59 protein-coding genes (1 of these 59 only partly in view) are annotated in these 55,137 nt (G+C 59.5%); 30 read left to right on the top strand and 29 right to left on the bottom strand.

Going from position 1 to position 55,137, the window contains the following annotated elements; translation table 11 throughout:
• Positions 1–143: 143 nt before the first annotated feature.
• The 5 genes from HNQ83_RS13905 to HNQ83_RS13925 are packed head-to-tail and all read left to right on the top strand — an operon-like array spanning position 144 to position 3,899.
• Positions 144–551: a FagA protein gene (locus HNQ83_RS13905; RefSeq protein WP_175389492.1), complete on the top strand. Its 408-nt coding sequence runs from the start codon at positions 144–146 to the stop codon at positions 549–551.
• Positions 532–1,908: an aspartate ammonia-lyase gene (locus tag HNQ83_RS13910; RefSeq protein ID WP_175389493.1), complete on the top strand. Its 1,377-nt coding sequence runs from the start codon at positions 532–534 to the stop codon at positions 1,906–1,908. The genes HNQ83_RS13905 and HNQ83_RS13910 overlap by 20 nt, the downstream gene beginning before the upstream one ends.
• Before the next feature lie 27 nt (positions 1,909–1,935).
• Entirely contained in the window at positions 1,936–2,364 is a 429-nt protein-coding gene (locus tag HNQ83_RS13915; RefSeq protein WP_175389494.1) for a hypothetical protein, read from the top strand.
• 1 nt (position 2,365) lies between these two features.
• On the top strand, positions 2,366–2,977 hold the full coding sequence (locus tag HNQ83_RS13920) for a superoxide dismutase (RefSeq protein WP_175389495.1): 612 nt from the start codon (positions 2,366–2,368) through the stop codon (positions 2,975–2,977).
• A 28-nt stretch (positions 2,978–3,005) separates the two neighbouring features.
• Positions 3,006–3,899: a ZIP family metal transporter gene (locus HNQ83_RS13925; protein WP_175389496.1), complete on the top strand. Its 894-nt coding sequence runs from the start codon at positions 3,006–3,008 to the stop codon at positions 3,897–3,899.
• 56 nt (positions 3,900–3,955) lie between these two features.
• Here HNQ83_RS13925 and HNQ83_RS13930 read toward each other — a convergent pair whose 3' ends face one another.
• The 10 genes from HNQ83_RS13930 to HNQ83_RS13975 form a co-directional block, all read right to left on the bottom strand.
• Positions 3,956–4,231 carry an HPr family phosphocarrier protein gene (locus HNQ83_RS13930; RefSeq protein WP_175389497.1) on the bottom strand — a complete coding sequence of 92 codons (276 nt, stop codon included), beginning with the start codon at positions 4,229–4,231 and terminating at the stop codon, positions 3,956–3,958.
• Between the two features lie 15 nt (positions 4,232–4,246).
• Entirely contained in the window at positions 4,247–5,104 is an 858-nt protein-coding gene (rapZ, locus tag HNQ83_RS13935; RefSeq protein WP_175389498.1) for an RNase adapter RapZ, read from the bottom strand.
• 2 nt (positions 5,105–5,106) lie between these two features.
• Positions 5,107–5,571, bottom strand: coding sequence for a PTS IIA-like nitrogen regulatory protein PtsN (gene ptsN, locus HNQ83_RS13940; protein WP_175389499.1), 465 nt, complete (start codon positions 5,569–5,571; stop codon positions 5,107–5,109).
• Positions 5,572–5,583: 12 nt separating this feature from the next.
• Positions 5,584–5,892, bottom strand: a complete 309-nt coding sequence (gene hpf / locus HNQ83_RS13945) for a ribosome hibernation-promoting factor, HPF/YfiA family (protein WP_007941242.1) — start codon at positions 5,890–5,892, stop codon at positions 5,584–5,586.
• A gap of 74 nt (positions 5,893–5,966) precedes the next feature.
• Positions 5,967–7,460 carry an RNA polymerase factor sigma-54 gene (locus HNQ83_RS13950; protein ID WP_150769403.1) on the bottom strand — a complete coding sequence of 498 codons (1,494 nt, stop codon included), beginning with the start codon at positions 7,458–7,460 and terminating at the stop codon, positions 5,967–5,969.
• A gap of 184 nt (positions 7,461–7,644) precedes the next feature.
• On the bottom strand, positions 7,645–8,370 hold the full coding sequence (lptB, locus tag HNQ83_RS13955) for an LPS export ABC transporter ATP-binding protein (RefSeq protein ID WP_175389500.1): 726 nt from the start codon (positions 8,368–8,370) through the stop codon (positions 7,645–7,647).
• Complete coding sequence (gene lptA / locus HNQ83_RS13960) at positions 8,370–8,918, bottom strand: lipopolysaccharide transport periplasmic protein LptA (protein WP_175389501.1); 549 nt, start codon at positions 8,916–8,918, stop codon at positions 8,370–8,372. Before lptA ends, lptB begins: the two co-directional genes overlap by 1 nt.
• Complete coding sequence (lptC, locus tag HNQ83_RS13965) at positions 8,905–9,477, bottom strand: LPS export ABC transporter periplasmic protein LptC (RefSeq protein ID WP_175389502.1); 573 nt, start codon at positions 9,475–9,477, stop codon at positions 8,905–8,907. The genes lptA and lptC overlap by 14 nt, the downstream gene beginning before the upstream one ends.
• A gap of 7 nt (positions 9,478–9,484) precedes the next feature.
• Complete coding sequence (locus HNQ83_RS13970; protein WP_096513437.1) at positions 9,485–10,009, bottom strand: HAD family hydrolase; 525 nt, start codon at positions 10,007–10,009, stop codon at positions 9,485–9,487.
• Positions 10,009–10,983 carry a KpsF/GutQ family sugar-phosphate isomerase gene (locus tag HNQ83_RS13975; protein WP_175389503.1) on the bottom strand — a complete coding sequence of 325 codons (975 nt, stop codon included), beginning with the start codon at positions 10,981–10,983 and terminating at the stop codon, positions 10,009–10,011. Before HNQ83_RS13975 ends, HNQ83_RS13970 begins: the two co-directional genes overlap by 1 nt.
• Before the next feature lie 273 nt (positions 10,984–11,256).
• Between HNQ83_RS13975 and HNQ83_RS13980 the strand changes: the two genes are divergently transcribed.
• The 10 genes from HNQ83_RS13980 to hisC all read left to right on the top strand — a co-directional run bounded on the left by HNQ83_RS13980 (position 11,257) and on the right by hisC (position 19,226).
• Complete coding sequence (locus tag HNQ83_RS13980) at positions 11,257–12,069, top strand: ATP-binding cassette domain-containing protein (protein WP_175389504.1); 813 nt, start codon at positions 11,257–11,259, stop codon at positions 12,067–12,069.
• Positions 12,069–12,866 carry a lipid asymmetry maintenance ABC transporter permease subunit MlaE gene (gene mlaE, locus HNQ83_RS13985; RefSeq protein ID WP_175389505.1) on the top strand — a complete coding sequence of 266 codons (798 nt, stop codon included), beginning with the start codon at positions 12,069–12,071 and terminating at the stop codon, positions 12,864–12,866. Before HNQ83_RS13980 ends, mlaE begins: the two co-directional genes overlap by 1 nt.
• Positions 12,866–13,333 carry an outer membrane lipid asymmetry maintenance protein MlaD gene (gene mlaD, locus HNQ83_RS13990; protein ID WP_056855035.1) on the top strand — a complete coding sequence of 156 codons (468 nt, stop codon included), beginning with the start codon at positions 12,866–12,868 and terminating at the stop codon, positions 13,331–13,333. The genes mlaE and mlaD overlap by 1 nt, the downstream gene beginning before the upstream one ends.
• Before the next feature lie 11 nt (positions 13,334–13,344).
• On the top strand, positions 13,345–13,998 hold the full coding sequence (locus HNQ83_RS13995; protein WP_175389506.1) for a phospholipid-binding protein MlaC: 654 nt from the start codon (positions 13,345–13,347) through the stop codon (positions 13,996–13,998).
• Complete coding sequence (locus tag HNQ83_RS14000; protein WP_175389507.1) at positions 13,995–14,300, top strand: lipid asymmetry maintenance protein MlaB; 306 nt, start codon at positions 13,995–13,997, stop codon at positions 14,298–14,300. Before HNQ83_RS13995 ends, HNQ83_RS14000 begins: the two co-directional genes overlap by 4 nt.
• Before the next feature lie 114 nt (positions 14,301–14,414).
• Positions 14,415–14,654 (top strand): BolA family protein, encoded by a 240-nt coding sequence (locus HNQ83_RS14005; RefSeq protein WP_077045294.1) that lies wholly within the window; start codon positions 14,415–14,417, stop codon positions 14,652–14,654.
• A 22-nt stretch (positions 14,655–14,676) separates the two neighbouring features.
• Positions 14,677–15,942 (top strand): UDP-N-acetylglucosamine 1-carboxyvinyltransferase, encoded by a 1,266-nt coding sequence (gene murA, locus HNQ83_RS14010; RefSeq protein ID WP_175389508.1) that lies wholly within the window; start codon positions 14,677–14,679, stop codon positions 15,940–15,942.
• 142 nt (positions 15,943–16,084) lie between these two features.
• Complete coding sequence (hisG, locus tag HNQ83_RS14015) at positions 16,085–16,720, top strand: ATP phosphoribosyltransferase (RefSeq protein WP_095193897.1); 636 nt, start codon at positions 16,085–16,087, stop codon at positions 16,718–16,720.
• Positions 16,721–16,845: 125 nt separating this feature from the next.
• Positions 16,846–18,171, top strand: a complete 1,326-nt coding sequence (gene hisD / locus HNQ83_RS14020) for a histidinol dehydrogenase (RefSeq protein ID WP_175389509.1) — start codon at positions 16,846–16,848, stop codon at positions 18,169–18,171.
• Positions 18,172–18,173: 2 nt separating this feature from the next.
• On the top strand, positions 18,174–19,226 hold the full coding sequence (gene hisC, locus HNQ83_RS14025; protein WP_175389510.1) for a histidinol-phosphate transaminase: 1,053 nt from the start codon (positions 18,174–18,176) through the stop codon (positions 19,224–19,226).
• A 116-nt stretch (positions 19,227–19,342) separates the two neighbouring features.
• Here hisC and HNQ83_RS14030 read toward each other — a convergent pair whose 3' ends face one another.
• The 3 genes from HNQ83_RS14030 to algW form a co-directional block, all read right to left on the bottom strand.
• Positions 19,343–20,062 (bottom strand): DUF4198 domain-containing protein, encoded by a 720-nt coding sequence (locus tag HNQ83_RS14030; protein WP_175389511.1) that lies wholly within the window; start codon positions 20,060–20,062, stop codon positions 19,343–19,345.
• A 12-nt stretch (positions 20,063–20,074) separates the two neighbouring features.
• Positions 20,075–22,180, bottom strand: coding sequence for a TonB-dependent siderophore receptor (locus HNQ83_RS14035; protein ID WP_175389512.1), 2,106 nt, complete (start codon positions 22,178–22,180; stop codon positions 20,075–20,077).
• Positions 22,181–22,267: 87 nt separating this feature from the next.
• Entirely contained in the window at positions 22,268–23,428 is a 1,161-nt protein-coding gene (algW, locus tag HNQ83_RS14040; RefSeq protein WP_175389513.1) for a Do family serine endopeptidase AlgW, read from the bottom strand.
• Positions 23,429–23,531: 103 nt separating this feature from the next.
• Between algW and HNQ83_RS14045 the strand changes: the two genes are divergently transcribed.
• The 3 genes from HNQ83_RS14045 (at position 23,532) to cysN (ending at position 27,365) form a co-directional block, all read left to right on the top strand.
• A complete protein-coding gene (locus HNQ83_RS14045) occupies positions 23,532–24,290 on the top strand; it encodes a Nif3-like dinuclear metal center hexameric protein (protein WP_175389514.1) in 759 nt (252 codons plus the stop codon).
• Between the two features lie 249 nt (positions 24,291–24,539).
• Complete coding sequence (gene cysD, locus HNQ83_RS14050) at positions 24,540–25,457, top strand: sulfate adenylyltransferase subunit CysD (protein WP_150769422.1); 918 nt, start codon at positions 24,540–24,542, stop codon at positions 25,455–25,457.
• A 9-nt stretch (positions 25,458–25,466) separates the two neighbouring features.
• A complete protein-coding gene (gene cysN, locus HNQ83_RS14055; protein ID WP_175389515.1) occupies positions 25,467–27,365 on the top strand; it encodes a sulfate adenylyltransferase subunit CysN in 1,899 nt (632 codons plus the stop codon).
• Positions 27,366–27,529: 164 nt separating this feature from the next.
• Here cysN and HNQ83_RS14060 read toward each other — a convergent pair whose 3' ends face one another.
• From HNQ83_RS14060 to HNQ83_RS14070, 3 genes are read right to left on the bottom strand one after another with little or no spacing between them, the layout of a single operon-like run.
• Positions 27,530–28,432: an acyltransferase gene (locus HNQ83_RS14060; RefSeq protein ID WP_175389516.1), complete on the bottom strand. Its 903-nt coding sequence runs from the start codon at positions 28,430–28,432 to the stop codon at positions 27,530–27,532.
• Complete coding sequence (gene pta, locus HNQ83_RS14065) at positions 28,433–30,532, bottom strand: phosphate acetyltransferase (protein ID WP_175389517.1); 2,100 nt, start codon at positions 30,530–30,532, stop codon at positions 28,433–28,435.
• A gap of 60 nt (positions 30,533–30,592) precedes the next feature.
• Positions 30,593–30,919 carry a DUF3565 domain-containing protein gene (locus HNQ83_RS14070; RefSeq protein WP_175389518.1) on the bottom strand — a complete coding sequence of 109 codons (327 nt, stop codon included), beginning with the start codon at positions 30,917–30,919 and terminating at the stop codon, positions 30,593–30,595.
• On the opposite strand from HNQ83_RS14070, the gene HNQ83_RS14075 reads away from it, so the two are divergent.
• From HNQ83_RS14075 to HNQ83_RS14085, 3 genes are all read left to right on the top strand, one after another.
• On the top strand, positions 30,888–31,373 hold the full coding sequence (locus tag HNQ83_RS14075) for a peptidylprolyl isomerase (protein WP_175389519.1): 486 nt from the start codon (positions 30,888–30,890) through the stop codon (positions 31,371–31,373). The two genes, HNQ83_RS14070 and HNQ83_RS14075, sit on opposite strands and share 32 nt — an antisense overlap.
• A 123-nt stretch (positions 31,374–31,496) precedes the next feature.
• Positions 31,497–31,979 (top strand): glutathione peroxidase, encoded by a 483-nt coding sequence (locus HNQ83_RS14080; protein WP_175389520.1) that lies wholly within the window; start codon positions 31,497–31,499, stop codon positions 31,977–31,979.
• A 247-nt stretch (positions 31,980–32,226) separates the two neighbouring features.
• The gene (locus HNQ83_RS14085; RefSeq protein ID WP_175389521.1) at positions 32,227–33,330 is read left to right on the top strand and encodes an NADH:flavin oxidoreductase; all 1,104 of its coding nucleotides are present in this window, start codon (positions 32,227–32,229) and stop codon (positions 33,328–33,330) included.
• 106 nt (positions 33,331–33,436) lie between these two features.
• On the opposite strand, the gene HNQ83_RS14090 is transcribed toward HNQ83_RS14085, so the two are convergent.
• Both HNQ83_RS14090 and cysZ read right to left on the bottom strand, forming a co-directional pair.
• The gene (locus HNQ83_RS14090; RefSeq protein ID WP_175389522.1) at positions 33,437–34,645 is read right to left on the bottom strand and encodes a glycosyltransferase family 1 protein; all 1,209 of its coding nucleotides are present in this window, start codon (positions 34,643–34,645) and stop codon (positions 33,437–33,439) included.
• A gap of 40 nt (positions 34,646–34,685) precedes the next feature.
• Entirely contained in the window at positions 34,686–35,438 is a 753-nt protein-coding gene (cysZ, locus tag HNQ83_RS14095; RefSeq protein ID WP_175389523.1) for a sulfate transporter CysZ, read from the bottom strand.
• Between the two features lie 315 nt (positions 35,439–35,753).
• On the opposite strand from cysZ, the gene trxB reads away from it, so the two are divergent.
• Positions 35,754–36,710 (top strand): thioredoxin-disulfide reductase, encoded by a 957-nt coding sequence (gene trxB, locus HNQ83_RS14100; protein ID WP_175389524.1) that lies wholly within the window; start codon positions 35,754–35,756, stop codon positions 36,708–36,710.
• A 177-nt stretch (positions 36,711–36,887) separates the two neighbouring features.
• On the opposite strand, the gene HNQ83_RS14105 is transcribed toward trxB, so the two are convergent.
• The 7 genes from HNQ83_RS14105 to HNQ83_RS14135 all read right to left on the bottom strand — a co-directional run bounded on the left by HNQ83_RS14105 (position 36,888) and on the right by HNQ83_RS14135 (position 41,516).
• Positions 36,888–38,138, bottom strand: a complete 1,251-nt coding sequence (locus HNQ83_RS14105; RefSeq protein WP_175389525.1) for an aspartate aminotransferase family protein — start codon at positions 38,136–38,138, stop codon at positions 36,888–36,890.
• 242 nt (positions 38,139–38,380) lie between these two features.
• Complete coding sequence (locus tag HNQ83_RS14110; RefSeq protein WP_175389526.1) at positions 38,381–38,719, bottom strand: HopJ type III effector protein; 339 nt, start codon at positions 38,717–38,719, stop codon at positions 38,381–38,383.
• A complete protein-coding gene (locus HNQ83_RS14115) occupies positions 38,712–39,008 on the bottom strand; it encodes a DUF1244 domain-containing protein (RefSeq protein ID WP_116580982.1) in 297 nt (98 codons plus the stop codon). Before HNQ83_RS14115 ends, HNQ83_RS14110 begins: the two co-directional genes overlap by 8 nt.
• Before the next feature lie 84 nt (positions 39,009–39,092).
• Positions 39,093–39,464: a dihydroneopterin triphosphate 2'-epimerase gene (folX, locus tag HNQ83_RS14120; protein ID WP_008054404.1), complete on the bottom strand. Its 372-nt coding sequence runs from the start codon at positions 39,462–39,464 to the stop codon at positions 39,093–39,095.
• Positions 39,465–39,466: 2 nt separating this feature from the next.
• Positions 39,467–40,042 (bottom strand): GTP cyclohydrolase I FolE, encoded by a 576-nt coding sequence (folE, locus tag HNQ83_RS14125; RefSeq protein ID WP_175389527.1) that lies wholly within the window; start codon positions 40,040–40,042, stop codon positions 39,467–39,469.
• 20 nt (positions 40,043–40,062) lie between these two features.
• The gene (folM, locus tag HNQ83_RS14130) at positions 40,063–40,773 is read right to left on the bottom strand and encodes a dihydromonapterin reductase (RefSeq protein WP_175389528.1); all 711 of its coding nucleotides are present in this window, start codon (positions 40,771–40,773) and stop codon (positions 40,063–40,065) included.
• A gap of 173 nt (positions 40,774–40,946) precedes the next feature.
• Positions 40,947–41,516 (bottom strand): antibiotic biosynthesis monooxygenase, encoded by a 570-nt coding sequence (locus tag HNQ83_RS14135; protein WP_175389581.1) that lies wholly within the window; start codon positions 41,514–41,516, stop codon positions 40,947–40,949.
• Positions 41,517–41,736: 220 nt separating this feature from the next.
• Here HNQ83_RS14135 and HNQ83_RS14140 point away from each other — a divergent pair, with 220 nt between their 5' ends.
• Positions 41,737–42,696: a MerR family transcriptional regulator gene (locus HNQ83_RS14140; RefSeq protein ID WP_175389529.1), complete on the top strand. Its 960-nt coding sequence runs from the start codon at positions 41,737–41,739 to the stop codon at positions 42,694–42,696.
• Between the two features lie 2 nt (positions 42,697–42,698).
• Here HNQ83_RS14140 and HNQ83_RS14145 read toward each other — a convergent pair whose 3' ends face one another.
• Both HNQ83_RS14145 and HNQ83_RS14150 read right to left on the bottom strand, forming a co-directional pair.
• Entirely contained in the window at positions 42,699–43,304 is a 606-nt protein-coding gene (locus tag HNQ83_RS14145; protein WP_175389530.1) for a hypothetical protein, read from the bottom strand.
• 54 nt (positions 43,305–43,358) lie between these two features.
• The gene (locus HNQ83_RS14150) at positions 43,359–43,835 is read right to left on the bottom strand and encodes a PAS domain-containing protein (protein ID WP_175389531.1); all 477 of its coding nucleotides are present in this window, start codon (positions 43,833–43,835) and stop codon (positions 43,359–43,361) included.
• 131 nt (positions 43,836–43,966) lie between these two features.
• On the opposite strand from HNQ83_RS14150, the gene HNQ83_RS14155 reads away from it, so the two are divergent.
• The 4 genes from HNQ83_RS14155 to HNQ83_RS14170 all read left to right on the top strand — a co-directional run bounded on the left by HNQ83_RS14155 (position 43,967) and on the right by HNQ83_RS14170 (position 47,546).
• Positions 43,967–44,422, top strand: coding sequence for a flavodoxin (locus tag HNQ83_RS14155; RefSeq protein ID WP_175389532.1), 456 nt, complete (start codon positions 43,967–43,969; stop codon positions 44,420–44,422).
• A 228-nt stretch (positions 44,423–44,650) separates the two neighbouring features.
• The gene (locus HNQ83_RS14160; RefSeq protein WP_175389533.1) at positions 44,651–45,433 is read left to right on the top strand and encodes a class II aldolase/adducin family protein; all 783 of its coding nucleotides are present in this window, start codon (positions 44,651–44,653) and stop codon (positions 45,431–45,433) included.
• Positions 45,433–46,332, top strand: a complete 900-nt coding sequence (locus tag HNQ83_RS14165) for an alpha/beta fold hydrolase (protein ID WP_175389534.1) — start codon at positions 45,433–45,435, stop codon at positions 46,330–46,332. Before HNQ83_RS14160 ends, HNQ83_RS14165 begins: the two co-directional genes overlap by 1 nt.
• 302 nt (positions 46,333–46,634) lie before the next feature.
• Positions 46,635–47,546: an SDR family oxidoreductase gene (locus HNQ83_RS14170; protein WP_175389535.1), complete on the top strand. Its 912-nt coding sequence runs from the start codon at positions 46,635–46,637 to the stop codon at positions 47,544–47,546.
• A 58-nt stretch (positions 47,547–47,604) separates the two neighbouring features.
• On the opposite strand, the gene HNQ83_RS14175 is transcribed toward HNQ83_RS14170, so the two are convergent.
• Together HNQ83_RS14175 and HNQ83_RS14180 are read right to left on the bottom strand one after the other, a co-directional pair.
• Positions 47,605–47,862, bottom strand: coding sequence for a bacteriocin immunity protein (locus HNQ83_RS14175; protein ID WP_175389536.1), 258 nt, complete (start codon positions 47,860–47,862; stop codon positions 47,605–47,607).
• 1 nt (position 47,863) lies between these two features.
• Entirely contained in the window at positions 47,864–49,774 is a 1,911-nt protein-coding gene (locus tag HNQ83_RS14180; protein ID WP_372241900.1) for an S-type pyocin domain-containing protein, read from the bottom strand.
• Between the two features lie 931 nt (positions 49,775–50,705).
• Here HNQ83_RS14180 and HNQ83_RS14185 point away from each other — a divergent pair.
• The 3 genes from HNQ83_RS14185 to HNQ83_RS14195 form a co-directional block, all read left to right on the top strand.
• A complete protein-coding gene (locus HNQ83_RS14185; RefSeq protein WP_175389538.1) occupies positions 50,706–52,499 on the top strand; it encodes a DUF1302 domain-containing protein in 1,794 nt (597 codons plus the stop codon).
• Positions 52,500–52,522: 23 nt separating this feature from the next.
• Positions 52,523–53,890, top strand: a complete 1,368-nt coding sequence (locus tag HNQ83_RS14190; RefSeq protein WP_175389539.1) for a DUF1329 domain-containing protein — start codon at positions 52,523–52,525, stop codon at positions 53,888–53,890.
• 140 nt (positions 53,891–54,030) lie between these two features.
• On the top strand, positions 54,031–55,137 hold the start of the coding sequence (locus HNQ83_RS14195; RefSeq protein WP_175389540.1) for a LuxR C-terminal-related transcriptional regulator. The gene runs 1,446 nt beyond the window's last position; only the first 1,107 of its 2,553 coding nucleotides appear in the window; its start codon is at positions 54,031–54,033; its stop codon lies beyond the right edge, outside the window.

Genomic DNA, 55,137 nt, shown 5'->3' on the forward strand with positions numbered 1-55,137 from the left:
CGACCATTCAACCATTATGTCGGCTGACACACCGCATTCGCGAGCAGGCTCGCTCCCACAGGAGATCTTGCATACGCAGCCGGGCTTGTTTTGGTTCTCATTATCATCTAATAATGAATCTCATTACCGAATGAGCCCGGATCATGAGTTCTGCCTTGCACGAGCAGCCCTACCTCGAAAGCTGGCGCTGGATGAGTCGCCAGATCCGTTGTGCGATGGATCCTGACGAGCCTCGCCTGATCGAACATTACCTGGCCGAAGGCCGGTATCTGGCCTGTTGCACGGCGACCTCACCCTGGACCGTCGCCGAAACCTCTTTCCGTTTGCTGCTCGACACCGCCGCCGATGTCGCGCTGCCCTGGCATTGGCGCACCTATTGTCTGGACCAGGCCTGGCGCCCATTGCGTGATCTCGAACGCCTTTCCCTTTGCAAATGCCGCCTCAAGCGCTGGCAGAGCTACACCTGGCAACTGGCGACCTGTGAGTTGCAGCCTTCCATACCTCTAATTGAACTGGTGCAAGGATTCTCTGATGAACAAGACTCGTATTGAGCGCGACAGCATGGGCGAGCTTCAGGTCCCGGAAGACGCCCTCTACGGCGCACAGACTCAACGCGCGGTAGATAACTTCCCGATCAGTGGCAAGCCGATGCCGGTGCAGTTCATTCGCGCTCTGATCCTGGCCAAGGCAGCCGCGGCCTGCGCCAACGTGGAACTCAAACAGATCAGCGAATCCCAGGGCAAAGCCATCGTCGATGCGGCGCAAGGCCTGCTTGAAGGCGATTTCATGCAGCACTTCCCGGTGGATATTTTCCAGACCGGTTCCGGCACCAGTTCCAACATGAACGCCAACGAAGTGATCGCCACCCTGGCCAGCCGTCTGCTCGGCGAGCCGGTGAACCCCAACGATCACGTCAACTGCGGCCAGAGCAGCAACGACATCATTCCAACCACCATCCACGTCAGCGCGGCGCTGGGATTGCACGAACAGTTGCTGCCGGCTCTGAATGGTTTGGTGCAGGTAATCGAGCGCAAGGCCGGGCAGGTCCATCACCACGTCAAAACCGGGCGTACCCACCTGATGGACGCGATGCCGGTGCGCCTGAGCCAGGTGCTCAACGGTTGGGCTCAGCAGCTCAAGGCCAATATCGGCCATCTGCAAAACCTGCAACCCAGCCTGCAATCCCTGGCGCAGGGCGGCACCGCAGTAGGTACCGGCATCAACGCGCATCCGGAGTTCGCTGCGCGTTTCAGTCAGCAGTTGAGCAAATTGACTCAGGTCGATTTCACGCCGGGCACGGATCTGTTTGCCCTGATCGGCTCTCAGGACACTGCCGTGGCCGTCTCCGGTCAACTGAAGGCCACCGCCGTATCGCTGATGAAAATCGCCAACGACCTGCGCTGGATGAACTCCGGGCCGTTGGCCGGTCTCGGTGAGATCGAACTTGAAGCCTTGCAACCGGGTTCTTCGATCATGCCAGGCAAGGTCAACCCGGTGATTCCGGAAGCCACCGCCATGGTCGCCGCCCAGGTGATCGGCAACGACACGGTCATCACCCTTGCCGGTCAGTCGGGCAACTTCGAGCTGAACGTGATGCTGCCGATCGTTGCCCAGAACCTGCTGAGCAGCATCGAGTTGCTGGCCAATGCCAGTCGTTTGCTGGGTGAAAAAGCCATCGCCAGCTTCAAGGTCAACGACGCGCGGCTCAAGGAAGCCCTGTCACGCAACCCGATTCTGGTGACTGCGCTCAACCCGATCATTGGCTACCAGAAAGCTGCCGAGATCGCCAAGAAAGCCTATCAGCAAGGCCGGCCCGTGATCGATGTCGCGCTGGAACACACCGACCTGTCGCGCAGCCAGCTCGAAGAGCTGCTTAACCCGGAAAAACTCACCGCAGGCGGCGTGTAAACCCCGCCGCCGCTTTGGAGGCACACCATGGAGCACTGGAAACGCACGATCGAAAGGGCCAATCGCTTTTTCATGTTGGGCGAGCTGGTCGATGCTCGCGAGGCTTACTTGCAGGCATTGGCCCTGGCCCAGGTGTTGTTCGAGCGCTGGGCGGATGCCGATGAAGCGGTGGCGGCCTGCGTGATTTCCCATCACAACCTGGCGGACTTGCATTTGCGTCTGAACCAGCCGGAGGAGAGTGCCGAATACCTGTGCGCCATCCATCAACGGCTGTTGCAGGCCATGCAGGACTCGCGACTGACGCCGGCGCTGCGGGAAGCAGCCCTGCGCCAGAGCAGCAAGACCTATGTCGAGCTGCTGAATTTCATCAGCGAACATGGCGAGTACCCGCGTACCCATCGCTTGCTGCACATCGATACCGCCTCGCCCGCGTCTCATCATCCTGGAGTCCATTGAAATGGCTTTTACCTTGCCTGCCTTGCCGTACGCCTACGACGCCCTGGAGCCGCACATCGATGCGCAGACCATGGAGATTCATTACACCAGGCATCACCAGACCTACATCAATAACCTGAACGCCGCCGTTGAAGGCACCGAGTTCGCCGAGTGGCCGGTGGAAAAACTGGTGGCTGCCGTACAGCAACTGCCCGAAAAACTTCGCGCGGCCGTGATTAACCAAGGCGGGGGTCATGCCAACCATTCGTTGTTCTGGGAAGTCATGGCACCTCACGGTGGTGGCAAACCTGAAGGCGTACTGGCCAAGGCCATCGACGAGCAATTGGGTGGTCTCGAGAGTTTCAAAGAGGCCTTCACCAAAGCCGCGCTGACCCGTTTCGGTAGCGGTTGGGCGTGGCTGAGCGTTACGCCGCAAAAGCACCTGATCGTGGAAAGCAGTGGGAACCAGGACAGTCCATTGATGAGCGGCAACACGCCGATCCTTGGCCTGGATGTTTGGGAGCACGCCTATTACTTGCAGTATCAGAACCGCCGTCCTGAATACATCAGCGCGTTCTACAACGTGATCAACTGGCCTGAAGTCACTGCGCGTTATCAGGCTGCGCTGGTTTAAGTCTTCTAAAAACAATCCAAGGCTGACTATGGGCACTGAAACACTGGCGGTCGCAAATGGGCGAATGTTTCGCTACGCGTTTGGATCGTTGTTGATGCTGGCGGGCATGAGCCTGCTGGTGGCGCACGGGCTGGAGTGGCTGGATCTGGAGCCGAAACTGTCGCGGGCATTGCAGGGTGGTGCGATCTGCGCCCTCGGCACCGCACTTGGGGCGGTGCCGGTGCTGGTGATCCGGCGTATGCCCCAGGCGCTTGGCGATACCTTGCTTGGATTTGGTGCCGGAGTGATGCTGGCAGCGACGGCGTTTTCACTGATCGTGCCGGGCATTGCGGCGGCAGAAAGCCTAGGCATGACTCCGTGGGCAGCCAGTGGCCTGGTCTGTTTCGGCATCCTGCTCGGTGCATTCGGCCTGTTTCTGGTCGATCGTAAAGTGTCGGGTGCATCGCCGGAAATGCTCATCGGCACCGTGGAGCACCCGGTGATTCCACCGCGCATCTGGCTGTTTGTGTTTGCAATCATTGCCCATAACATTCCCGAAGGCATGGCTGTAGGCGTCTCGGCCGGTGGCGGTATGCCTGATGCCGACAGTTTGGCGATGGGTATTGCGTTGCAGGATGTGCCAGAAGGGTTGGTGATTGCTTTGGTGTTGGCCGGGGCAGGGATGTCGCGATTCAAGGCGTTCCTGATCGGTGCCGCGTCAGGTTTGGTCGAGCCGGTGTTCGCCCTGCTGTGTGCGTGGCTGGTGAGCCTGGCCGAACTGTTGTTGCCGTTGGGACTGGCCTTGGCGGCCGGCGCCATGTTGCTGGTGGTCACCCACGAAATCATCCCCGAATCGCGTCGCCATGGTCATGACAAGCTGGCCAGCCTTGGGTTGCTGGTCGGTTTCTGTTTGATGATGGTGATGGATACGGCGTTGGGTTGAATTGTGGAGAGGGAGCGAACTCCCTCTCCACAAGGTCCGCTCGATAGAAAGGGCGCTTACTCGCCTTCGTCGAAGTAGTTATTGATCAAGGCCACCAGCGCGTCCATCGCTTCCTGTTCCTGCTCGCCTTCCGTGCTCAGATGGATTTTGGTGCCCTTGCCAGCGGCGAGCATCATCATGGCCATGATGCTTTTGCCGTCGACGGTGGAGTCTGGTGTGCGTCCAACCCTGATCGTGCAATCCTTGAATTGACCTGCGACCCCTACGAATTTTGCAGACGCCCGGGCATGCAGGCCCAGCTTGTTGATGATTTCGATTTCCAGAGCAGGCATCGCGATGTGAATCCTTTAGCTGAGGTCGCGGTGGCGGACCTGGACGTTCTTCAGGGATTGCTGCAGGGTCTTGCCCAGGCGTTCGGTCAGGTAGACAGAGCGGTGATGCCCGCCCGTGCAACCGATGGCAATGGTGACGTAAGCGCGGTTACTGGCAGCAAAGCGGGGTAACCATTTGAGCAGGTAGGTGGAAATGTCCTGGAACATCTCTTCGACATCCGGCTGGGCCGCCAGGTACTCGGCAACCGGTTGATCGAGTCCGGATTGCGCACGCAATTCCGGCTTCCAGTAGGGATTGGGCAGGCAGCGCACATCGAACACCAGATCGGCGTCCACCGGCATACCGCGCTTGAAGCCGAAAGACTCCACCAGGAACGCCGTACCGGGCTCCGGTTGGTTCAGCAGGCGCAGCTTGATGGTATCGCGCAGCTGATACAGGTTCAGGCTGGTGGTGTTGATTTTGAGATCGGCGAGGTCCGCGATGGGACCAAGCAGGCTCGTTTCATCGGTGATGGCTTCGGCCAGCGAGCGATTGGCGCTGCTCAGCGGGTGGCGACGCCGGGTTTCCGAGAAACGTTTGAGCAGGGTTTCTTCGTCCGCATCCAGATACAGCACATCGCACTGGATGTGACGGCTGCGGACTTCTTCCAGCAGCTCTGGAAACCGCGATAGATGGCTTGGCAGGTTGCGTGCGTCGATGGATACGGCAACCAGTGGCTGTGACAGCTCGGTGTGAATCAGCGCGCGTTCGGCCAGTTCCGGCAGCAACCCGGCAGGCAGGTTGTCGATGCAGTAGTAGCCGTTGTCCTCCAGTACATCGAGGGCGGTACTTTTACCTGAGCCAGAGCGGCCGCTGACGATGATCAAGCGCATGATTACTGCCCGTTTTGCTCGTCCAGGACAACCTGATACAAGGCTTCATTGCTCGGCGCGCTGCGCAGTTTGTCGCGCACGTCCTTACGGTCGAGCATGCTGGCGATCTGGCGCAACAGCTCCAGGTGCGCATCGGTAGCGGCTTCCGGGACCAGCAGAACGAATAGCAGGTCAACCGGCGCGCCGTCGATGGCGTCGAAATCGATAGGGGCGTCCAGGTGCATCAAGGCACTGATGGGCGATTCGCAACCCTTGAGGCGGCAGTGAGGAATGGCGATGCCGTTGCCAAAACCGGTGGAACCGAGTTTTTCACGGGCAATCAAAGCCTCGAAGACATCTTGCATCTCCAGAGCCGGCACTTGGCGGGCGATCAGATTGGCAATTTGCTCGAGGGCTTTCTTTTTACTGCCGCCCGGCACGTTCACCAGGGAACGGCCGGGGGTCAGGATGCTTTCAAGTCGGATCATGGGTTGGGAGTGTTAACGACCGGTAGCGCCCTGGAGGAGGCTCTGGGTCTTTTCCTTATGCTTTTTGAGTTGTTTATCCAGCTTGTCGGTCAATGCGTCGATCGCCGCGTACATATCGGTATGTTCCGCGTTGGCGACCACTTCATTGCCGGGAATATGCAGCGTGGCTTCGATTTTCTGCTTCAGCTTTTCGACCGTCATCGTGACCTGCACGTTGGTGATCTTGTCGAAATGTCGCTCCAATCGTTCGAGTTTTTCGCCGATGTAGGTGCGAAGAGGTTCGGTCACTTCCAGTTGGTGTCCACTGATGTTGACTTGCATACAGCTTCTCCTTCGTTGCCAGTGCATAAAGCGGCAGGCTGAAATGCCTGCCACTGGAACGCTGTGGCGTGGCTCTACATCAACCGCTTGCGTTCGCTCGAAGGCGCGATCCCGAGGGACTCGCGGTACTTGGCGACGGTGCGGCGAGCCACCTGAATGCCTTGTGCCTCCAGTAAACCAGCGATCTTGCTGTCACTCAACGGCTTTTTCTGATTTTCCGCGGCAACCAGTTTTTTGATGATCGCGCGAATCGCCGTGGACGAGCATTCGCCGCCCTCGGAGGTGCTGACATGGCTGGAGAAAAAGTATTTCAGTTCATAGATGCCCCGAGGGGTATGCATGAATTTCTGTGTGGTGACCCGTGAGATCGTCGACTCGTGCATGCCGACCGCTTCAGCGATGTCATGCAGGACCAGCGGTTTCATGGCTTCGTCGCCATACTCCAGGAAGCCGCGCTGATGCTCGACGATCTGGGTGGCTACTTTCATCAGGGTTTCGTTGCGGCTTTGCAGGCTCTTGATGAACCAGCGGGCTTCTTGCAACTGATTGCGCATGAAAGTGTTGTCGGCGCTGGTGTCGGCGCGGCGCACGAAGCCGGCGTACTGGGCGTTGACCCGCAGGCGTGGCACTGACTCCTGATTGAGCTCCACCAGCCAGCGTTCGTTGTCCTTGCGCACGATCACATCGGGGACGACGTACTCGGCTTCGGTGGACTCGATTTGTGAGCCTGGGCGCGGATTAAGGCTCTGGACCAGTTCGATCACCTGGCGCAGTTCATCTTCCTTGAGCTTCATGCGGCGCATCAGCTGGCTGTAGTCGCGGCTGCCGAGCAAGTCGATGTAGTCGGTGACCAGGCGCTTGGCCTCTGCCAGCCAGGGTGTTTTGGCGGGCAACTGGCGCAGTTGCAACAACAGGCATTCACCCAGGTTGCGCGCGCCGATGCCAGCGGGTTCGAATTGCTGGATGCGGTGCAGGACGGCTTCGATTTCGTCCAGTTCGATGTCCAGTTCCGGATCGAAGGCTTCGAGGATCTCCTCGAGCGTTTCGTCCAGATAGCCCTGATTGTTGATGCAGTCGATCAGGGTCACGGCAATCAGCCGGTCGGTGTCGGACATCGGCGCCAGGTTCAGCTGCCAAAGCAGGTGGCTTTGCAGGCTTTCGCCGGCCGATGTGCGGGTGGTGAAATCCCACTCGTCGTCATCGTTGCTCGGCAGGCTGCTGGCGCTGGTCTGGTAGACGTCTTCCCATGCCGTATCGACAGGAAGCTCGTTGGGAATGCGCTCGTTCCAGTCGCCTTCCTCGAGGTTATCAACCGTCGGCGCGCTTTCCTGGTAGGAGGGTTCCTGAATGTCGGTGTTGGGCTTTTGCTCGGCGTTGTCGGCCAAGGGGTCGGTGTTATCGAAGTCGTCGCCTTCTTCCTGGCGCTCGAGCATCGGATTGGACTCCAGGGCCTCCTGGATTTCCTGTTGCAGGTCCAGGGTCGACAATTGGAGCAGACGGATGGCCTGTTGCAGCTGCGGTGTCATCGTCAGCTGCTGGCCCATTCTCAAGACTAGCGATGGTTTCATGGCAGGGGCTTAACACCTTATTCGCCGGCGCACATGCGCCATCCACTACAGGGCGCCGGAGCGCCAAACATAAGCAAATTATATGCCCGAAATTGCAGTGTTTGCCTAGAGCGCTGTAACAATAAAAAAGTGTTGATTTTTTATCGAGACGAGCGCTCGGTCGACTAGTCAGGCACCTCGGCGCTTACAGACGGAACTCGTGGCCCAGGTACACTTCCTTGACCAGATCGTTGGCCAGGATGGTGTCGGAGTCGCCTTCGGCAATCAGTTGGCCATCGTTGACGATGTAGGCGGTTTCGCAGATATCCAGGGTCTCGCGGACGTTGTGGTCCGTGATCAGCACGCCAATGCCCTTGGCCTTGAGGTGGTGGATGATCTGTTTGATGTCGCCTACCGAAATAGGGTCCACGCCGGCGAAGGGTTCGTCGAGCAGGATGAATTTCGGGTTGGTGGCCAGCGCGCGAGCGATTTCCACGCGACGGCGTTCGCCACCGGACAGACTCATGCCGAGGTTGTCGCGGATGTGGCTGATGTGAAATTCCTGCAGCAGGCTTTCCAGCTCCTTGCGACGATCGGCCTTGTCGAGCTCCTTGCGGGTCTCGAGGATCGCCATGATGTTATCGGCCACCGACAGTTTGCGGAAGATCGAGGCTTCTTGCGGCAGATAGCCGATGCCGGCCTTCGCGCGACCATGCATCGGCTGGTGGCTGACGTCCAGGTCGTCGATCAGGACGCGGCCCTGGTCTGCCCTTACCAGGCCGACAATCATGTAGAAGCAGGTGGTCTTGCCGGCACCGTTCGGGCCAAGCAGGCCGACGATCTGACCGCTGTCGATGGACAGGCTGACATCACGCACGACCTGGCGGCTCTTGTAGCTCTTGGCCAGATGCTGAGCTTTCAGAGTTGCCATTACTGGGCCTTTTGCTCGTCGGTTTTCTTTTTCGGCTGGATCACCATGTCGATGCGCGGACGCGCCTCGGTGACTTTGCTGCCGGTGGCGCGACCGGCGCTGGCCAGCTTTTTAACGGTGTCGTAGACGATTTTTTCGCCCTGGGTGACGTTGTTGTCCTTGTCGACGACTTTGGCGCGATCGATCAGCACGACGCGGTTTTGCGTCGCGTGATACTGGATGGTCACACCCCAGCCTTGCACAGGCTTCGCATCGCCCGCGGTCTGGAGCTGTTCGAAGTAGGCGAGGTTGCCCACCGACGTCACCACATCGATATCGCCGCTGGGTGCGCGGGTCATGGTCACTTTGTTGCCGGTGACCTTCATCGAGCCTTGGGTGATGATCACATCGCCGGTGTAGGTGGCGATGCCGTTCTTGTCGTCCAGCTGGGCGTCGTCGGCCTGGATGCGGATAGGCTGCTGTTGGTCATCCGGCAGAGCCCAGGCGCTCACGCTTCCCAGTGCTGCGCCCAGACTGAGCAAAATAGGGAGGGTTTTAACGAGCCTCATACTGTCCTCTTACGTTCGATAGCAGGTGTATCCTGCTTTCTTTCAAGTACGCTTTCATTCCATTGCCAGTCGACACACCGCCAGCGCCGTCGATTCTAACGGGTTGGTCGGTCTGCGCATATTGCTGCTGCGGGAACACTGTCATGCGAGTGGTGGTGATCAGGGTCCTGCGGTTTTTCTCGTCGAAACGCGTGATGCGTACCGAATCGATCAGTTCGACCTGTGTGCCGTCGGGGTTGACTTCACCCTTGTCGCTCTGGACGTGCCACGGGAACTGAGTGCCGCGAAACATGTTCAGGTCGGGATTGGTGAGTAATGTCACTTCGGTCGCTTTCAGGTGCTCGACCTTGTCCGACGTCATTTCGTATTGCAGTTTGCCGTCCGGCAGGAACTGCACACTGTGGGCGTTGATGGCGTAATAGTCGATCTCGCTGTTGTCGACTTTCACCACCGGCTTGTCGAGGAAGCGTTCCGGGCTGATGTTCCAGTAGCCGACCGCGGCGAAAATCGCCGTGATGCAGCCGAACATCAGAGTGTTGCGAATCTTTTTGCTCAGCATGTTTGGCTCACAAGTACGCAGCGTTGGCCGCATCGAGGCGGCCCTGGGCGCGCAGGATCAGTTCGCAGAATTCGCGGGCGGCACCTTCGCCGCCACGGGCCTGAGTAATGCCGTGAGCGTGTTCACGCACGAAACTGGCGGCGTTGGCCACTGCCATGCCCAGGCCAACGCGGCGGATCACCGGCAGGTCAGGCAGATCGTCACCCAGATAGGCGACCTGTTCGTAGCTTAGGTTGAGTTGGCCAAGAAGCTCGTCGAGCACGACCAGTTTGTCTTCACGTCCCTGGTACAGATGCGGAATGCCAAGGTTCTTCGCTCGTCTCTCGACCACCGGAGTCTTGCGGCCACTGATGATCGCGGTTTGCACGCCGGCGGCCATCAACATCTTGATGCCCTGGCCGTCGAGGGTATTGAACGTCTTGAACTCGCTGCCGTCTTCGAGAAAGTAGAGGCGTCCGTCAGTGAGAACGCCGTCGACGTCGAAAACCGCCAGTTTGATCTGTTGGCCGCGTTGCAGCAGGTCCGTGCTCATTACATTACTCCCGCACGCAACAAGTCGTGCATGTTCAAGGCGCCGACCGGGCGGTCTTCGCTGTCGACCACGACCAGGGCGTTGATTTTATGGTCTTCCATGATTTTCAGGGCCTCGGCGGCGAGCATCTCGGCGCGGGCTGTCTTGCCGTGAGCGGTCATGACCTGATCGATGGTGACGCTGTGGATGTCGATGGAGCGATCCAGGGTGCGGCGCAAATCACCGTCGGTGAAGATCCCGGCCAGCTTTCCGTCGGCTTCAAGAATGACGGTCATGCCCAGACCCTTGCGGGTCATTTCCATTAGCGCGTCCTTGAGCAGCGTGCCGCGCTGCACCTGCGGCAGCTCCTGTCCGGCGTGCATGACGTTTTCCACTTTCAGCAACAGGCGTCGGCCCAGTGCGCCGCCAGGATGGGAGAAGGCGAAGTCTTCGGCGGTAAAGCCGCGGGCTTCCAGCAACGCGACGGCCAGGGCATCACCCATCACCAGCGCGGCGGTAGTAGAGGAAGTGGGCGCCAGGTTCAGCGGGCAGGCTTCATGTTCGACGTGAACATTGAGGTTGACCTCGGCGGCCTTGGCCAGCGGCGAATCGGGATTGCCCGTCATGCTGATCAGCTGGATGCCCAGGCGCTTGATCAGTGGCAGCAGGGTCACGATTTCATTGGTGGAGCCGGAGTTCGACAGCGCCAGGATGATGTCGTCGCGGGTGATCATGCCCATGTCACCATGGCTGGCTTCAGCCGGGTGGACAAAAAAAGCCGTGGTGCCGGTGCTGGCCAGGGTGGCGGCGATCTTGTTGCCGATATGCCCCGACTTGCCCATGCCGACCACGACTACGCGGCCTTTGCTGGCCAGAATCATCTCGCAAGCGCGTACGAAATCTGCGTCGATATGCGGCAGCAAGCCTTTTACGGCTTCCACTTCGAGGCGGATGGTGCGTTGGGCAGATTGAATCAGGTCGCTGGATTGGCTCATGTCAGAAATCGTTTAGCCTGATGAAAAGGCGGCGATTATAGCGGTTATGATCAAAACCCTCACGCAAGTTCGTCGCGCATTGTCATTCCTTGTTACCGAATCCCTCTAAATGAAGCTTTTTGCTACCTGTGTCGGGAAACAAGGTCCGGCAATGACCTTGGGCGCGTGGCGTTTGCAATGATATAGTTCGCCGCCAGTTCGGCCCGCCCGGGAGATGTGCTTTCGTCAGAAAGTCAGGCGTCCGAGTGAGAGGCTGCATCGCAAGGAGTTTAGATGAGTGCCGATAACGCCTACGCGGTCGAGCTGAAGGGACTGACCTTCAAGCGCGGTGCGCGCAGCATTTTCAATAACGTCGATATCCGTATTCCCCGTGGCAAGGTCACCGGCATCATGGGGCCTTCCGGGTGTGGCAAGACTACGCTGTTACGGTTGATGGGCGCGCAGTTGCGACCTACCAAGGGCGAAGTCTGGGTCAACGGTCAGAACCTGCCGAAACTTTCGCGCAGCGATCTGTTCGATGCCCGCAAGCACATGGGTGTGCTGTTTCAGAGCGGTGCGCTGTTCACCGATCTCGATGTGTTCGAGAACGTGGCTTTCCCGCTGCGCGTTCACACCGAACTGCCTGAAGAAATGATCCGCGACATCGTCCTGCTCAAATTGCAGGCCGTAGGCTTGCGCGGGGCCATCGACCTGATGCCCGACGAACTGTCCGGTGGCATGAAACGTCGTGTGGCGCTGGCGCGGGCGATTGCGCTCGATCCGCAGATTCTCATGTATGACGAGCCCTTTGTTGGCCAGGACCCTATCGCCATGGGCGTACTGGTTCGCCTGATCCGCCTGCTCAACGATGCGCTGGGTATCACCAGTATCGTGGTTTCCCACGACCTGGCAGAGACCGCGAGCATTGCCGATTACATTTATGTGGTGGGCGATGGACAGGTATTGGGGCAGGGTACGCCTAAGGAACTGATGAGTTCGGATGACCCGAAAATTCGTCAATTCATGACCGGGGAACCCGACGGCCCGGTTCCGTACCACTTTCCAGCGCCGGATTACCGCGCAGATCTTCTGGGGAAGCGCCGCTGATGCGCAGAATTTCATTATTAGAACGCGTACGGCGGTTCGGTCTGGCCGGAATCGACACCGTTGCGGTGTTCGGTCGGTCGACCCTGTTCCTGTTTCACGCGTTGCTCGGTCGCGGCGGCATTGGCGGCGCTTTCGGTCTGCTGGTTAAACAGCTGCATTCGGTAGGCGTGATGTCGCTGGTGATCATCGTGGTCTCCGGCATCTTCATCGGCATGGTGCTGGCGCTCCAGGGCTTCAATATCCTGTCCAGCTATGGTTCGGAGCAGGCGGTCGGGCAGATGGTTGCGCTGACCCTGTTGCGCGAATTGGGTCCTGTGGTCACGGCGTTGCTGTTTGCCGGGCGCGCCGGGTCGGCGTTGACGGCGGAAATCGGCAACATGAAGTCCACCGAACAATTGTCCAGCCTTGAGATGATCGGGGTCGACCCGCTCAAATACATCATTGCCCCACGCCTGTGGGCCGGCTTCATTTCCCTGCCGGTGCTGGCGATGATTTTCAGCGTGGTGGGCATCTGGGGCGGTTCGTGGGTCGCCGTCGACTGGCTGGGCGTCTATGAAGGCTCCTACTGGTCGAACATGCAAAACAGCGTGACCTTCGCTGACGACGTGCTCAACGGCATCATCAAAAGCATGGTGTTTGCCTTTGTCGTCACCTGGATCGCCGTATTCCAAGGCTATGACTGCGAGCCCACTTCCGAGGGGATCAGTCGTGCCACTACCAAGACCGTGGTGTATGCCTCTCTGGCTGTGCTCGGCCTGGACTTTATTCTGACCGCCTTGATGTTTGGAGATTTCTGATGCAAAACCGCACCCTGGAAATCGGTGTCGGCCTTTTCTTGCTGGCTGGCATCCTGGCTTTGCTGCTGCTGGCGCTGCGGGTCAGTGGCCTGTCCCCGAGCCCGAGCACCGATACCTATAAACTTTATGCCTATTTCGACAATATCGCCGGTTTGACTGTCAGAGCTAAAGTGACCATGGCCGGTGTGACCATCGGCAAGGTCACGGCGATCGATCTGGACCGCGACAGTTTCACCGGTCGAGTGACCATGCAGCTGGAAAAGCGCGTAGATAATCTGCCAGCCGACTCCACTGCATCTATCCTGACCGCTGGTCTATTGGGCGAGAAGTACATCGGTATCAGTGTGGGTGGGGAAGAAGCCCTGCTCAAGGATGGCGGGACCATCCACGACACGCAGTCGTCGCTGGTGCTCGAAGACCTGATCGGTAAGTTCCTTCTCAACACCGTAAGCAAAGACCCCAAATGAGGAATTTGTAAATGATCTCTACCTTGCGACGTGGCCTGTTTGTGTTACTCGCGGCATTGCCGTTGATGGCTAACGCCGTGGCGGCGCCTTCCGCGCACGATCTGGTACAGGACACCACCAACCGTATGCTGGCCGACCTGGCCGCCAACAAAGAGAAGTACAAGCAGGACCCGCAGGATTTCTATGCGGCGCTGAACAGCATCGTCGGGCCTGTTGTGGATGCCGAGGGCATTTCCAAGAGCATCATGACGGTCAAGTACTCGCGCAAAGCCACGCCTGCGCAAATGAAGACCTTTGAAGAAAACTTCAAGAAAGGTCTGTTCCAGTTTTATGGCAATGCCTTGCTCGAGTACAACAACCAGGGCATCACCGTCGATCCTGCCAAGGACGAGTCGGGTGACCGTACAAGCGTCGGCATGACGGTCAAGGGTAGCAGCGGCGCGATCTATCCCGTGTCCTACACCCTGGAAAAGATCAATGGCGAGTGGAAACTGCGCAACGTCATCATCAACGGCATCAACATCGGCAAGTTGTTCCGCGATCAGTTCGCTGATGCGATGCAGCGCAATGGCAACGACCTGGACAAGACCATCAATGGTTGGGCCGGGGAAGTCGCCAAGGCCAAGGAAACCGCTGAGCAATCCACCGAGAAGCAGACCCAATGAGTGAGTCGGCGGTCCTGATGGACGAAGCCGGCGAGCTGCGCCTGAGCGGCGTGCTGGATTACCGGACCGGCCCTGGCCTGCGCGAGCAGGGCCAGGCGCTGATCAAGGCCAGCAAGGCCGCGGCGCTGGTGGTCGATTGTTCGGCGGTCACCAAGTCCAGCAGCGTCGGTCTGTCGTTGTTGCTGTGCTTCATGCGTGATGCGAAGGCGGCCGGCAAGTCGTTGAGCCTACGCGGGATCCCAGAAGACATGCGTGAAATCGCTCAGGTCAGTGAGCTGACCGAGCTGTTGGCGCATCCCTAACCCGCATCGATAAACAAGCCCCCCGTCAGAGTCCTGCTCCGCGGGGTTCGCAGGCGCGGGGCTTTTTTGTATGATGTCCGACCCGCGCGCACAGGGCGCCGATTGAGGTTGAGCATGCAGGCCGTAGAAGTGAAAAGCTTCCTTGAAGCAAAGCTGCCAGGAACGCAGGTGGAAGTTGAAGGCGAAGGCTGCAATTTCCAGCTGAACGTGATTAGCGATGAACTGGCGGCATTGAGCCCGGTCAAGCGTCAGCAGCAGATCTATGCCCATTTGAACCCGTGGATCACCGATGGCAGCATCCATGCGGTCACTATGAAATTTTTCAGCAGCGCGGCCTGGGCCGAGCGCACCTGAGCCCAAGGGCGTCGAGATTCTTATGGATAAATTGATTATTACTGGCGGTGCTCGTCTTGACGGCGAAATCCGCATCTCCGGGGCGAAGAACTCTGCCCTGCCGATCCTGGCGGCCACGCTGCTGTGCGACGGTCCGGTGACCGTTGCCAACCTGCCGCACCTGCACGACATCACCACCATGATCGAATTGTTCGGTCGCATGGGGATCGAGCCGGTGATCGACGAGAAACTGGCCGTCGAAATTGACCCGCGCACCATCAAGACCCTGGTCGCTCCGTACGAACTGGTTAAAACCATGCGTGCGTCGATCCTGGTGCTGGGCCCGATGGTTGCCCGTTTCGGTGAAGCCGAAGTCGCACTGCCTGGCGGTTGCGCCATCGGTTCGCGTCCGGTCGACCTGCACATCCGTGGTCTGGAAGCCATGGGCGCGATCATCGACGTAGAAGGCGGCTACATCAAGGCCAAGGCGCCTGAAGGCGGCCTGCGCGGTGCGCACTTCTTCTTCGATACCGTCAGCGTGACCGGTACCGAAAACATCATGATGGCGGCCGCTCTGGCCAAGGGTCGCAGCGTACTGGCAAACGCCGCGCGCGAACCTGAAGTGGTCGACCTGGCAAACTTCCTGAACGCCATGGGTGCCAAGGTTTCCGGCGCTGGCACCGACACCATCACCATCGATGGCGTCGAGCGTCTGCACACCACCACGTACAAGGTGATGCCTGACCGTATTGAAACCGGTACCTACCTGGTTGCCGCCGCTGTGACCGGCGGTCGCGTGAAGGTCAAGGACACCGATCCGACCATCCTCGAAGCCGTACTGGAAAAACTTCGGGAATCGGGCGCTGAAATCACCACCGGTGACGACTGGATCGAGCTGAACATGCACGGCAAGCGGCCTAAAGCCGTCAACGTGCGGACCGCTCCGTACCCGGCGTTCCCGACCGACATGCAGGCGCAGTTCATCTCCCTCAACGCCATTGCCGAAGGCACGGGCGCTGTGATCGAGACGATCTTCGAAAACCGCTTCATGCACGTTTACGAGCTGCACCGCATGGGCGCCAAGATCCAGGTCGAGGGCAACACCGCCATCGTCACCGGTACCGAAAAGCTCAAGGGCGCGCCCGTCATGGCCACCGACCTGCGTGCTTCGGCCAGTCTGGTGATCTCGGCGTTGATCGCCGAAGGCGACACCCTGATCGACCGCATCTACCACATCGACCGTGGTTACGAGTGCATCGAAGAGAAACTGCAGATGCTGGGCGCCAAGATCCGTCGCGTTCCGGGCTAGTTTCTGCGGTATGGGCACAGGGACGTGTCCTACGATTTTGTTTCAAATCGGGGCTGCCTCTTTATTGTTGAGAAAGCCTCGATGTGTGTTCGGCGCCGATTGTGACCGGGCATGAGTACCTTGATAAGGACTGACGTTTCCCATGTTGACCATCGCACTGTCCAAGGGCCGCATCCTTGACGACACCCTGCCGCTTCTGGCTGAAGCGGGCATCGTGCCGACCGAGAATCCGGACAAGAGCCGCAAGCTGATCATCCCCACGACCCAGGAAGATGTACGCCTGCTGATCGTGCGTGCCACTGACGTGCCTACTTATGTCGAGCATGGCGCCGCCGATCTGGGTGTCGCCGGTAAAGACGTGCTGATGGAATACGGCGGCCAGGGCCTCTACGAGCCACTGGACCTGCAGATTGCCCAGTGCAAACTGATGACCGCCGGCAAGGTCGGCGCCATCGAGCCCAAGGGCCGCCTGCGTATCGCTACCAAATTCGTCAACGTTGCCAAGCGTTACTACGCCGAACAGGGCCGTCAGGTCGACATCATCAAGCTGTACGGCTCGATGGAGCTGGCACCGCTGATCGGTCTGGCCGACAAGATCATCGACGTGGTCGACACCGGTAACACGCTGCGGGCCAACGGCCTGGAGCCGCAGGATTTCATTGCTGCCATCAGCTCCCGGCTGATCGTCAACAAAGCTTCGATGAAAATGCAGCACGCCCGTATCCAGGCGTTGATCGACACCCTGCGCAAGGCAGTGGAGTCTCGACACCGCGGCTGATTCACCTGCGCGACCGCAAGGCGCGCCGTCTATCCGCCTCATAGCCAGAATTCTCAGGTGCCCAAGCGGATCGAATGTTAGCTTCGGGCGCCTGAGTTTTTTGCCAATCCTATGAGGCTCTCGCTATGACCGCACCGACTGCAATTCGCCGACTCAACGCTGCTGACCCGGATTTCGCGCATCATCTGGATCATCTGCTGAGCTGGGAAAGTGTGTCTGACGACTCGGTCAATCAGCGCGTGCTGGACATCATCAAGGCCGTGCGCGAGCGTGGCGATGCGGCGCTGGTGGATTTCACCCGCCAGTTCGATGGCCTGGACGTGAAGTCCATGGCCGACCTGATCCTGCCTCGCGAACGCCTGGAACTGGCGCTGACGCGCATCACCGTACCTCAGCGTGAAGCCCTGGAAAAAGCCGCGGCCCGCGTGCGCAGCTACCACGAAAAGCAGAAACAGGATTCCTGGAGCTACACCGAAGCCGACGGCACCGTACTGGGCCAGAAGGTCACGCCACTGGATCGCGCCGGTCTTTACGTGCCGGGTGGCAAGGCGTCGTACCCGTCGTCAGTGCTGATGAACGCGATTCCGGCCAAGGTTGCCGGTGTGACCGAAGTGGTCATGGTGGTACCGACTCCGCGCGGTGAAATCAACGAACTGGTGCTGGCTGCGGCCTGCATCGCGGGCGTGGATCGTGTGTTCACCATCGGCGGTGCGCAGGCCGTTGCCGCATTGGCGTACGGTACCGAAAGCGTGCCGCAGGTCGACAAAGTCGTGGGCCCGGGCAACATCTATGTCGCCACCGCCAAGCGCCACGTGTTTGGCCAGGTCGGTATCGACATGATCGCCGGTCCCTCGGAGATCCTCGTGGTGTGCGACGGCAAGACCGATCCAGACTGGATCGCCATGGACCTGTTCTCCCAGGCCGAGCACGACGAAGACGCCCAGGCGATTCTGGTCAGCCCGGATGCCGCGTTTCTCGATCAAGTTGCGGCCAGCATTGCCAAACTGCTGCCGACCATGGACCGCGCCGAGATCATCCAGACTTCGATCAATGGCCGTGGTGCGTTGATTCAGGTGCGTGACATGGAACAGGCCATGGAAGTGGCCAACCGTATTGCGCCGGAGCACCTGGAGTTGTCAGTCGCTGATCCGCAAGCCTGGTTGCCGCAGATCCGCCACGCCGGTGCGATTTTCATGGGCCGCCACACCTCCGAAGCCTTGGGCGACTACTGCGCGGGTCCGAACCACGTACTTCCGACGTCCGGCACTGCACGGTTCTCGTCGCCGCTGGGGGTGTACGACTTCCAGAAGCGCTCGTCGATCATCTACTGCTCCGAAGCCGGCGCGTCCGAGCTGGGCAAGACCGCCTCGGTGCTGGCCCGTGGCGAATCGCTGAGCGCCCACGCGCGCAGCGCCGAATACCGTATTCTTGATGAGCAGAAGGTGAACTGAACATGAGTAAATTCTGGAGCCCGTTCGTCAAGAATCTGGTGCCTTACGTGCCGGGCGAGCAGCCGAAACTGGCCAAACTGGTGAAGCTCAACACCAACGAAAACCCGTACGGCCCATCGCCCAAGGCGCTGGCCGCGATGCAGACCGAACTGAACGACAACCTGCGCCTGTACCCGGACCCGAACAGCGACCTGCTCAAGAACGCGGTGGCCAAGTACTACGGCGTGCAGAGCAACCAGGTGTTCCTCGGCAACGGTTCCGACGAAGTCCTGGCGCACATCTTCCACGGCTTGCTGCAGCACGACCAGCCGCTGCTGTTCCCGGACATCAGCTACAGCTTCTATCCGGTTTACTGCGGCTTGTACGGCATCCAGTTCGACGCCGTACCGCTGGACGAACAGTTCCAGATCAACCCGGCGGACTATGCCAAGCCGAACGGCGGGATCATCTTCCCCAACCCGAACGCACCGACTGGTTGCCTCTTGGCGCTGGACGCTGTCGAGCAGATCCTCAAGGCCAGCCCGGACTCGGTGGTCGTGGTGGACGAGGCCTACATCGACTTCGGCGGGGAAACGGCGATCGCGTTGGTGGACCGTTATCCGAACCTGCTGGTAACCCAGACATTGTCCAAGTCCCGTTCGCTGGCCGGCCTGCGGGTTGGCCTGGCGGTGGGGCACCCGGACCTGATCGAGGCGCTGGAGCGAATCAAGAACAGCTTCAACTCCTATCCGATCGATCGCATGGCAAATGTCGGTGCGGCGGCGGCGTTCGAAGATCGCGAGTACTTCGACAAGACCTGCCGTTTGGTGATCGAACACCGTGAATGGGTGGTTACGCAGTTGCAGGCCAAGGGCTTTGAAGTGCTGCCGTCGGCGGCAAACTTCATCTTTGCCCATCACCCGCAGCACGATGCGGCTGAGCTGGCGGCGAAGTTGCGCGAGCAGGGCGTGATTGTCCGGCACTTCAAGCAGGAGCGGATTGCGCAGTTTCTGCGGATCAGCATTGGTACGCCAGAGCAGAATCAGGCACTGATTGACGGCCTCGGCGACCTTTAATTCAATACAGGACCTGTGGGAGCGAGCCTGCTCGCGAAAGCGGTTGTACATTCAGCATCAATGTTGAATGTGATGACCTATTCGCGAGCAGGCTCGCTCCCACAGGGTTTTGTGTGTCACTCGTGATGCGGTTCGCCCAGGAACGTCAGCGAACTGAACAATCCCCGGCTGCTCACATCCGCGCTGTCCTTCACCGGCACTTCCACCTGCGCCGCAATCACGTTCAACCCTTCATTACGCACCAGCACCTGCGCCCGGCCATCTGTATCGGTTTCGGTGCTCAAGGTATTCGGCGCGTTGCGGTAATCGCCAACCAACTTCACCCCCGACGCCGGCTTGCCATCCAGTAGCACCCGGACCGGCAGCGACTGGCCCGGCCCGACGGTCAGCGGATCAACCTCCGGCAGGATCAGCAGTTTGATCTGATCAAGTTTCGGCAGCTTCGCCCCCGGCTGATAAATCGACAGGCTGTATTTGAATGTCTCTGTGGATTCGATGGCGCCGGGCACTTTGCTGCGGCCTTCGTTGATCCATTTTTTGTCAGCGGTTTGCGACCACATGCCATTGTTGAGTGCCACCGCAATGACAGCAGGCGGTTTCAGCGGTTGCAGGCGTGCGTGATCGGCCAGGCGCTGCACTGTCACCGGAATCATTTTTCCGTTGCCGTCATAGGCCCAGGCGCCGCTGATCTTCTGCGCCTTGAACGCATTGTCCTCGGCACCGTGGCCGTAAATCACTTCGATGTTGCCGCGACGTTGTTCGGTCCACAGACCGTGGGCCGAGACCTCGGTGGCAAACAGCAGGCCGAGCAGCGCCAGGGATTTGAGAGGGTGCATGGGGACGTCCTTTTACAGAGTGAGTGTCAGGCTGACGGTGAAATTGCGTGGCTCGCCGGGGTTGACCCAGTAGTTGCTGTACGAGCGCTCGAAATATTTCTCGTCGAAAACATTGTTCAGGTTCAGGCCCACCGTGAGGTTCTCGCTGGCCTTGTAATGGGCCAGCAGGTCGATGGTGTGGTAGGACGGCAATTCGAAGTCGCTGCCGGCCTCACCCGAGCGGTCGCCGACATAGGTGAAGGCTGCGCCGACGTCCGATCCGCGCAGGCGCCCCTCCTGAAACTCATACACGCTCAACAGGCTGCCGCTGCGCTTGGCGACGCCGAGAATCCGGCTGCCGGTGGGAATGACTTTGTCGCCTTGAGTGACTTCAGCGTCGATGTAGGCGAAGGCGCCGATCACCCGCACCGCGTCGGTGACTTGCCCGGCGATTTGCAGATCGAAACCCTGGCTGCGCGCCTTGCCCATGGCGCGGCTGGTGTCGGTGCCCGGGTCGAGGGCGAGGACGTTTTCCTTCTCGATATGAAAGACCGCGAGGGTGCTGCTCAAGCGTTCGCCGAACAGCTCGCTCTTGATCCCGATTTCATAGCCGACGCCTTCTTCCGGGTCGAAGGATTTACCGGCAGCGTCCAGGCCATTGTTGGGTTTGAACGAAGTGGAGGCGTTGGCGAACAGACCGACTTCAGGCGTCAATTGATAGAGCAGACCGGCCCGTTGGGTCAGGGCGTCGTGACGCTGGCGGCTGCTGGCATCGCGGGTGTGATCGTCGATGCGTTGCTCAAAATGCTCAAAGCGCACACCGAGCATGCCCCGTAGCTTGTCAGTGAAAATGATCTGATCCTGCAGGTTCAGTGCATGGCTTTCGACGTGCTCGAAGAAGTCCGTCCCGGAGCGCGCGCCGTTGGGTTTCGGTTGGCCGTAAATCGGGTTGTAGATGTCGATGGCGTAGGGGCCGCCAGCAATGGTCGTGACCCGCTCGTCCTTGCGATAGTTCTCGTACTCGCTGCCGATCAGCAGTTCGTGCTGCCAGCTGCCGAGGTCGAACAGGCCACGCAATTCGAGCTGGGTGATGCTGTCGTGCCAGTTGTTGTCGCGCTCGCGGTAACGACGGTTGACCGTGTGGCCATCGGCATTCAGCGCGCGCTGTTCGGAGGCAAAACCCCAGAGCTTGCCTTCCTTGTAGTGGCTGGCCAGACGCAGTTTCCAGGTGTCGTTGAGCTGGTGTTCGAGCGCGGCCTGCAGCAGATTATTGTGGTTGTCGATGTCGCCGTCGTTGGGTTCGCCAAGGAAGGTCGCGCGGGAAACGCCGCTCCACGTGTTGTTCGGCGCGACGATGCCACGATCGAAGGTGGAGCTGTGGCGGACGAATTCGCTTTCCACCAACAGGCTGGTGTCGGGACTCAGTTGCCAGCTGAAGGAGGGGGCGACGAACACGCGGTGGCTGTCGACATGATCGCGGAAGCTGTGGTTGTCCTCGACGGCCAGGTTGACCCGCGACAGGACTTCACCTTGTTCATCCAGCGGCGTGTTGACGTCCAGCGCAGTGCGATAGCGATCCCAGCTGCCGGCGCTGGTTTGCAGTGTGCTAAAGGCTCCGGGCTGTGGCTTCTTGGTGACGATGTTGACCGTGCCGCCGGGATCGCCCCGGCCATACAGGCTGGCAGCCGGGCCCTTGAGCACTTCGATGCGTTCGATGTTGGCTACGTCCGGCGTGCTCGGATAGCCACGGTTGGCGCTGAAACCGTCCTTGTAGAACTCCGACGTGGTGAACCCGCGCACGCTGTATTCGTAAAGCGTCAGGCCGCCGAAGTTGTTCTGCTTCGAGACGCCACCGGCAAAATCCAGTGCCCGTTCGACGCTTATGCTGCCCAGGTCATTGAGTACGCTGACGGGAATGACGCTGATCGATTGAGGGATGTCGCGAATGGCGGTATCGGTTTTGGTCGCGCTGGAGGAGCGGGTGGCGCGGTAGCCTTTGACCGGGCCCGTAGGGGATTCGTAATCGGAAGTGACGCTGATGGCGTCCAGTTCGAGGGTTCTGGATTCTTCGGCGAAGACCGGACTTCCCAGCAGGCCGAAGGCAATTCCGGCAAGGGAAACCTTTGTTCGAGACGACATGTTATGTTGTTCCAATTGCGATAATTGAAACAATATAACATGTCTAATGAGAATGTCTTCCAATAGCCCGAGATTCTCGGGCCAGGCTTAGTTCTCTTCTTTTTCCTTGACAGGGGCAGGTGGTGGACGCAGGCCGATTTCCGCCGTGAGCTTGAGTTCCTTGCCGTTGCGCATCACCTGCACCACGACCTTGTCGGTCGGTTTGATCCGCGCCACCTGGTTCATCGAGCGGCGACCATCGCCGGCCGGTTCGCCGTCGATGCTGAGGATCACGTCGCCCAATTGCAGGCCGGCCTTCTGCGCTGGACCGTCGCGGAAAATCCCGGCGACGACGATGCCCGGACGCCCGGACAGGCCAAAGGATTCGGCCAGTTCCTGGGACAATGGCTGCACTTCGATACCGAGCCAGCCGCGAATCACCTGGCCGTGTTCGATGATCGACTTCATCACCTCCATCGCCAGTTTGACCGGAATCGCGAAGCCAATGCCCTGGGAACCGCCGGACTTGGAGAAAATCGCGGTGTTGATACCGGTCAGGTTGCCGTTGGCGTCCACCAGCGCGCCGCCGGAGTTGCCGGGGTTAATCGCCGCGTCGGTCTGGATGAAGTCTTCGTAGTTGTTCAGGCCCAGCTGATTGCGGCCGGTGGCGCTGATGATGCCCATGGTCACGGTCTGGCCGACACCGAACGGGTTGCCGATCGCCAGCGCGACATCGCCGATGCGGATGTTGTCGGAGCGGCCGACAGTGATCGAAGGAAGTTTCTTCAAGTCGATCTTCAACACCGCGAGATCGGTTTCCGGGTCACTGCCGATCACACGGGCCAGGGTTTCACGACCATCCTTGAGCGCCACGACAATTTGGTCGGCGCCGCTGGTCACGTGGTTATTGGTCAGAATGTAACCTTCCGGGCTCATGATCACGCCGGAGCCCAGGCTCGACTCCATGCGTTTCTGCTTGGGCGAGTTGTCCCCGAAGAAACGACGGAACTGCGGATCTTCAAACAAGGGATGGTTGGGTTTGTTGATGACTTTGGTGGTGTACAGGTTCACCACCGACGGCGCGGCGGTGGTCACCGCGTCGGAATAGGACACCGGACCCTGCTGCATGCTGGTGGTTTGCGGCGCTTGCTGCAGGTTGACGTCGAGGCTTGGAAGCCCGACCCACTGCGGGTACCGCTGGATGATTAACAGAGCGACAAGCACGCCGGCCAACAACGGCCAGCCGGAAAAACGCAGCGCCTTGAGCATTAAGCACGTCCTGAGAGAGTTGCAGGCGGTTAGAGACCGCTCATAATGTCGCGCATTATACGAGGCCGCACGCGCCTCTGAACGGGATATTTAGGAGTCTTTTATGGCCGTCGCCCTGAGCACACTCGTCGAAGAAGCCGACCGTTACCTCAACAGTGCAAGAATTGCCGACTACTGCCCCAACGGCCTGCAAGTCGAGGGCCGGCCGCAAGTGATGCGCATCGTCAGTGGTGTCACGGCCAGTCAGGCCCTGCTCGATGCGGCGGTAGAAGCCAATGCCGATCTGGTACTGGTGCATCACGGCTACTTCTGGAAAGGCGAAAACCCCTGCATCACCGGCATGAAGCAACGCCGCCTGAAAACGCTGCTCAAGCATGACATCAGCCTGTTGTCCTACCACCTGCCGCTGGACCTGCACCCGGACGTCGGCAACAACGTGCAGCTTGCCCGGCAGTTGGACATCATCGTCGAAGGCCCGCTCGATCCCGACAACCTGAAAATCGTCGGTCTGGTCGGCTCCCTGAATGAACCGATGACACCACGGGATTTCGCCCGTCGCGTGCAGGAGGTCATGGGGCGCGAGCCATTGCTGGTCGAGGGTAGCGCGATGATTCGCCGCGTCGGCTGGTGTACGGGCGGCGGCCAGGGTTACATCGATCAAGCGGTACTGGCCGGTGTCGATCTGTACCTCAGCGGCGAAGCGTCCGAGCAAACCTTCCACAGCGCCCGGGAAAACGACATCAGTTTCATCGCTGCCGGTCACCACGCCACCGAGCGCTATGGCGTGCAGGCGCTGGGGGATTACCTGGCGCGACGGTTTGCCCTTGAGCACATCTTCATCGATTGCCCGAATCCGATTTGAATCACCCCCAACCACTGTGGGAGCGAGCCTGCTCGCGAAGACGTCCTGTCAGGCGACATCAATAGGACTGACCCGCCGCTTTCGCGAGCAGGCTCGCTCCCACAGGGATCTGGGCAGGCCAAACAGGCAGGCATATTCATATACCCTTTCGATCTAGCTGGCGTCCTGATTAGAAGAGGTCGCTGTGCTAGGATTCCCCGCTCGAACACGGCCCGCTGGCCGTTCATAAGAAAGATTTCGTGAGTAGCCATGGTCGACAAACTGACGCATCTGAAACAGCTGGAGGCGGAAAGCATCCACATCATCCGCGAGGTGGCCGCCGAGTTCGATAACCCGGTGATGCTGTACTCCATCGGTAAAGACTCCGCCGTGATGCTGCACCTGGCACGCAAGGCCTTCTTCCCCGGCAAGCTGCCGTTTCCGGTGATGCACGTCGACACCCAGTGGAAATTCCAGGAGATGTACAAGTTCCGCGATAAGATGGTCGCCGAACTGGGCCTCGACCTGATCACCCACGTGAATCCTGAAGGTGTGGCGCAAGGCATCAACCCGTTCACCCACGGCAGTGCCAAGCACACCGACATCATGAAGACCGAAGGCCTGAAGCAGGCACTGGACAAGCATGGTTTCGATGCCGCCTTCGGTGGTGCCCGTCGCGACGAAGAGAAATCCCGCGCCAAGGAGCGCGTGTACTCGTTCCGCGACAGCAAGCACCGCTGGGATCCGAAAAACCAGCGTCCCGAGCTGTGGAACGTCTACAACGGCAAGGTCAACAAGGGCGAATCCATCCGCGTATTCCCATTGTCGAACTGGACCGAGCTGGACATCTGGCAGTACATCTACCTCGAAGGCATCCCGATCGTGCCGCTGTACTTCGCCGCCGAGCGTGAAGTCATCGAGAAGAACGGCACCCTGATCATGATCGACGACGAGCGCATCCTCGAACACCTGAGCGATGAAGACAAAGCCCGCATCGTCAAAAAGAAAGTGCGTTTCCGTACCCTTGGCTGCTACCCGTTGACGGGCGCGGTGGAGTCCGAGGCCGAAAGCCTCACGGACATCATTCAGGAAATGCTCCTGACGCGAACTTCCGAGCGCCAGGGCCGTGTCATCGACCACGATGGCGCAGGCTCGATGGAAGACAAAAAACGTCAAGGTTATTTCTAAGGGGCTGTCATGTCGCATCAATCTGATTTGATCAGCGAGGACATCCTCGCCTACCTGGGCCAGCACGAACGTAAAGAACTGCTGCGCTTCCTGACCTGCGGTAACGTCGACGACGGCAAGAGCACCCTGATCGGGCGCCTGCTGCACGACTCCAAGATGATCTACGAAGATCACCTGGAAGCGATCACCCGCGACTCGAAAAAAGTCGGCACCACCGGCGAAGACATCGACCTGGCATTGCTGGTCGACGGCTTGCAGGCCGAGCGTGAGCAAGGCATCACCATCGATGTCGCCTACCGCTATTTCTCCACCGCCAAGCGCAAATTCATCATCGCCGACACCCCCGGCCATGAGCAGTACACCCGCAACATGGCCACCGGTGCCTCCACCTGTGACCTGGCGATCATCCTGGTCGACGCCCGCTACGGCGTGCAGACCCAGACCCGTCGCCACAGCTTCATCGCCTCGTTGCTGGGCATCAAGCACATCGTCGTCGCCATCAACAAGATGGACTTGAAGGACTTCGATCAGGGCGTGTTCGAGTCGATCAAGGCCGACTACCTGAAGTTCGCCGAAGGCTTGAAGATGAAGCCGACCAGCATGCACTTCGTGCCGATGTCGGCGCTGAAGGGCGACAACGTGGTGAACAAGTCCGAGCGCTCGCCGTGGTACACCGGCCAGTCGCTGATGGAAATTCTCGAGACCGTGGAAGTAGCGGGCGACCGCAACTTCACCGACCTGCGTTTCCCGGTGCAGTACGTCAACCGTCCGAACCTGAATTTCCGTGGTTTCGCCGGCACCCTGGCCAGCGGCATCGTCAAGAAGGGCGACGAAGTCGTGGTGTTGCCGTCGGGCAAGAGCAGCCGCGTGAAATCCATTGTCACCTTCGAAGGTGAACTGGAACACGCCGGTCCAGGTCAAGCAGTCACGCTGACCATGGAAGACGAAATCGACATCTCCCGTGGCGACCTGCTGGTTCACGCCGACAACGTGCCGCCGGTGACCGACAGCTTCGAAGCGATGCTGGTGTGGATGGCTGAAGAGCCGATGCTGCCGGGCAAGAAATACGACATCAAGCGCGCCACCAGTTACGTGCCGGGCTCCATCGCCAGCATCGTCAACAAGGTCGACGTGAACACCCTGGAAGAAGGTCCGGCCAGCGCGTTGCAACTGAACGAAATCGGCAAGGTCAAGATCGCGCTCGACGCGCCGATTGCCCTCGACGGTTACGACAGCAACCGCACCACCGGCGCGTTCATCATCATCGATCGCCTGACCAATGGCACCGTCGGCGCCGGCATGATTGTCGCTCAGCCACTGGCGCATGGCAGCAGCACGCACCACGGCAAACTGGCCCATGTCGCCACCGAAGAACGCGCACAGCGCTTCGGCCAGCAACCGGCCACCGTGTTGTTCAGCGGTTTGTCGGGCGCGGGCAAAAGCACCCTCGCTTACGCGGTTGAGCGCAAGCTGTTCGACCTGGGTCGTGCAGTGTTTGTGCTCGATGGTCAGAACCTGCGTCACGACCTGAACAAAGGTCTGCCACAGGATCGCGCCGGGCGTACCGAGAACTGGCGTCGTGCCGCTCACGTGGCGCGTCAGTTCAACGAAGCCGGCCTGCTGACCCTGGCGGCGTTCGTTGCACCGAGTGCCGAAGGTCGTGAACAGGCTCGGGAACTGATCGGCAAGGAGCGTCTGCTGACGGTCTACGTCCAGGCTTCGCCAACGGTCTGTGCCGAGCGTGATCCGCAAGGCCTGTACGCAGCGGCCGGGGATAACATCCCGGGCGAATCCTTCCCGTACGACGTGCCGCTGGATGCCGACCTGGTGATCGACACCCAGTCCGTGTCGCTGGAAGAAGGCGTCAAGCAAGTGCTGGAACTGCTGCGTAAACGCGGCGCGATCTAAGCGTTAGCCGCTAAAAAGAAACCCGCCGATGAATGATCATCGGCGGGTTTTTTGTTTCTGGTGGGGCCCCTTCGCGAGCAGGCTCGCTCCCACAAGGTCAGCGTTCACCGAAGATCAACTGTGGGAGCGAGCCTGCTCGCGAAGAGGCCGGAACGCTCACCGAATTACTTCGCTGGATACTCCCGGTGCATCTGCCCCAACAACGCATCCTTGTCCTGCCACAACTGGTTGATCCAGCCCTGGAACTGCAAGCGGTACTCACCATCCTGATCGTAGTTCTTGCCGATGAACTGCGGCGGAATGTTCAGTTCCTGAAAATGCACCACCACATCCTTCACGTTCCCACACAGCAAGTCCCAGAAACCGGGGCGCCCGGCCGGGTAGTGGATGGTCACGTTGACGATCGATTCCAGTTGTTCACCCATCGCATCCAACACAAACGCAATGCCACCGGCCTTGGGCTTGAGCAGGTATTTGAACGGTGACTGCTGCTGGGCATGCTTGCCTTCGGTGAAGCGCGTGCCTTCGACGAAGTTGAAGATGCCGACCGGGTTGTTGCGAAACTTCGCGCAGGTCTTGCGCGTTGTTTCCAGGTCCTTGCCTTTCTTCTCCGGGTGCTTTTCCAGATAGGCCTTGGAGTAGCGCTTCATGAACGGAAAGCCCAATGCCCACCACGCCAGGCCGATGACCGGGACCCAGATCAACTCTTGCTTGAGGAAGAACTTCAGCGGCTGGATGCGTCGATTGAGTACGTACTGCAGCACCAGAATGTCGACCCAGCTCTGGTGATTGCTGGTGATCAGGTACGAGTGCTGATAATCGAGGCCTTGCAGGCCGCTGACGTGCCAGCGCGTGCGACGGACCAGGTTCATCCAGCCCTTGTTGAGACTGATCCAGGCTTCATGGGTATGGCTCATCAGCCAGCGCGCGACACGCTGGGTGAGGGCGAACGGCAACACCTTGAACAGCGCCACACAAAACAGAAACGAGCAGAGCAGAATCGTATTCAGCGCCAACAACAACGCGGCGATCACACCGCGCACGGGTGCAGGTAGAAAATCCGGCATTTAAACATCCATAGGTCGGTTGGCAGCCTGGATCGCGGTCAACGCGATGGTGTAGACGATGTCATCGACTTGCGCGCCGCGCGGCAGGTCGTTCACCGGTTTGCGCAGGCCTTGCAGCATTGGCCCGAGGCTGACGCAATCGGCACTGCGCTGCACCGCTTTGTGGGTGGTGTTGCCGGTGTTGAGGTCGGGGAACACGAACACAGTGGCGCGACCGGCCACCTGACTGTTCGGCGCCAGTTGCCGGGCCACGGTTTCGTTGGCGGCGGCGTCGTACTGCAACGGGCCGTCGATCAACAGCGAACTTTGCTGTTCATGGGCGAGCAGTGTCGCCTCACGTACCTTTTCGACTTCCTCGCCGCTGGCCGATTCACCGCTGGAATAGCTGATCATCGCCACCCGCGGGGTGATGCCGAACGCCGCTGCCGAGTCGGCGCTTTGCAGGGCGATTTCGGCCAGTTCGCTGGCGCTCGGGTGCGGGTTCATCACGCAGTCGCCGTAGACCAGCACTTCTTCGGGAAACAGCATGAAGAACACCGACGACACCAGGGTGCAGCCCGGCGCCGTCTTGATCAGTTGCAGGGCTGGGCGAATGGTGTTGGCGGTGGAGTGGATGACGCCCGACACGAGGCCGTCGACTTCATCCAGCGCCAGCATCATGGTGCCGATCACCACCGTGTCTTCCAGTTGCTGCTCGGCCATCGGTGCGTTGAGGCTTTTGGTCTTGCGCAGCGCAACCATCGGCTCGACGTAGCGCTCGCGGATCAGGTCCGGGTCGAGGATTTCCAGCCCCGGCGGAAGCTCGATGCCCTGGGCGCGAGCCACGGCTTCGACGTCGGCGGGTTTGGCCAGCAACACGCAGCGGGCGATGCCACGGGCCTGGCAGATCGCGGCGGCTTGCACGGTCAACGGCTCGCTGCCTTCAGGCAGGACGATACGTTTGTTGGCGTTCTGGGCGCGCTGGATCAACTGATAGCGGAACACCGCCGGCGACAGGCGCATCTCCCGTGGTGTGCCGCAGCGCTGGTGCAGCCAGTTGGCGTCCAGATGGCTGGCGACGAAATCGGTGATGATCTCCGCACGCTCGCGGTCGTCGATCGGGATTTCTTTGTTCAGGCCGTTCAACTGGTTGGCGGTGTCGTAGGAACCGGTGCTCACCGACAGTACCGGCAGGCCGGCCTGCAAGGCGCCCCGGCAGAGGTCCATGATGCGTGGGTCGGGCAGGGTGTCGCTGGTCAGCAACAGACCGGCCAGCGGCACGCCGTTGATGGCTGCGAGACTGACGGCGAGGATGATGTCGTCGCGATCGCCGGGGGTCACCACCAGCACGCCGGGCTTGAGCAGCTCCACGGTGTTGCGCATGGTGCGCGCGCAAATGATGATGTTGGTCATGCGCCGGGTTTCATAGTCGCCGGCATTGAGCACCTGCGCGCCCATCAGGTCGGCCACGTCGCGAGTGCGCGGGGCATTCAGTTCCGGTCGGAACGGAATGCAGCCCAGCAGACGGAAATCGCCACTGCGCAAAAGCGGTGAATGTTCCTTCAGGCGCGCGGCAAAGGCCTCCATGCTTTCATCTGTCTTGACCTTGTTAAGGATCACGCCGAGGACTTTCGGGTCTTTCGGGCCGCCAAACAGCTGCGCCTGCAATTCCACGCGACCGGACAACTCGGTCAGCACTTCGTTTTCCGGCGCCGACACCAGGATCACCTCGGCATCGAGACTCTTGGCCAGATGCAGATTGACCCGCGCGGCATAGCTGGCACTGCGGGTCGGCACCATGCCTTCCACGACCAGTACGTCCTTGCCGATGGCGGCTTGCTGGTAGAGGGTGATGATTTCTTCGAGCAGCTCATCGAGCTGGCCGTCACCGAGCATGCGTTCGACATGGGCCAGGCCCAGCGGCTGCGGTGGTTTCAGGCCATGGGTGCGGGCTACCAGCTCGGTGGAACGCTCAGGGCCCGTGTCACCGGGATGCGGCTGGGCAATCGGCTTGAAAAAGCCGACTTTCAGGCCGGCGCGCTCAAGGGTACGCACCAGCCCGAGGCTGATGGAGGTCAGGCCCACGCCAAAATCGGTGGGTGCGATAAAAAAAGTTTGCATGCGGATTCTCTAAGGGAGCATGGCAATGGCGATCATCTATAACTGACGATCTGCCGAAATTCAGTCGCCAAGGTTATCGCTAACCATGCCTTGTGCGCACCAACCGCAATCAAAGGGCTGGCCTATTTTTTCCTGGCGCCGGGCAGGATCCATGACCCAGGCCCGGGATTGCCACGGCGGCTGGTGGCGCAGGTGCTGGGTATGGCCGCAGGAAAGCTCGGCCACCCAGTGGCCGTCTTCGTCCTGATGGAAGCCTGTGAGCGTCACGTCCCGTCTGTCCGGGTTGTGTTCGCTTTCGGGCGATTGCTTCGCTAAACTGCGTCTTTCATCATTCTTATGCAAAAGGTCTCGCCCCATGCTGATCGCCGCCAATAAGGCTGTCTCCATCGACTATACCCTGACCAACGACGCTGGTGAGGTCATCGACAGCTCCGCCGGCGGCGCGCCGCTGGTCTACCTGCAAGGCGCAGGCAACATCATCCCGGGCCTGGAAAAGGCTCTGGAAGGCAAGGCCGTCGGTGACGAGCTGAACGTTTCCGTAGAACCTGAAGATGCCTACGGCGAATACGCTGCCGAACTGGTCAGCACCCTGAGCCGCAGCATGTTCGAAGGCGTCGACGAGCTGGAAGTGGGCATGCAGTTCCACGCTTCCGCTCCGGACGGCCAGATGCAGATCGTGACCATCCGTGATCTGGACGGCGACGACGTCACCGTTGACGGCAACCACCCGTTGGCCGGTCAGCGCCTGAACTTCCAGGTCAAGATCGTTGCTATCCGTGATGCCAGCCAGGAAGAAATCGCTCATGGTCACGTCCATGGCGAAGGTGGCCATCACCACTGATTTTCTGCGCTAAGCTCAGATGACTGGAGAGGCGCCCCGAGGGCGCCTTTTTAGTCTGCGGCTGTCCCAGGTGACACCGACAAGTGGTTGTTTCGAGAAAAACACGGGAATCTGGAGTACGTCATGAGTGCTTTTCACGACCTTAATTTGACAGCCCTGAATGGTCAGGCGCTACCTTTGGCACCTTTCAAGGGGCACGTCGTGCTGGTGGTCAACGTCGCCTCCAAATGTGGCTTGACCCCGCAGTACGCGGCTCTGGAAAACCTCTACCAGCAATACAAGGGTAAGGGTTTCAGCGTGCTGGGCCTGCCGTGCAATCAATTTGCCGGACAGGAACCGGGTTCCGAGCAAGAGATCCAGGAGTTTTGCAGCCTCAACTATGGCGTGACCTTTCCGTTGTCCAGCAAGCTGGAAGTCAACGGTCATGAACGGCATCAGCTGTACAAACTGCTGGCGGGCGAGGGCGCCGAATTCCCCGGTGACATTACCTGGAACTTCGAGAAGTTCCTGCTGGGTAAGGATGGACGTGTGCTGGCGCGCTTCTCGCCGCGTACTGCTCCGGATGATCCAAGCGTCGTTCAGGCGATTGAAAAAGCCCTGAGCTGACATCCCGCTTTATCTGCATCGACATCTGTACCTGTAGGAGCGAGCCTGCTCGCGATGAACGCAAACACGCCGCGGGGCATCAGATACCCCGCGTTTTCGTTGACGACCATCGCGAGCAGGCTCGCTCCTACAGGAAACAGTGCTCTGCACCTTCTGACCCTTAATCACCCAAATCAATAGTACTGTTCGGCGCGTGCGAACCTCCATATTATCGCCGTCATAAAGTCTATTCCCGTGGAGCGTCCCCATGCCCGTCAAAGCCCTGTTCAAACCGTTCCACCTCGGCACCCTTGAACTGCCGACCCGTGTCGTCATGGCACCGATGACTCGCTCGTTTTCGCCAGGTGGCGTACCGAATTCCAAAGTGATCGAATACTACCGTCGTCGCGCAGCGGCCGGCGTTGGTCTGATCATTACCGAAGGCACCACCGTGGGTCACAAGGCTTCCAACGGCTACCCGAACGTGCCGAATTTCTACGGCGAAGCAGCGCTGGCTGGCTGGAAAAAAGTGGTCGATGCGGTACACGCCGAAGGCGGCAAAATCGTTCCGCAGTTGTGGCACGTCGGCAGTGTGCGTCGTATTGGCACCGAGCCGGACGCCAGCGTGCCGGGTTACGGTCCGTCGGAAAAAGTGAAGGATGGCAATGTCGTGGTTCACGGCATGACCAAGCAAGATATTCAAGACGTGATCGCCGCGTTCGCCCAAGCGGCCAAGGATGCGCAGAGCATCGGTATGGACGGTGTGGAAATCCACGGCGCCCACGGCTATCTGATCGACCAGTTCTTCTGGGAAGGCAGTAACCAGCGCACCGACGAATACGGCGGCAGCCTGGCCAACCGTTCGCGTTTCGCCATCGAGCTGATTCAGGCCGTGCGTGCGGCGGTCGGTGAAGGCTTCCCGATTATCTTCCGCTTCTCCCAGTGGAAGCAGCAGGATTACACCGCACGCCTGGTGCAAACCCCGGAAGCGCTGGGTGAGTTTCTCAAGCCGTTGTCCGACGCTGGCGTGGATATTTTCCACTGCTCGACGCGCCGTTTCTGGGAACCGGAGTTCGACGGTTCCGAACTGAACCTGGCCGGCTGGACCCGCCAGCTCACCGGCAAACCGACCATTACCGTGGGCAGCGTCGGCCTGGATGGCGAGTTCCTGCAGTTCATGGTCAACACTGACAAGGTTGCACAACCGGCCAGCCTGGAAAAACTGTTGGAGCGGTTGAACAACGATGAGTTCGACCTGGTGGCGGTTGGCCGTGCGCTGCTGGTGGACCCGGACTGGGCGCAGAAGGTGCGTGATGGTCGTGAGGAAGACATCCTGCCGTTCAGCCGCGAGGCGTTGATGACGCTGGTTTAAGCAGCGTCCGGAAGAATGCTTTCGCGAGCAGGCTCGCTCCCACAGGATTTGTGTTCAACGCAGATCCACTGTGGGAGCGAGCCTGCTCGCGAAGACTGATTCAAGATTACGAAGATTTTGGCAAAGTCGCTGCATTCGGTACCACCTGCTCCCCCACACAAGCCCCCCGCAACTGCCCTTCGAACTGCTCGATAATCGCCGCCCAACCCTGCCTGCTGGCATGCTGACGCGCATTGAGCCGCATGCACCGCAAGGTTTCACGCTCTTCGAGCAACCACGCCGCCGCGTCGCAGAACGCGTCCTCGTCACCCGGCATCGCCAACACACCGTTGTAGCCATGACGAATATGCTGCGCCGCTGCAGCCTGATCGTAAGCCACCACCCCCAGCCCGGAAGCCAGTGCCTCAAGCACCACATTACCGAAGGTTTCAGTCAGGCTCGGAAACAGAAACACATCCCCCGACGCATAGTGACTGGCCAGGGCTTCACCCCGTTGGGTTCCGCAGAAGATCGCTTCGGGCATTTCGCGTTCCATGAGCGGACGCTGCGGACCGTCGCCCACCACGATCAGCTTCAGGTTGCGCTGTGGATAAGTCGCCTTCAGCGTGTCGAAACAGCGCTTGAGCAATCCCGGATTCTTCTCCGCGGCCAAACGTCCTACATGAATCACAGCAATGTCGTTCTCGCCTAGCCCCCAATGTTCACGCAACGCGTTCAAGCGTTTGGCCGGGTGAAACAACTGGCTGTCGACACCGCGGGACAGCAGCGCCAGGCGCTCGAAATGCCGCCGCTCCAGCTCCATTCGCTGGCTGACGCTGGGTACCAGGGTCAAGGTCGAACGATTGTGGAACCAGCGCAGGTAGTGGGTCAGCAGTCGCGTCAACAGGCCGAGCCCGTACTGGCTGGAATACTGCTGGAAGTTGGTGTGAAAGCCACTGACCACTGAAATACCCAGGCGCCGGGCAGCGCGCAATGCCGACAACCCGAGCGGCCCCTCGGTTGCGATGTAAAGCACGTCAGGGCGATGGCGTTTCCAGCGTCTGAGCAACTTGTGCATCGACGACTGCCCCCATTGCAACCCGGGATAGCCCGGTAGCGGCCACCCTCGGCATAGCAGCAACGCATCGTCGCTGCCCGTCGACTGATCGCAACCCTGACGAGGTCGCACCAGTTCCACCTGATGCCCGCGCGCGCGCAAACCGTCGCAAAGGCGACCAAGGGTGTTGGCCACGCCGTTGATTTCGGGAGGGAAGGTTTCGGTGATCAGGGTGATATGCAGAGCTGTCGTCATGACCTCAGTGTCGGCTGAGGCCATGTCGGCGTTGTGACGTTCAGATGATGGATTTGTGACCGGATCAGCGCTGGGCCACCAGATTCTCGGCCCCACGCTCGCGGACCCAGAACAAAGTCGCCCCGGCCACAGCGGCCGGCATCATCAGGATGTTGACCACCGGAATCAGCAGCACCAGATAGACGCTGCCGCCGAAACTCATGCTCTGCCAGCGTTTTTCGCGCAGCCAGGCGAGCATCTCGTTCCAGCCCAGCTTGTGGTTGTCCGCCGGGTAGTCGATGTACTGGATCGCCATCATCCACACCCCGAACAGCAGCCACAGCGGCGCGGCGATGATGTTCACCACGGGGATGAACGAGAGGATGAACAGGCCGATCGCGCGGGGCAGGAAGTAACCGAGCTTGCGCAGTTCCCGGGCGAAGGTCCGCGGAATCATCGCGATCAGCTCGCCCCAGCTGAAGGCCGGAAAATCGTCGGTACCGCGCACCACCACTTCGACCTTTTCCGCCAGAAAGCCGTTGAACGGCGCGGCGATGACGTTGGCGAGCATGGTGAAGGTAAAAAACACCATCAACACCACCAGCACCACGAACAGCGGCCACAGGACATAACTGAGGAAACTCAACCAGTCAGGCAGGGATGGCATCAGCGTATCGACCCACAGGCTGAATTGATGGCCGGCCAGATAGATCAATCCGACGAACAGCACCAGGTTGATTGCCAGCGGCAACAACACAAACAAGCGCAGGCTTGGGCTCAAGACCAGCTTGAGGCCTTCGCGCAGGTATTGCGGGCCGGACAGGACAGGGGCGGGCATAACGGGCTCCGAGCAGAGGGAAAACGCGCCGACCTTACCGGCTTTGCTTGACGTGCGAAAGCGCGGCAGCGGTATCGACATTAACTGTAACAAAGGCGTCCGAATACTCGCCTCGAGGGCATAGAGACCACCTATGAGCTGGATTGTTAAACCGTATTTCCTTAATCTTCGCCCCCTCGATACGCTGCACCCAATCTTTTTACAGGACTGTCGAGTTCAAGCCTTCCCCAAGTGCTTTCAATGGTCCTTTTTTATTCCCGCCGGCAATCCGGCGTTCCGCGCCAGGTGTTCCGGGCCGGTCAACAGGAGCAGGTCATGTCTGAAGTCCGTCATTCGCGAGTGATTATTCTCGGTTCCGGCCCTGCCGGTTACAGCGCCGCGGTCTATGCCGCCCGTGCCAACCTCAAGCCACTGCTGATCACCGGCATGCAGGCCGGCGGTCAACTGACCACCACCACCGAAGTCGACAACTGGCCGGGCGACGTCCACGGCCTGACCGGCCCGGCGCTGATGGAGCGGATGCGCGAGCACGCCGAGCGCTTTGAGACCGAGATCGTCTTCGATCACATCAATGCGGTGGACTTCGCTTCCAAGCCGTACACCCTGATCGGCGACAGCGCGACCTACACTTGCGACGCCCTGATCATCGCCACCGGCGCCAGCGCCCGTTACCTGGGTCTGCCGTCCGAAGAAGCTTTCATGGGCAAAGGTGTTTCGGCCTGCGCCACCTGTGACGGTTTCTTCTATCGCAACAAGCCGGTTGCAGTGGTTGGCGGCGGCAACACCGCTGTTGAAGAAGCCCTGTACCTGGCCAACATCGCCAGCACCGTGACCCTGATTCACCGTCGCGAAACCTTCCGCGCCGAGAAGATCCTGATCGACAAGCTCAATGCTCGCGTGGCTGAAGGCAAGATCATCCTGAAGCTGAACGCCACCCTGGATGAAGTCCTGGGCGACAACATGGGCGTGACCGGTGCCCGCCTGAAGAACAACGACGGCAGCTTCGACGAAGTGAAAGTCGACGGCGTGTTCATCGCCATCGGCCACACCCCGAACACTTCGTTGTTCGAAGGCCAGCTGACGTTGAAAGACGGTTACCTGGTTGTGCACGGCGGCCGTGACGGCAACGCGACGGCTACCAACCTCGAAGGTATCTTCGCGGCGGGCGACGTGGCTGACCACGTCTACCGTCAGGCGATCACCTCCGCTGGCGCCGGTTGCATGGCGGCACTGGATGCCGAGCGTTACCTGGACAACCTGCAGAACGCTTGATTCTGTAGAAACTAAAAAACCGGCTTCGGCCGGTTTTTTTGTGCCCACGATTAATACGATGACCCCTGTGGGAGCGAGCCTGCTCGCGAAGAGGGAATGTCAGTCGACATCAATGCAAGCTGACACACCGCATTCGCGAGCAGGCTCGCTCCCACAGGGACTGTGTGTACTTTGGACTCAGGTCAGTTTTGCCAGGCACGCCTCTAGGATGTCGAGGCCTTCTTCAAGCACAGCCGCCTCAGTCGTCAACGGCGCCAGCAACCGAATGATGTGCCGCGACTTACCACTTGGCATCAGCAACAAACCTGCTTCCCGCGCCAGGGCCAGCAGTTGCGTCAACTGCGCCGGAGCCGGTGTGCCATCGGCCTTGGCCAGTTCAATGCCGCGCATCGCACCCACACCGGTCAGACGTCCGAGGTAGGGTGACAGCTTGCGATCACGCCAGGACTGGTAGCGACTGACAATCGCCTCTTCCTGCTGCGTGCCCCAGGCTTGCAGATGGGTATCGGTCATTTCGTCCAGGGTCGCCAGCGCAGCGGCGCAAGCGATGGGGTTGCCCGAGTAGGTGCCACCCAGTCCGCCCTTGGGCAGGTTGTCGAGCAGCGACTTGCGTCCGACCACCGCTCCCAGCGGCAAGCCGCCGCCGATGCTTTTGCCGAGCAGGATCAGGTCCGGTTCGATGCCCAGACGCGAGAACGCAAAGCGCTGGCCGGTGCGGCCGAAACCGGACTGGATTTCATCGGCGATCAACACAATGCCTTTCTCGTCGCAGAACTTGCGCAGCGTCTGGGCGAACTCGACATCCATGGCCAGAAAGCCTGCCTCGCCTTGCACCGGTTCGACGATAAAACAGGCCACGTCCTCGACGTCGATTTCGACGCTGAACAGACGCTCCATGGCTTTCAGGGCCTCATCGCAGGTCACGCCGTTGTCCTGGCTGGGATACGGCAGGTGATACACCGGTCCCGGCAACACACCCACTTTCTGTTTGTAGGGCGCGACCTTGCCATTGAGATTGAGGGTGGCCAGCGTCCGGCCATGAAAGGCGCCATCGAAGGCGATGACTGCGGTACGGCCGGTGGCGCCACGGACGATTTTCAGCGCATTCTCGGCCGCTTCCGCGCCACTGTTGGTGAGCATGCCGCTGACCGGGTAATCGACCGGGATAAACGCGCTGAGGCGGTCCATCAAGGCGAGGTAGGGCGTATGGGGTGCAGCGTTGAACGCGTAATGGGTCAGCCGGGTGGCTTGCTCGCGAATGGCCTCGACGATGCGCGGATGACAATGGCCGAGGTTCAGTACGCCGATGCCGCCGACGAAGTCGATGTAGCGTTTGCCCTCCGTGTCCCAGACCTCGGCGTTCTTGCCGTGACTGAGGGTGACAGGGTGAACGATGTTGATCGACTGACTGATGGTTTCGCTGCTCATGGATGACCGGCTCGGAAGAAGGAGGACTTCTTTTTATCTAAGCCGTGAGCGGTGCCGGGCGGCAAACGAAATAAAGTCGCCGGGTCAATCTTAAAAGTCGGGACCTGTCGCAGGACACCTGTAGGAGCGAGCTTGCTCGCGATGGTCGTGAACGATAACGCTGGGAGCCTGACACCCCGTGGCGTTCTTCAGTTCATCGCGAGCAAGCTCGCTCCTACAGGTTTAATCCGCAGCGAATTAAATCAGCGGCAGGTCAGCGGTTGCTGGGTGAACTTCACCCCGGCCAGGCCATGGGCCATCAACGCACGGATGTTGCCGTGATCGCTGCCTTCGGGCGTCGCCAGCACCGAGCGGTAATGCTCGCCGAAGGCCAGCAGGGCTTCGTCATCGCTCAGGCCTTCCAGCAGCGCCAGGCCCAGGGTTTTGCAAGAACCTTCGTTCTGCCCGGCCGCATTTTCCACACCGCCATTGTTGAATGCCTGGGGCTGGTAGTCGTAGCCGGCGGCAATGAACGCCAGGGTGTCGGCGAAAGCGTGTTCGCCGCTGTTGAGGCTGGCGCGCAGGGTATTCAAGTCACTCATTGGGTTTTCCTTTGGCGAACGCCGCTTGTTGTTCGGCGCTGGCTTCTTGCTGGTATTGGGCTTTCCACTCGGCGTACGGCATGCCGTAGACCACTTCGCGGGCTTCATCGAGGCTGACGTCGATCTGGCGTTCGTCGGCGGCGGCCTTGTACCACTTGGACAGGCAGTTACGGCAGAAACCCGAGAGGTTCATCAGGTCGATGTTCTGCACATCCTTGCGGCTGTCCAGATGGGCCACCAGCCGGCGAAAGGCGGCGGCTTCAAGCTCAAGGCGTTGTTGATCGTTCATGGGAGGTCTCGGCGAGACAGCTGCAAGCTGCAGGAATGGATTGGGGTGGCGAGCAGTTTACAGCTTGCAGCCGGCTGCTTGTAGCTAGCGGCTCGCTGCCAGCGTAATCGACACCGACTCGGCAAATCGCAGGGCATGGGGCTTGTCGACTTCGACCTCGGCGTACAGCACCGATTCGTTGGCCATGACCAGGTCCAGCAACTCCTGGGTCAGGCGTTCGAGCAGGGCAAAGCGATTGCCCTCGACGTGAGCGATGATCGCCTTGGTGATGGTCCGGTAATTGAGCGCATGATCGATATCGTTGTCGCGCACCGCTTCCTGGGCTGCGTAGAGGATGGTCAGGTTGATCAACACATCCTGCTTGTTGAGGATCTCGTCCTCGTTGATGCCGATGTAGGTGCGCAGGCACAGGTCCTTGACCCGGATGCGTGCCATGCCTGGTTGAAGTTGTGGCATTACTACTTGCTCCGTCCAATCAATTGCAGGAACTCCTGGCGGGTATTACTCGACTCGCGGAAGGCGCCGAGCATCACCGAGGTGTTCATGGTCGAATTCTGCTTCTCGACGCCGCGCATCATCATGCACATATGCTGGGCCTCGATGACTACTGCGACACCGGCCGCACCGGTCACGTGTTGCACCGCCTCGGCGATTTGCCGGGTGAGGTTTTCCTGGATTTGCAGGCGGCGGGCAAACATGTCCACCAGCCGCGCGATCTTCGACAGGCCCAGCACCTTGCCGGTTGGAATATAAGCCACATGCGCCTTGCCGATGAAGGGCAGCATGTGATGTTCGCAGAGCGAATACAGCTCGATGTTGTCGACGATCACCATTTCATCGTTGTCGGAGGCGAACAGCGCACCGTTGACGATCTCTTCGACACTTTGCTCATAGCCGTGACAGAGATACTGCATGGCCTTGGCCGCGCGCAACGGGGTATCGCGCAGGCCTTCGCGGTCGGGGTTTTCCCCGAGGCCGAGGAGGATCTGGCGATAGCTCTCGGACAGGGCATTCTGGGGCAGGGATAGCGTCATGGAAGATCCTCGCGGAGCACTTATTTGATGTGCCTTCCGCCGTTGACGGTCAGGGTCGTGCCAGTGACATACGGGTTGTCGAGCAAATAGCGCAGGCTGTGGTAAATCACTTCGCTGCCGGGTTCGATGCCCAGCGCGGATTTGGCCAGTGCCTTGGCGCGGTAGGCCGCGTCGTCATCAGGATTGAACAGTAGCAGGGCCGGCGCAATTGCGTTGACCTTGATGCCTGGCGCGTACTTCGCGGCGAAGGACAGGGTCAGGCTGTCGAGCCCGGCTTTGCTGGCGCAATAACCGATGTGTTTGCTGCTGCCCCTGCGGGTCACGTCATCGCTGATGTGCACGATATCGGCAGGGCTCGAGCGTTCGAGCAGATCGGCGCAATGCAGGTTGATCAGGTAGGGCGCCAGCATGTGCACATTGAACATGCGGGTGAACGCCGCCGCGTCGGTGTCCGGGGTTTCGGCCAGCCACTCCGAAGCGTTGTGGACAATCGCTCGCAGGCTGTCGACACGGGTTTTCAGTTCGCTGATGAAGGCGAAGATCCCGGCTTCGCTGGAGAAGTCCGCGAACACCGCGGTCGCCCCCAGGTCACGCAGGATTTGCACGCCGGGGCGTTCGGTGCGGTAGCTGAAAACCACGCGGTGGCCGTCCTCGAGCAAGCGCTGCGCACAGTGCAGTCCGACACGCTGGCCGGCACCGGTGATGAGGATGGGGGCTGCGGAGGAAGTCATGAAAGGCTCGCGTCGCGGTGAGAGCAAAACTATACCAGCGACGGCATCGGACTACCTATTGGTGCAGCATTCTCTGTGGGAGCGAGCCTGCTCGCGAAGGCGGTGTGTCAGTCAGCAAAAGTGTCGCATGTGCCGGCCTCTTCGCGAGCAGGCTCGCTCCCACAAGGGGGGTATCAGTGGTTTTGAGTGGAGGGTTCGGCAGGCAATGGCCGCGTTGGCGCGCTATTCAGCCAACCCGCCAACAGCCGGGTCGACAGCGGAATAAACAAATAGACCATCAACGGCGTCAGGCACAGGGTACTGATGAAGACGCGAGGCAGCAGCGACATCTCGGCCAGCAACGGCCCCAATACAAAGTTAAAGAGCAGTGACACCGGGAAAAACGCCAGCCAGATCGCCACCGCTTGCTTCCAGCGTGGCGGGCGTTGGCCGGCCGCGCCGAACCAGCCTTCGATGCCGCTGACCCGATGCTCCGTCGGATGGGCGAACAAATCACTGCCGCGGGCCAGCCACGCCGTGCGCGAGGCGGAATGCTCCCAGGCATGCAGGGTATGTTCGTCGGCAAAGCGAAAAATGATCTGGAATTCGTCATCGTCGGGTGGCGGAGCGAGCACGCCGGAACCGAGATAACCGGGGAAGTCGGTGGCCAGTTGTTCGCCTTCGCGCAACCAGGCGATCAGGTCCTGATAACGCCCATTGGCGACGCGGCGCGCAACCATCAGCGTGACGGGGGAGGTAGACATCATGTATCTCCATAAACAAACGCGTCGCTCCGGGTAGGAGTTTCGCCAGGCGCAGCGCCGGGGTGGTGGGCTGCGTCTCGTGATAAGCAAGGATTATTCCTGAATCTGCCCTGTTGCGCCTGTGGCGTTTATCGATTATTCCGGCATTGAATCTTTACGGAATCTTTACGGGGCAGGAGCGTTAGAATGGATCCCATATTTACATGGATGTTGAAAGCAGATGCCCATACTCACTGACGCTGTAGCTGATGTGTCCCCTGCGCTCTCTCTTGAACGGGAAGAGCTCTTTCCCATTCGCGAGGTGGCGCGGCTGACGGGCGTCAATCCGGTCACGCTACGCGCATGGGAGCGGCGTTATGGGCTGATCGTGCCCACGCGCACCGAAAGCGGGCATCGGCTGTACTCCATGACCGATATTGAGCGTGTGCGCAGCATTCTCGATTGGATCGAGCGTGGTGTGGCGGTCAGTAAAATCGGCAAGATCCTCGCCAAGGCGGCGCCGCTTGAGGCGCTGTCGCACATCATCCCCAGCGACCTTGTTCAGGCCGACTATGCGCAATGGCAGCAGCAGGTCCAGACCGCCGTCAGTGCTTTTGACGATGTTCAACTGGAGCAGGTCTACGGACAGATCTTTTCCACTTACTCCCAGCCCGTCGTATTCCAGGACATCCTTGTCCCGCTCTGGAAGCACTTGCTGCAACGTCAGGAGACCTTCGGCCGAACCAGCGAGTGGCTGTTCCTGGACGGTTTTTTGCGGTCACGGGTTCTGCAGCGCTTGTTGTTGATCCGGGACAAACAACCCCGGCGAGTCATCGTCAGCGCCCTGGCTGGGCAGTGTCGGGAACTTGAATTGCTGATAGCCGCCCTGTTCCTGAGCAGCGGACAAACCGGCGTAAGGGTGTTGACCATCGGCCAGCCGTTCGACGAATTGACGCTGGTCTGCGAAAGAATCAAGCCCCAGGCGCTGGTGCTGTTCTCCAATCACGTACCCACCCCCGAATTGCCACGACGATTGAATCGCCTGGCGATGAGTCTGGATTGTCCGGTGTTGCTGGCCGGCGATGCGTCCGATCTGGCACAGGAAAGCCTCGCCGGGTCATCGATTGGCTGCCTGGGTAACGAAGGCACAGTGATGCGCCAGCGACTGAAACAGTTCCTGGCGGGCAACCTGGATACTTGAAGTCAGAGATGCAGGGCGGGGTGGGTCAACCGGTGCTGTTGCAGAATGTACTGGCGCAGGCGTTCGGTTTCGTCCTTGTCGCTCTGACTCAACTGATACGCGTAGAAGCCGTTGTCGGTTTCTTTCTCGAGTGTGCCGCGCAAGGCGATCCGCTCGTAGCCTGACGGGCTGAACCACAAGGCGAAATGTTTCGGCGCCTTGGTCTTGTTGCGAACTTCCAGCAAAACACCCTTGAACGACACTTCGTGCACCCACATCGTGCCAGGCTGGCCGTTGGCGTTTTCAAGCGCTACCGGTTCGTCGAGCACCAACCGCCATGGTCGAACCAGTGGCCCGTCTTCATAAATGACGGGAACGCCTAGACGCAGATGCAGCGCATGAAACTCGTCTTCCACCAAGTGCAGGGGGAAGGTCATTTGCTGATTTTCGAAGTTGGCTTGGATGGTGACTTGCTCATGAGCGGCAAGGCGCGTGAGCAAGTCACGGATTTGCGAACCACCGTTGACGAGCAGGCTCGACGTCGCATCCCGCACATTGAGTTGCGGGTTGTGTTGCATGGTCTGGATGAAATCCAGCTCATCCTGGGTCAGGAGCGCGTCGCGGTGCATGGCTAACTCAAAAGAAATAGTTACAAAGTCATTGGTGATTGTAGTTAATGACAATTAATTCGCTGATTTGTTTGTGCCGTTCGTCGCCTTGAGCGCGGCCAGTTCGGCCTGGACTTCAGCCAATTGCGCTTCAAGCTGCGCAACCCGCTGTAGGGCCTTGACCTGGACGGTCACGTCTTTCTGCACGCCGATGAAATAAACCTGCCCGTCATTCGGATTTTTCACTGTCGAAAGGGACAGCTCATTCCAGAACGGGGTGCCGTCCTTGCGGTAGTTGCGCAGGATTTCCCGGCAGGCTCCTTCGCTGTTCAAGGCGTCACGAATTTTCGGTAGGGCGTCCTGATCACGGTCCCCGGATTGCAGGAAGCGGCAATCCTGATAGAGGATTTCTTCGCTGGTGTAACCGGTCAGGCGTTCGAATGCAGGGTTGACGTAAATCAGGATCTTGTCTTGATCGCCTTCCTTTTCGGCAATCACGATACCGTCGTTGGAGGCGTTGATGGCCAGCTGCAGCAGTTTTGCGTTGATCATCGATAAAACCCTTCCTTGTTGGTTGTTTAGGGGCCGTTCTCAATTGAGAACGCCTCTTAGGCATTCTAAAAGAACAATCCAGGCCGTGCTGTTAATATCCCGGTCTTTTACTCAGCTTCAGGATCAGATTGATGAAAGTTGCCATCATTTCCGGCTCGGTGTACGGCACGGCTGAAGAAGTCGCCCGGCATGCCGCCAGCATTTTGAAAGCCGCCGGTTTCGAAGCCTGGCACAACCCGCGTGCAACTCTGGCCGATGTGCAGGCCTTTGGGCCCGAAGCTTTTCTGGCGGTGACCTCGACCACCGGCATGGGCGAGCTGCCGGACAATCTCCAGCCTCTGTATTTCTCGATTCGTGACCAGTTGCCCGCTGCCTGGCGCGGCTTGCCGGGCGCCGTGATCGGCCTGGGCGATGCGAGCTATGGCGATACATTCTGTGGCGGTGGCGAGTTGATGCGAGAGTTGTTCGCTGAGTTGGGCATCCGCGAAGTCCTGCCAATGTTGCGCCTGGACGCCAGCGAAAGCGTGACACCGGAAGCGGACGCCGAGCCTTGGCTCGCGGAGCTGGTTGACGCTCTGCGAGGCTGATTGACGCGCCATTCGAGCACCTGCAATGGGTGCTCGTCATCGTTCTGACGGGGCGACTGAGAATACGATTCTCTGGCGGCGGTGGTTTGACATGGATCCAACCTTCCCGGGCCGCTGACTCGTTCGGCCATCAAGCTGGCTGCCAATGCAACTACGCGAACCCGGAGGGCTGACTAGACTCGATAGTCATTGGAAACACTCCATAATAAAAACCAGAGGTTCCTAGCCGTGAGCGTAGCCCCCGTCCAATCGCCCCACAGTGTCAAAGACCTTGTCAGTGCTGCCGAATGGCAGACCCGCGTCGACCTCGCTGCCTGTTATCGCCTGGTGGCTCAGCATGGCTGGGATGATCTGATTTTCACCCACATCTCCGCCAAGGTTCCGGGCACTGAAGACTTCCTGATCAACCCGTTCGGGTTGATGTTTCATGAGATCACCGCGTCGAGCCTGGTCAAGGTCGATCAGGCCGGCAACAAACTGATGGACAGCCCCTACGAGATCAACCCGGCCGGGTACACCATCCATAGTGCCGTGCATGAAGTCCGGCATGATGTGGTCTGCGTACTGCACACTCACACAGCGTCCGGTGTTGCGGTGTCGGCACAGAAACAGGGCGTATTGCCGATCAGCCAGCAGTCGCTGTTCGTGCTGTCCAGCCTGGCGTATCACGCCTACGAAGGTGTTGCGCTTAATCATGAGGAAAAGGCACGACTGCAAGCCGACCTCGGGGAAAACAATTTCCTGATGCTGCACAACCACGGTCTGCTGACCTGCGGCAGCACCATTGCCGACACCTTCCTGATGATGTTCACGTTCCAGCGCGCTTGCGATATCCAGGTCATGGCACAGAACGGTGGTGCGGAACTGATCGCCATCGAGCCGCAGATATTGGCGGGTGCCAAGGCGATGATTGCCGGCGTAACCAAAAGTGCTCAAGGCATGGGCGGAGCGTTGGCCTGGCCAGCGCTACTGCGCAAACTCGATAAACTAGACCCGGGTTATAAACTCTAATGGCACTCGCCGAGATCCCGCTGTGTATCTGGCGCAAGCGCGGCCAGAGCTTCGTATTCCGGGGCCAGACCATCCGTTTCTGGACGGCGGGGCAGGGTGAGCCGCTGCTGCTTATTCATGGCTTTCCGAGCGCCAGTTGGGACTGGCATTACCTGTGGCAGCCGCTGACGCAGCGCTATCGCGTGATCGCCTGCGACATGCTCGGCTTCGGTGACTCGGCGAAACCCGTGAATCATGAATACAGCCTGCTGGAACAGGCCGATCTGCAACAAGCCCTGCTGGAACACCTGAAGGTCGTGGAGCCGGTGCACCTGCTGGCCCACGATTATGGCGACAGCGTGGCCCAGGAGCTGCTGGCCCGGCACTACGAATCGCACATCCATCTCGCCAGCTGTGTGTTTCTCAATGGCGGGTTGTTTCCGGAAACCCATCGCCCAGTCCTGATGCAGAAACTGCTGCTCAGCCCCTTGGGCTGGATGATCGGCCGCGCGTTCAGTCGAGATGGGCTGGTGAAGAGTTTCCGCCAGATCTTCGGCCCGCAAACCCGTCCCACTGAAAGCGAGATGGATGACTTCTGGAGCCTGATCGAAACCAATCGCGGCCCGCGGATCATGCACAAATTGATCACCTACATTCCGGAACGGCGGGTGCAGCGCGAGCGTTGGGTCAGTGCAATGCAGCGCGGCGAAGTGCCGCTGCGGGTGATCGATGGCGAGGTCGATCCAATCTCGGGTGCGCACATGGTGGCGCGTTATCGGGAGCTGATTCCCGATCCGGACGCCGTGTTGTTGAGCGACATTGGTCATTACCCGCAGATCGAAGCACCGTGCCAGGTGCTCAAGCATTACCTGGCGTTTCGTGACCAACTGATATCGCCGCTCAAGATGGCTTGTTCCTGAATCAGAGGACGTCCTGTGCTAAGGGGGGATTTGTGGCGAGGGGATTTATCCCCGTTCGACTGCGTAGCAGTCGTAAAATCTGCGGTCGTTTTCACCTGACACACCTCGTGGGATGATTTTGGGGCCGCTTCGCAGCCCAACGGGGATGAATCCCCTCGCCACAGGTTTTGTGTTCGCACTTTTTGCGGCCAATCATCCCCCTGCCTTATCGCACACCATTCAGCCTCCCCCCTGTTTATTGTGACCCGCAGCGCCGTGCCTGAAACTCCAAGGCAATGTCCCTTGGCCTGCTGGAGTTCCCCATGAATGAGTCTGTGCGCTTCGAAGATAAAGTCGTGATCATCACCGGTGCAGGTGGCGGCCTGGGACGGGCGCATGCACTGCTGTTCGCCAAACAGGGCGCCAAGGTGCTGGTCAATGACCTCGGGGGCTCGACCCAGGGTGAAGGTGCCAATGCGTCGGCGGCGGATCGAGTCGTAGCGGAAATCCGCGAGGCAGGCGGCACCGCCGTGGCCAACCACGACTCGGTCACCGACGGAGACAAGCTTGTTCAACATGCCCTCGATGCCTTCGGTCGCGTCGATGTCGTGGTCAATAACGCCGGGATCCTGCGGGACAAAACCTTCCACAAAATGGAAGACGCCGACTGGGACCTGGTTTACCGCGTCCACGTCGAAGGCGCCTATAAAGTCACCCGTGCCGCCTGGCCGCACATGCGCGAGCAAAACTACGGCCGGGTGATCTTCACCGCATCCACCTCCGGCATCTACGGCAACTTCGGCCAGTCCAACTACGGCATGGCCAAGCTCGGCCTCTACGGCCTGACCCGCACCCTGGCCATCGAAGGCCGCAAGAACAACATCCTGGTCAACGCCATCGCCCCCACCGGCGGCACCCGCATGACCGAAGGCCTGATCCCGCCGCAAGTGTTCGAACAACTCAAACCGGAACTCGTCAGCCCGCTGGTGGTGTACCTGGCCAGCGAAAACTGCCAGGAAACCTCCGGCCTGTTCGAAGTCGGCGGCGGCTGGATGGGCAAGGTCCGCTGGGAACGCAGCCTCGGCGCCGGATTCGATCCACGGGTGGGGTTCTCCCCGGAAGACGTGGCGGCTCACTGGCAGCAGATCTGTGATTTCGAGGGAGCAGCGCATCCGAAGGACAATATTGAAGCGCTGAAGGAAATGATGGGGAATTTGCAGAAGTATTCGTTGTAAAGAGAATTGAAAAAAGGGGAGCAAGCTTAAGTGCTTGCTCCCCTTTTTAGTGCTTTTGTTATTCGGCTTTGAAGCCTGGTTTTCCGTTAGCTGATCGCCAAACTTTCACTTTGTTGAGGACCGCCTCGGGTGTGGAGTCTTCGTCAGAGTCGGCATAGTAAATTAGGTCAGAGCCATCTGGATGCTCCGTTAGCTCTTCGAATAAAAGCACCGCATCTATTTGCTCTTTTTCGGTTGCGTACCCCGACTCGCAAATTTTAGTTAGGAGTTCAAGAAACTGTTTTTCTGTGTAGTCATAAATGTTTGAGCCGCTCATGTTACTTGTCTCCTTTGTGTAGCTCGGAGTGTTGTTTGGGCGTCACAACTCGAATGTTGTCGACGTCGTAGATCTCACCACCTTTAGAAATATGGTTTACATGGTGAAGCTCAAATTTTACTTGTCCACCTACTCGATCAATTTTACGCGAAAAAGGAGCCCTTCCGTTTTTCATTTCTTCAATGTTGTTTGCTCTAAATTGTTTGGATAGCTCGGGATCGTTCACAGCAGCCTTCCAAAGCGCCTCTCTAAAGGCTCGGAAACTCGAAAAGTCTCGTCCTCGGAGTTTATCCGCGATTTGATTGGGGATCGCTGCGCCTTCTCCCTCTGAGGCTGATCCTAGCCAAATGCCCGAGACAGATTCTCCAAAACCACTAGCCACACCAGGCTCATCCCGTCGATCCTTGAACACCACATACTGAGGCGGAATCCCCGACTCGGGCGGGAATACGTAGATGAAACCACCAAAGCTGTAGAGATCCAGCTCCGGGTTCGGATCGATCCTTCCTTCTAGGGCCGTTGCGGTAGCGCCGGTGTAGGGGGCAACGTCCGGTTCGGTCACCGGGAGAGTCGTTGAGGCGTTGCCCGGGCTGACAATTGGCGTCCATGTCATGCCGGGGGACTGGGCGTTCGGGCTTTCGGTCCTGTAGACGTTCGAAACTGGATCGTAGGTGGCGTGGCGTACCGGTATTTTGCCGGGCACGGTGGTGCCGTCTGTGGCAGCGACGGAGAACGCTGTGGAGTTATCCACGGTCCGGGAGCCGATCGCGACTGGCAGATCGATCTCCCCGTTGGCCGTGGCGATGGCAAGCAGTTCATCGGCGTCGTATGTCGTGAGGTCCGATAGCGGCACACTCAGGGCGAACGGTTCTTTGTCATCCCGTAGCGCGTGGTAAACCAGCGCAGCAACACCAGCGACGATCACCACGCCTGAGGCTATACCGATGGCGGCGGCTGAAGCGGTGAGTGCAGCGGCTGCTGCCGATTGCAGGGCGGTCCTGATTGCAAGGGCGGTTGCTGTTTCCAGGGCCAGCGTTCCGGCTCCAACCACGAACACCGGACCGTTTGCCGCCGCCGCGCCCGATACGCGAAATGGGCGAATGCCTTTGCCAGCATTCAACGATTGCATCGCCTCACGGAGCGCCTGTTCCTCCGCTTGCCGTTGCATCTCAAGGCGCAACTGCTCGGCTAGCCGTTGAACTTCGGCTTCTGCTTCCAAGCGAGCCTGTTCAGCAGCGAAGTACTGAGCAGCGGCTTCAGCAGCAATACGGGCTTGCTCGGCGGCCACTCGCTCGGCTTCTGCCAGTGCTGCTAACCGGGCCTGCTCTTGCGCATGGGCCAGAGCTTCAGCTTCCGCCCGGATGCGTGCCTGTTCTGCCGCGGCACGCTGCGCTTCCTGTTCCGCTGCCAATCGCGCTTGCTCAGCTGCCTGCAAGACACTGAGGGTCTGTTCCAGATTGGCAGCTCGCTGATTAAGCGACTGTAAGGTTTGCAGCAGTAATCGGCTTTCGACGGCAGCCCTGAGTGATTGATTCAAGGCTTGCATGGCAATGCCATTCGGCCCTGGCCACTTTTCCATTTTTGTGGCTATTAACATGAACTCGTTTATATGTCGGTTAAATGGATCTCCCCCATAAAACGCGTTCGCAATTGCTGTTTTGCTATGGTATTCGGCGGACTTTCTCTGCCAAAGCGTATGAAGAACTCCCCGCTCTCGGACGATTGACTGTATCGGTACAACTGGATCAGCAGGGCCTTCAGATCTTACCGCTGCCAGTTCGGCTTCGATGGAGTTCGGTAGTTGGCTGGATCGAACCTGAAGTTCTTGTTCCAGCGTTCTGATTGTGCGCCTGACGGTTTCCTGATTTTGATGATAGATCGAAACACCGGCTCCGAAGGGGCCTGGTTGCACACGATTTCCATCTCGGCGTGGAGGTATAAAGTGATCGGGTGCGAGCCCGACTATTTCGACAGGTGTATCTATATCAAGGAAGCCCGGCCTCGAATTATTATCCTTGGGTCGTGTTGGCGGTTTTTGCATTTTCATATCCTTTTGAGTTGGCACGTCGTTGGGGTACGAGTTTTTCTGTCGTACTTAAACTTCCGATTGTTCGGACGTGCCAAATCAAGTTACAGCGAAATGAAAAGTGATGGGTCTGAGAGGTGTGTAGGGGGTTACATACAGAATTGAGAGGCGTTTCGATGAGGCTGAGATAAAGGAGGGATAATCTTCTGCGTAAAAAGATATTTCGTATGGAGTTACAGGAAGTGGTTTGTAGGATTTGTTTTAAACAATAAGTTTAAATGGCTGTCGCCACAAAAAACCTCGCCCATAAAAAAGGCCGCTGCAAACGCAGCGGCCAAAGAAAGACGTTGGATCCAGGAGCTACAAATCAACGTCGGTGTACACGGGGCGATGGCTCGAAACCTTCAAGTCATCTGAAATCTGTCGCGAACGGCGAGGGCGGGACCTTTGCCGTTGCTGAGCGCTTCCAGGCTGTTTTCCGTGAAAGCCCGGCAAGAATAAGTCATTGCCAGCCAAGGAAAAACAGCGGTTCCAGACATGCACTGTTACCGGGCATGTAACAGTCCAATGACCGGATCCACCTCACTGTAGCAGCTGCCGAAAAATCCGCTCGGTAGCGGTTGAAGACTGTGGGTTTATCTGGCTCATGCGTTCCGCTGATGGCTCACCATCGAGGCCATTCATGCCCCGCGCAAAACCCCGGTCCATACACCTGATCATCCTTTGGAGGTACACCGCGAATACCTCCTTGGTGCGCTTATCGACCTTGGCGCGCGGCAGTAGGGTGAGGCCTTCTGTCACTCACCGGGGAAGACGCATGACAAAAACAACAATGCGCGCCATCTTCACACCGCAGGCGCTGGCCGCTGCGGTTGCCTTGGGCTGCTGTGCCCAGGCGCAGGCTGTTTCATTCAACATTGGGGAAATCGAGGGCACGTTCGATTCCTCGCTGTCCGTGGGCGCGAGCTGGGGCATGCGTGATGCGGATAAATCGCTGGTGGGTATCCCCAATGGCGGCAGCGGGCAGGCGTCGACCGGTGACGACGGGCGCCAGAACTTCGGCAAGGGCGAAACCTTCTCGAAGATCTTCAAGGGTATTCACGACCTCGAATTGAAATACGGCGACACCGGTGTGTTTGTCCGTGGCAAATACTGGTACGACTTCGAACTCAAGGATGAAAGCCGTCCGTTCAAGGACATCAGCGACGACAACCGCAAGGAAGGCGCCAAGTCCTCAGGCGGGCAAATTCTCGATGCCTTTGTCTATCACAACTACTCTATCGGTGAACTGCCAGGCACCGTACGCGCCGGCAAGCAGGTGGTCAGTTGGGGTGAAAGTACCTTCATCGGCAACTCGATCAACAGCATCAACCCGGTTGACGTGTCCGCGTTCCGCCGTCCCGGTGCCGAGATCAAGGAAGGCCTGATCCCGGTCAACATGCTGTTCGCCTCCCAGGGCCTGACCGACAAGCTGACGGTCGAAGGTTTCTATCAACTGGAGTGGGACCAGACCGTCGTCGACAACTGCGGCACCTTCTTCGGCAACGATGTGGTGGCCGACGGTTGCAACAAGAACTACACCGTTGCCAGCCCGGCCATCGCGCCATTGCAGCCGGTAGCCGCGGCATTTGGCCAGGGCTTCGAAGTCACCAAGGAAGGTGTCGTCGTACCGCGCGGTGGCGACCGCGATGCCCGGGATTCGGGGCAGTGGGGCACGGCGTTGCGCTGGTTGGGGGATGACACCGAGTACGGCCTGTACTTCATGAACTACCACAGCCGCACGCCCAACGTCGGTACGACGACGGCAGGTCTGTCGACGCTGGCGAGCATTCCGGGGATCGTTGCTGCCGCCAACCGCATTGCACCCGGCAGTGGCTCGGGCCTGGCCCAAAGCGTGATGCTCGGTCGCGGCCAGTACTACCTCGAATACCCGGAAGACATTCGCCTGTACGGCGCGAGTTTCTCCACCACCTTGCCCACCGGCACGGCATGGACCGGCGAGATCAGCTATCGCCCCAATGCACCGGTGCAGGTCAACACCAACGACCTGACCCTGGCCATGCTCAACCCGATCGCGGGTGGTGCTGCGTCGCCCATTGCCACCACGCCCGGCGCCGACAACAAGGGCTATCGGCGCAAGGAAGTGACACAGATCCAGAGCACCCTGACGCACTTCGTCGACCAGATCGCAGGCGCAGATCGCTTGACGTTGGTGGGCGAAGCGGCGGTGGTGCACGTCGGTGGCCTGGAGGCCCGCAGCAAACTGCGTTATGGCCGTGATTCGGTGTACGGCCAGTATGGTTTCGGCGGCGACACCGACGGTTTCGTGACCTCGACTTCGTGGGGTTATCGCGCCCGGGCGATCCTCGATTACAACAACGTGATCGCCGGGATCAACTTCCGGCCCAACCTGTCGTGGTCCCACGACGTCGCCGGTTACGGCCCCAACGGTCTGTTCAACGAGGGGGCCAAGGCCGTCAGCCTCGGTGTCGATGCGGACTACCGCAACACCTACACCGCAAGCCTCAGTTACACCGACTTCTTTGGTGGCGACTACAACACGCTCGAGGACCGCGACTTCGTGGCGTTGAGCTTTGGCGTGAACTTCTGATCTGTCTGAGAAGGATGATTTCCATGCGCAAGATGATTCTGCAATGCGGTGTCCTGGCCCTCGGTCTGTTGGCTGCGAATGTGATGGCAGCGGTGTCACCGGAAGAAGCGAACAAGCTCGGTACCAGCCTCACCCCGCTGGGGGCCGAGAAGGCCGGTAACGCCGATGGTTCGATCCCGCCGTGGACCGGTGGCATCCCGAAAAACGCCGGCGCGGTGGACAGCAAGGGTTTCCTGGCTGATCCGTTCGCCAATGAAAAGCCGCTGTTCATCATCACGGCGGCAACGGTAGACAAGTACAAGGACAAGCTCTCCGACGGTCAGATCGCGATGTTCAAACGCTACCCCGAGACTTACAAGATTCCGGTGTATCCGAGCCACCGCACCGCGGCGTTGCCGCCGGAAATCTATGAGTCGGCCAAACGTAGCGCGTTGAACGTCATCCCGACCAACGAGGGTAACGGCCTGGCCAATTTCACCGGCAATCGTTACTACGCCTTTCCGATTCCGAAGAACGGCGTCGAGGTGATATGGAACCATATCACCCGCTATCACGGCGGCAATCTGCGGCGCACCATTACCCAGGCAACGCCGCAGTCCAATGGCGATTTCACCGTCATTCGCTTCAAGGACGAGGTGGCTGTGCCGTCGCTGCTGGGGGATCTGAAACCAGGCAGCGATGACAACGTGCTCAACTATTTCAAGCAGGAAGTGACGGCGCCGGCACGACTGGCGGGTAACGTGCTGCTGGTTCACGAGACCCTCGACCAGGTCACCGAGCCGCGCAAGGCCTGGATCTACAACGCCGGCCAGCGCCGGGTGCGACGCGCACCGCAAGTGGCCTATGACGGCGTGGGGACTTCGTCCGACGGCCTGCGCACCACCGACAACTTCGACATGTTCTCCGGTGCGCCGGACCGCTACGACTGGAAGCTGATCGGCAAGAAAGAAATGTACATCCCGTACAACAGCTACAAACTCGATTCCCCCGACCTGAAGTACACCGATGTGATCAAGGCCGGCCACATCAACCAGGACCTGACCCGCTATGAATTGCACCGGGTCTGGGAAGTCGTCGCCACGGTCAAGCCCAATGAGCGGCATGTATACGCCAAGCGTCACATGTACCTCGACGAGGACACCTGGCAGGTGGCGCTGGCCGATCACTATGACGGTCGCGGCCAGCTGTGGCGTGTGGCCGAAGGGCATGCGCAGTTCTACTACGATCATCAGGTGCCGGCCTATACGGTCGAAGCGTTGTATGACCTGATTGCCGGTCGCTACATCGCGCTGGGGATGAAGAACGAAGAGAAACGCAGCTTCGAATTCAACATCGCGGCAAAAGCCGGGGACTACACGCCGGCAGCCCTGCGGAGCACGGGGGTGAGGTAATCGTCCTACAGGCTCTTACACAAAAAGGTGACCTCGCGGTCGCCTTTTTTATGGCTGCAAATCAACCTGCTGAATACTTCTTCAACAAGCGCTCGGGAGGGGGCTAGGGTGGCGCCACAACTATAAAAAGGCGCACCACTATGACTGCCATGACGACGTGTCTGGACCGTCCTGGACTTCTGCCTCGCTTATGTTCCCATCACCTGTCCCGCGAACGCCTGGTCGAGCCATTGCTGGCCTCCACGGCACGGGTGAAATTGCTCTGTGCACCGGCTGGCAGCGGCAAGAGTGCGCTACTCACCGAATGCCTGTTGCGAGCGCCGGCGCATTGTCGGGCGTATTGGTTGCCGTTGGCGGGCGAGTCGTTGAGTGTTGCCGATTTTCGCCAGCGACTGGCACAAGCGTTGGGGCTGACTGCGTCGGATGAGCCGGCATTGCTGGAGCACCTGGCCCGGTTCCAGACGCCGACCTGGCTGTTTATCGATGATTATTGCCGCGTCCCCCACCCTGAAGTCGACCGACTGCTTGACCGTTTACTGGCAGTCAGAAGCCCGTCGTTGAGTTGGTGGCTGGGCTCACGGCGACGTCCGTCCTGCAACTGGCCGCGCTTGTTGCTCGATGACGAGTTGTACGAGTGCGACGGGCATGCGCTGGCGTTTACCGAGTGCGAAGTCGAGCAGTTGCTCGGCCATGTCGAGCCGTCGCGAGCAACCAGCATCGCCAGAAGGATCATTCAGCGCAGCGGTGGTTGGTGTGCCGGTGTGCGCATCGCTTTGCTCGACGGTTGTCAGTGGGCTACCGAGCAGGACAGGCAGGGGCGTTCGGCGATGCTGCTCGATTACCTGCAACATGAACTGTTCAACACCTTGCCGCCGGAGCTGGTTGAAGCCTGGCAGGTGCTTGCCCATCTGCCACGCTTCAATGCCGGCCTGTGCGAGCATCTGTTCGGTGCCGGTGAAGGCGCGAAGGCCTTGCAGACCTTGCAGGACATGGGGTGTTTCATCGAGCCCTGGGAGGATTCCGCCGACTGGTTGCGCGTCTTCGTGCCACTGGCCCGGGCCCTGCGTGATGAGCAGGGGTCGGCCGGTCGCTCCTGGCATCGGCGTGCGTGCCAATGGTTCTGTGCCGAGGAAGACTGGCAGGGTGCGTTCGAGCAGGCATTGTTGGCCGAGGAGTTCGAGGTCGCGGTCAGTCTGCTGCAGCACTTCAGCTTCGAGCATTTGTTCCGGTGCGAGAACGTGCGCCTG

This window comes from Pseudomonas sp. C2B4, from assembly GCF_013359695.1.
Classification (GTDB): Bacteria; Pseudomonadota; Gammaproteobacteria; order Pseudomonadales; family Pseudomonadaceae; genus Aquipseudomonas.

Coding starts and splice junctions, on each gene's coding strand:
- murA (WP_175389508.1), top strand. CDS start 14,677: ATGGATAAATTGATTATTACTGGCGGTGCTCGTCTTGACGGCGAAATC.
- hisD (WP_175389509.1), top strand. CDS start 16,846: ATGACCGCACCGACTGCAATTCGCCGACTCAACGCTGCTGACCCGGAT.
- HNQ83_RS14170 (WP_175389535.1), top strand. CDS start 46,635: ATGAATGAGTCTGTGCGCTTCGAAGATAAAGTCGTGATCATCACCGGT.
- HNQ83_RS13980 (WP_175389504.1), top strand. CDS start 11,257: ATGAGTGCCGATAACGCCTACGCGGTCGAGCTGAAGGGACTGACCTTC.
- lptA (WP_175389501.1), bottom strand. CDS start 8,918: ATGAGGCTCGTTAAAACCCTCCCTATTTTGCTCAGTCTGGGCGCAGCA.
- HNQ83_RS14190 (WP_175389539.1), top strand. CDS start 52,523: ATGCGCAAGATGATTCTGCAATGCGGTGTCCTGGCCCTCGGTCTGTTG.
- HNQ83_RS14175 (WP_175389536.1), bottom strand. CDS start 47,862: ATGAGCGGCTCAAACATTTATGACTACACAGAAAAACAGTTTCTTGAA.
- HNQ83_RS14080 (WP_175389520.1), top strand. CDS start 31,497: ATGAGTGCTTTTCACGACCTTAATTTGACAGCCCTGAATGGTCAGGCG.
- HNQ83_RS14070 (WP_175389518.1), bottom strand. CDS start 30,919: ATGGAGACAGCCTTATTGGCGGCGATCAGCATGGGGCGAGACCTTTTG.
- folM (WP_175389528.1), bottom strand. CDS start 40,773: ATGACTTCCTCCGCAGCCCCCATCCTCATCACCGGTGCCGGCCAGCGT.
- HNQ83_RS14115 (WP_116580982.1), bottom strand. CDS start 39,008: ATGAACGATCAACAACGCCTTGAGCTTGAAGCCGCCGCCTTTCGCCGG.
- HNQ83_RS13905 (WP_175389492.1), top strand. CDS start 144: ATGAGTTCTGCCTTGCACGAGCAGCCCTACCTCGAAAGCTGGCGCTGG.
- HNQ83_RS14035 (WP_175389512.1), bottom strand. CDS start 22,180: ATGTCGTCTCGAACAAAGGTTTCCCTTGCCGGAATTGCCTTCGGCCTG.
- folX (WP_008054404.1), bottom strand. CDS start 39,464: ATGCCACAACTTCAACCAGGCATGGCACGCATCCGGGTCAAGGACCTG.
- HNQ83_RS14135 (WP_175389581.1), bottom strand. CDS start 41,516: ATGTCTACCTCCCCCGTCACGCTGATGGTTGCGCGCCGCGTCGCCAAT.
- HNQ83_RS13925 (WP_175389496.1), top strand. CDS start 3,006: ATGGGCACTGAAACACTGGCGGTCGCAAATGGGCGAATGTTTCGCTAC.
- pta (WP_175389517.1), bottom strand. CDS start 30,532: ATGCAAACTTTTTTTATCGCACCCACCGATTTTGGCGTGGGCCTGACC.
- HNQ83_RS13910 (WP_175389493.1), top strand. CDS start 532: ATGAACAAGACTCGTATTGAGCGCGACAGCATGGGCGAGCTTCAGGTC.
- lptC (WP_175389502.1), bottom strand. CDS start 9,477: ATGCTGAGCAAAAAGATTCGCAACACTCTGATGTTCGGCTGCATCACG.
- HNQ83_RS14155 (WP_175389532.1), top strand. CDS start 43,967: ATGAAAGTTGCCATCATTTCCGGCTCGGTGTACGGCACGGCTGAAGAA.
- HNQ83_RS14105 (WP_175389525.1), bottom strand. CDS start 38,138: ATGAGCAGCGAAACCATCAGTCAGTCGATCAACATCGTTCACCCTGTC.
- ptsN (WP_175389499.1), bottom strand. CDS start 5,571: ATGATCCGACTTGAAAGCATCCTGACCCCCGGCCGTTCCCTGGTGAAC.
- HNQ83_RS14090 (WP_175389522.1), bottom strand. CDS start 34,645: ATGGCCTCAGCCGACACTGAGGTCATGACGACAGCTCTGCATATCACC.
- mlaE (WP_175389505.1), top strand. CDS start 12,069: ATGCGCAGAATTTCATTATTAGAACGCGTACGGCGGTTCGGTCTGGCC.
- HNQ83_RS13970 (WP_096513437.1), bottom strand. CDS start 10,009: ATGAGCACGGACCTGCTGCAACGCGGCCAACAGATCAAACTGGCGGTT.
- HNQ83_RS14085 (WP_175389521.1), top strand. CDS start 32,227: ATGCCCGTCAAAGCCCTGTTCAAACCGTTCCACCTCGGCACCCTTGAA.
- HNQ83_RS14150 (WP_175389531.1), bottom strand. CDS start 43,835: ATGATCAACGCAAAACTGCTGCAGCTGGCCATCAACGCCTCCAACGAC.
- HNQ83_RS14030 (WP_175389511.1), bottom strand. CDS start 20,062: ATGCACCCTCTCAAATCCCTGGCGCTGCTCGGCCTGCTGTTTGCCACC.
- trxB (WP_175389524.1), top strand. CDS start 35,754: ATGTCTGAAGTCCGTCATTCGCGAGTGATTATTCTCGGTTCCGGCCCT.
- HNQ83_RS13930 (WP_175389497.1), bottom strand. CDS start 4,231: ATGCCTGCTCTGGAAATCGAAATCATCAACAAGCTGGGCCTGCATGCC.
- cysN (WP_175389515.1), top strand. CDS start 25,467: ATGTCGCATCAATCTGATTTGATCAGCGAGGACATCCTCGCCTACCTG.
- mlaD (WP_056855035.1), top strand. CDS start 12,866: ATGCAAAACCGCACCCTGGAAATCGGTGTCGGCCTTTTCTTGCTGGCT.
- HNQ83_RS14145 (WP_175389530.1), bottom strand. CDS start 43,304: ATGCACCGCGACGCGCTCCTGACCCAGGATGAGCTGGATTTCATCCAG.
- HNQ83_RS14110 (WP_175389526.1), bottom strand. CDS start 38,719: ATGAGTGACTTGAATACCCTGCGCGCCAGCCTCAACAGCGGCGAACAC.
- folE (WP_175389527.1), bottom strand. CDS start 40,042: ATGACGCTATCCCTGCCCCAGAATGCCCTGTCCGAGAGCTATCGCCAG.
- HNQ83_RS13950 (WP_150769403.1), bottom strand. CDS start 7,460: ATGAAACCATCGCTAGTCTTGAGAATGGGCCAGCAGCTGACGATGACA.
- HNQ83_RS13920 (WP_175389495.1), top strand. CDS start 2,366: ATGGCTTTTACCTTGCCTGCCTTGCCGTACGCCTACGACGCCCTGGAG.
- hisG (WP_095193897.1), top strand. CDS start 16,085: ATGTTGACCATCGCACTGTCCAAGGGCCGCATCCTTGACGACACCCTG.
- cysZ (WP_175389523.1), bottom strand. CDS start 35,438: ATGCCCGCCCCTGTCCTGTCCGGCCCGCAATACCTGCGCGAAGGCCTC.
- HNQ83_RS14185 (WP_175389538.1), top strand. CDS start 50,706: ATGACAAAAACAACAATGCGCGCCATCTTCACACCGCAGGCGCTGGCC.
- hisC (WP_175389510.1), top strand. CDS start 18,174: ATGAGTAAATTCTGGAGCCCGTTCGTCAAGAATCTGGTGCCTTACGTG.
- HNQ83_RS13995 (WP_175389506.1), top strand. CDS start 13,345: ATGATCTCTACCTTGCGACGTGGCCTGTTTGTGTTACTCGCGGCATTG.
- HNQ83_RS14005 (WP_077045294.1), top strand. CDS start 14,415: ATGCAGGCCGTAGAAGTGAAAAGCTTCCTTGAAGCAAAGCTGCCAGGA.
- HNQ83_RS14075 (WP_175389519.1), top strand. CDS start 30,888: ATGCTGATCGCCGCCAATAAGGCTGTCTCCATCGACTATACCCTGACC.
- HNQ83_RS14140 (WP_175389529.1), top strand. CDS start 41,737: ATGCCCATACTCACTGACGCTGTAGCTGATGTGTCCCCTGCGCTCTCT.
- HNQ83_RS14000 (WP_175389507.1), top strand. CDS start 13,995: ATGAGTGAGTCGGCGGTCCTGATGGACGAAGCCGGCGAGCTGCGCCTG.
- cysD (WP_150769422.1), top strand. CDS start 24,540: ATGGTCGACAAACTGACGCATCTGAAACAGCTGGAGGCGGAAAGCATC.
- HNQ83_RS14045 (WP_175389514.1), top strand. CDS start 23,532: ATGGCCGTCGCCCTGAGCACACTCGTCGAAGAAGCCGACCGTTACCTC.
- HNQ83_RS13915 (WP_175389494.1), top strand. CDS start 1,936: ATGGAGCACTGGAAACGCACGATCGAAAGGGCCAATCGCTTTTTCATG.
- HNQ83_RS14165 (WP_175389534.1), top strand. CDS start 45,433: ATGGCACTCGCCGAGATCCCGCTGTGTATCTGGCGCAAGCGCGGCCAG.
- HNQ83_RS13975 (WP_175389503.1), bottom strand. CDS start 10,983: ATGAGCCAATCCAGCGACCTGATTCAATCTGCCCAACGCACCATCCGC.
- rapZ (WP_175389498.1), bottom strand. CDS start 5,104: ATGCGCTTGATCATCGTCAGCGGCCGCTCTGGCTCAGGTAAAAGTACC.
- hpf (WP_007941242.1), bottom strand. CDS start 5,892: ATGCAAGTCAACATCAGTGGACACCAACTGGAAGTGACCGAACCTCTT.
- lptB (WP_175389500.1), bottom strand. CDS start 8,370: ATGGCAACTCTGAAAGCTCAGCATCTGGCCAAGAGCTACAAGAGCCGC.
- HNQ83_RS14060 (WP_175389516.1), bottom strand. CDS start 28,432: ATGCCGGATTTTCTACCTGCACCCGTGCGCGGTGTGATCGCCGCGTTG.
- algW (WP_175389513.1), bottom strand. CDS start 23,428: ATGCTCAAGGCGCTGCGTTTTTCCGGCTGGCCGTTGTTGGCCGGCGTG.